Annotated in this window: 39 protein-coding genes (2 of these 39 running past the window's edge); 12 read left to right on the top strand and 27 right to left on the bottom strand. The window is 40.7% G+C overall.

Going from position 1 to position 57,671, the window contains the following annotated elements:
• The 10 genes from IEE83_RS10255 to IEE83_RS10210 form a co-directional block, all read right to left on the bottom strand.
• Nucleotides 1–163, bottom strand: partial view of an ABC transporter permease gene (locus IEE83_RS10255; protein WP_194120496.1) — the start only. 2,222 nt of this gene lie to the left of the window's left edge; only the first 163 of its 2,385 coding nucleotides appear in the window; the start codon lies at nt 161–163; its stop codon lies beyond the left edge, outside the window.
• Between the two features lie 89 nt (nt 164–252).
• Nucleotides 253–2,670, bottom strand: coding sequence for an ABC transporter permease (locus IEE83_RS10250; RefSeq protein WP_194120495.1), 2,418 nt, complete (start codon nt 2,668–2,670; stop codon nt 253–255).
• A 200-nt stretch (nt 2,671–2,870) separates the two neighbouring features.
• Nucleotides 2,871–5,231 (bottom strand): ABC transporter permease, encoded by a 2,361-nt coding sequence (locus tag IEE83_RS32910; RefSeq protein ID WP_228101758.1) that lies wholly within the window; start codon nt 5,229–5,231, stop codon nt 2,871–2,873.
• A 97-nt stretch (nt 5,232–5,328) separates the two neighbouring features.
• Nucleotides 5,329–7,725 carry an ABC transporter permease gene (locus tag IEE83_RS10240; RefSeq protein ID WP_194120494.1) on the bottom strand — a complete coding sequence of 799 codons (2,397 nt, stop codon included), beginning with the start codon at nt 7,723–7,725 and terminating at the stop codon, nt 5,329–5,331.
• Nucleotides 7,726–7,818: 93 nt separating this feature from the next.
• Entirely contained in the window at nt 7,819–10,185 is a 2,367-nt protein-coding gene (locus IEE83_RS10235; RefSeq protein ID WP_194120493.1) for an ABC transporter permease, read from the bottom strand.
• Nucleotides 10,186–10,254: 69 nt separating this feature from the next.
• Nucleotides 10,255–12,672, bottom strand: a complete 2,418-nt coding sequence (locus IEE83_RS10230) for an ABC transporter permease (RefSeq protein ID WP_194120492.1) — start codon at nt 12,670–12,672, stop codon at nt 10,255–10,257.
• Nucleotides 12,673–12,780: 108 nt separating this feature from the next.
• A complete protein-coding gene (locus IEE83_RS10225; protein ID WP_194120491.1) occupies nt 12,781–15,213 on the bottom strand; it encodes an ABC transporter permease in 2,433 nt (810 codons plus the stop codon).
• Between the two features lie 257 nt (nt 15,214–15,470).
• Nucleotides 15,471–17,822: an ABC transporter permease gene (locus IEE83_RS10220; RefSeq protein ID WP_194120490.1), complete on the bottom strand. Its 2,352-nt coding sequence runs from the start codon at nt 17,820–17,822 to the stop codon at nt 15,471–15,473.
• 124 nt (nt 17,823–17,946) lie between these two features.
• Nucleotides 17,947–20,400 carry an ABC transporter permease gene (locus tag IEE83_RS10215; RefSeq protein ID WP_194120489.1) on the bottom strand — a complete coding sequence of 818 codons (2,454 nt, stop codon included), beginning with the start codon at nt 20,398–20,400 and terminating at the stop codon, nt 17,947–17,949.
• Nucleotides 20,401–20,465: 65 nt separating this feature from the next.
• Nucleotides 20,466–22,862, bottom strand: coding sequence for an ABC transporter permease (locus IEE83_RS10210; RefSeq protein WP_194120488.1), 2,397 nt, complete (start codon nt 22,860–22,862; stop codon nt 20,466–20,468).
• A gap of 406 nt (nt 22,863–23,268) precedes the next feature.
• Here IEE83_RS10210 and IEE83_RS32905 point away from each other — a divergent pair, with 406 nt between their 5' ends.
• The gene (locus IEE83_RS32905) at nt 23,269–23,622 is read left to right on the top strand and encodes a transposase (RefSeq protein WP_228101757.1); all 354 of its coding nucleotides are present in this window, start codon (nt 23,269–23,271) and stop codon (nt 23,620–23,622) included.
• A 340-nt stretch (nt 23,623–23,962) separates the two neighbouring features.
• Here the strand turns inward: IEE83_RS32905 and IEE83_RS10200 are convergent, their stop codons facing one another.
• The 4 genes from IEE83_RS10200 to IEE83_RS10185 all read right to left on the bottom strand — a co-directional run bounded on the left by IEE83_RS10200 (nt 23,963) and on the right by IEE83_RS10185 (nt 28,552).
• The gene (locus tag IEE83_RS10200) at nt 23,963–25,690 is read right to left on the bottom strand and encodes a HAMP domain-containing sensor histidine kinase (RefSeq protein WP_194120487.1); all 1,728 of its coding nucleotides are present in this window, start codon (nt 25,688–25,690) and stop codon (nt 23,963–23,965) included.
• On the bottom strand, nt 25,690–26,820 hold the full coding sequence (locus IEE83_RS10195) for a sensor protein KdpD (RefSeq protein WP_194120486.1): 1,131 nt from the start codon (nt 26,818–26,820) through the stop codon (nt 25,690–25,692). The genes IEE83_RS10200 and IEE83_RS10195 overlap by 1 nt, the downstream gene beginning before the upstream one ends.
• Nucleotides 26,820–27,911 carry a porin gene (locus IEE83_RS10190; protein WP_194120485.1) on the bottom strand — a complete coding sequence of 364 codons (1,092 nt, stop codon included), beginning with the start codon at nt 27,909–27,911 and terminating at the stop codon, nt 26,820–26,822. The genes IEE83_RS10195 and IEE83_RS10190 overlap by 1 nt, the downstream gene beginning before the upstream one ends.
• An 80-nt stretch (nt 27,912–27,991) precedes the next feature.
• Nucleotides 27,992–28,552, bottom strand: a complete 561-nt coding sequence (locus IEE83_RS10185; RefSeq protein WP_194120484.1) for a K(+)-transporting ATPase subunit C — start codon at nt 28,550–28,552, stop codon at nt 27,992–27,994.
• Nucleotides 28,553–28,595: 43 nt separating this feature from the next.
• On the opposite strand from IEE83_RS10185, the gene IEE83_RS10180 reads away from it, so the two are divergent.
• Both IEE83_RS10180 and IEE83_RS10175 read left to right on the top strand, forming a co-directional pair.
• Nucleotides 28,596–28,826, top strand: coding sequence for a hypothetical protein (locus IEE83_RS10180; RefSeq protein ID WP_194120483.1), 231 nt, complete (start codon nt 28,596–28,598; stop codon nt 28,824–28,826).
• A complete protein-coding gene (locus IEE83_RS10175) occupies nt 28,816–29,223 on the top strand; it encodes a PIN domain-containing protein (RefSeq protein WP_194120482.1) in 408 nt (135 codons plus the stop codon). Before IEE83_RS10180 ends, IEE83_RS10175 begins: the two co-directional genes overlap by 11 nt.
• Here the strand turns inward: IEE83_RS10175 and kdpB are convergent, their stop codons facing one another.
• The 6 genes from kdpB to IEE83_RS10145 all read right to left on the bottom strand — a co-directional run bounded on the left by kdpB (nt 29,224) and on the right by IEE83_RS10145 (nt 36,532).
• Entirely contained in the window at nt 29,224–31,266 is a 2,043-nt protein-coding gene (kdpB, locus tag IEE83_RS10170; RefSeq protein ID WP_194120481.1) for a potassium-transporting ATPase subunit KdpB, read from the bottom strand. It lies immediately after the preceding gene.
• A 116-nt stretch (nt 31,267–31,382) separates the two neighbouring features.
• Complete coding sequence (gene kdpA / locus IEE83_RS10165) at nt 31,383–33,071, bottom strand: potassium-transporting ATPase subunit KdpA (protein ID WP_194120480.1); 1,689 nt, start codon at nt 33,069–33,071, stop codon at nt 31,383–31,385.
• Between the two features lie 46 nt (nt 33,072–33,117).
• Nucleotides 33,118–33,195: a potassium-transporting ATPase subunit F gene (locus tag IEE83_RS33575; protein ID WP_143072155.1), complete on the bottom strand. Its 78-nt coding sequence runs from the start codon at nt 33,193–33,195 to the stop codon at nt 33,118–33,120.
• A 295-nt stretch (nt 33,196–33,490) separates the two neighbouring features.
• Nucleotides 33,491–33,769: a DUF7674 family protein gene (locus IEE83_RS10155; protein WP_194120479.1), complete on the bottom strand. Its 279-nt coding sequence runs from the start codon at nt 33,767–33,769 to the stop codon at nt 33,491–33,493.
• A 476-nt stretch (nt 33,770–34,245) separates the two neighbouring features.
• Nucleotides 34,246–35,961, bottom strand: coding sequence for a GMC oxidoreductase (locus tag IEE83_RS10150; protein ID WP_194120478.1), 1,716 nt, complete (start codon nt 35,959–35,961; stop codon nt 34,246–34,248).
• 40 nt (nt 35,962–36,001) lie between these two features.
• Nucleotides 36,002–36,532, bottom strand: coding sequence for a gluconate 2-dehydrogenase subunit 3 family protein (locus IEE83_RS10145; RefSeq protein ID WP_194120477.1), 531 nt, complete (start codon nt 36,530–36,532; stop codon nt 36,002–36,004).
• A gap of 268 nt (nt 36,533–36,800) precedes the next feature.
• On the opposite strand from IEE83_RS10145, the gene IEE83_RS10140 reads away from it, so the two are divergent.
• From IEE83_RS10140 to IEE83_RS10125, 4 genes are read left to right on the top strand one after another with little or no spacing between them, the layout of a single operon-like run.
• On the top strand, nt 36,801–37,274 hold the full coding sequence (locus IEE83_RS10140; RefSeq protein ID WP_194120476.1) for a MarR family winged helix-turn-helix transcriptional regulator: 474 nt from the start codon (nt 36,801–36,803) through the stop codon (nt 37,272–37,274).
• 54 nt (nt 37,275–37,328) lie between these two features.
• A complete protein-coding gene (locus IEE83_RS10135) occupies nt 37,329–38,657 on the top strand; it encodes a TolC family protein (protein ID WP_194120475.1) in 1,329 nt (442 codons plus the stop codon).
• A gap of 21 nt (nt 38,658–38,678) precedes the next feature.
• On the top strand, nt 38,679–39,734 hold the full coding sequence (locus tag IEE83_RS10130; RefSeq protein WP_194120474.1) for an efflux RND transporter periplasmic adaptor subunit: 1,056 nt from the start codon (nt 38,679–38,681) through the stop codon (nt 39,732–39,734).
• 39 nt (nt 39,735–39,773) lie between these two features.
• Nucleotides 39,774–42,893, top strand: coding sequence for an efflux RND transporter permease subunit (locus IEE83_RS10125; protein WP_194120473.1), 3,120 nt, complete (start codon nt 39,774–39,776; stop codon nt 42,891–42,893).
• 102 nt (nt 42,894–42,995) lie between these two features.
• Here the strand turns inward: IEE83_RS10125 and IEE83_RS10120 are convergent, their stop codons facing one another.
• The 3 genes from IEE83_RS10120 to IEE83_RS10110 all read right to left on the bottom strand — a co-directional run bounded on the left by IEE83_RS10120 (nt 42,996) and on the right by IEE83_RS10110 (nt 45,323).
• Nucleotides 42,996–43,667, bottom strand: a complete 672-nt coding sequence (locus IEE83_RS10120; protein WP_498070386.1) for a YiaD family glycine zipper/OmpA-like lipoprotein — start codon at nt 43,665–43,667, stop codon at nt 42,996–42,998.
• A gap of 18 nt (nt 43,668–43,685) precedes the next feature.
• The gene (locus tag IEE83_RS10115) at nt 43,686–44,513 is read right to left on the bottom strand and encodes a tetratricopeptide repeat protein (protein WP_194120471.1); all 828 of its coding nucleotides are present in this window, start codon (nt 44,511–44,513) and stop codon (nt 43,686–43,688) included.
• Nucleotides 44,514–44,636: 123 nt separating this feature from the next.
• Nucleotides 44,637–45,323 carry an HAD family hydrolase gene (locus IEE83_RS10110; RefSeq protein ID WP_194120470.1) on the bottom strand — a complete coding sequence of 229 codons (687 nt, stop codon included), beginning with the start codon at nt 45,321–45,323 and terminating at the stop codon, nt 44,637–44,639.
• A gap of 352 nt (nt 45,324–45,675) precedes the next feature.
• Here IEE83_RS10110 and IEE83_RS10105 point away from each other — a divergent pair, with 352 nt between their 5' ends.
• The 3 genes from IEE83_RS10105 to IEE83_RS10095 all read left to right on the top strand — a co-directional run bounded on the left by IEE83_RS10105 (nt 45,676) and on the right by IEE83_RS10095 (nt 48,276).
• Nucleotides 45,676–46,269, top strand: coding sequence for a DUF4142 domain-containing protein (locus tag IEE83_RS10105; RefSeq protein ID WP_194120469.1), 594 nt, complete (start codon nt 45,676–45,678; stop codon nt 46,267–46,269).
• Between the two features lie 179 nt (nt 46,270–46,448).
• On the top strand, nt 46,449–47,300 hold the full coding sequence (locus IEE83_RS10100) for a polysaccharide deacetylase family protein (RefSeq protein ID WP_194120468.1): 852 nt from the start codon (nt 46,449–46,451) through the stop codon (nt 47,298–47,300).
• A gap of 133 nt (nt 47,301–47,433) precedes the next feature.
• Nucleotides 47,434–48,276, top strand: a complete 843-nt coding sequence (locus tag IEE83_RS10095) for a CHRD domain-containing protein (protein WP_194120467.1) — start codon at nt 47,434–47,436, stop codon at nt 48,274–48,276.
• Between the two features lie 301 nt (nt 48,277–48,577).
• Here the strand turns inward: IEE83_RS10095 and IEE83_RS10090 are convergent, their stop codons facing one another.
• From IEE83_RS10090 to IEE83_RS10075, 4 genes are read right to left on the bottom strand one after another with little or no spacing between them, the layout of a single operon-like run.
• Entirely contained in the window at nt 48,578–50,674 is a 2,097-nt protein-coding gene (locus IEE83_RS10090; protein WP_228101756.1) for a S9 family peptidase, read from the bottom strand.
• 31 nt (nt 50,675–50,705) lie between these two features.
• Nucleotides 50,706–52,202, bottom strand: coding sequence for a serine hydrolase (locus IEE83_RS10085; RefSeq protein ID WP_194120465.1), 1,497 nt, complete (start codon nt 52,200–52,202; stop codon nt 50,706–50,708).
• 1 nt (nt 52,203) lies between these two features.
• Entirely contained in the window at nt 52,204–53,265 is a 1,062-nt protein-coding gene (gene bla / locus IEE83_RS10080; RefSeq protein ID WP_194120464.1) for a class A beta-lactamase, read from the bottom strand.
• On the bottom strand, nt 53,262–54,467 hold the full coding sequence (locus IEE83_RS10075; RefSeq protein WP_194120463.1) for a cystathionine gamma-synthase family protein: 1,206 nt from the start codon (nt 54,465–54,467) through the stop codon (nt 53,262–53,264). Before IEE83_RS10075 ends, bla begins: the two co-directional genes overlap by 4 nt.
• Before the next feature lie 317 nt (nt 54,468–54,784).
• On the opposite strand from IEE83_RS10075, the gene IEE83_RS10070 reads away from it, so the two are divergent.
• Both IEE83_RS10070 and IEE83_RS10065 read left to right on the top strand, forming a co-directional pair.
• Complete coding sequence (locus IEE83_RS10070) at nt 54,785–57,349, top strand: TonB-dependent receptor (protein ID WP_194120462.1); 2,565 nt, start codon at nt 54,785–54,787, stop codon at nt 57,347–57,349.
• Between the two features lie 56 nt (nt 57,350–57,405).
• Nucleotides 57,406–57,671: the 5' end (the start) of a LolA-like protein gene (locus IEE83_RS10065; protein ID WP_194120461.1), read on the top strand. 448 nt of this gene lie beyond the right edge of the window; only the first 266 of its 714 coding nucleotides appear in the window; it begins with the start codon at nt 57,406–57,408; its stop codon lies beyond the right edge, outside the window.

The raw sequence follows: 57,671 nt of genomic DNA, 5'->3' as shown, positions 1-57,671 counted from the left end.
CATAATTTTTATGATAACGGTCGTAAGAAATCTCGTCATAAATCCACAGACCTATCAGTATGGCAACGGCCATTCCCATGGCCAAACCAACAATATTGATAAATCCGTAGCCCTTGTTTTTAGCCAGATTTCTAAATGCGATTTTTAAATAATTACGTAGCATAAGCTTTTAGGTGTTAGTGTTTAGGCGTTCGCCTGGCATGTTAAATTTTATTTGCTTATTCACAATCTGTAAAAGCTAAATGCTAACAGCTACTCGCTTTTCAGACTTTTCACGGGATTCATCAATGCTGCTTTGATACTTTGAAAACTGATCGTGAGCAAAGCAGTTAAAACCGTCAGCACACCGGCCAGTGCGAAAACCCACCATTGGATATCAATTTTGTAAGCAAAATCTGCCAGCCAGCGGCTCATTCCATACCAGGCAAGTGGTGTTGCGATAAAAATGGCTACGATGATAAGATTCATAAAGTCTTTGGAAAGTAGAGCGACAATGCTCATCACAGATGCTCCCAAAACTTTTCTTACACCAATTTCTTTGGTACGCTGCAAAGTTGTGAAAGCGGCTAAACCAAATAATCCCAGACAGGCGATGACCACAGCCAGACCGGCAAAAATGCCAAACAAAGCGCCGATCCGCTGTTCAGATTGGTACATTTTATTGAACCGTTCATTAAGAAATGTATAAGAAAACGGACTGTCCGTCTGTGACTTCCATGTTTTTTCCAGCGTTTTGATCAAACCGGGCATATCATCCGTCCTGATTCTTAATGCCATCTGGAATCTGTCGCCGCCATACATCATCACCAAAGGTGCAATGCTTTGGTGCATGGATTCAAAATGGAAGTTTTTTGTAACGCCGACAACCGTATAAGTTTTCCGGCTGTCGGCTTTTCCGTTGCCAACTGTTTTTATCCGCTGGCCGATTGGATTTTTCCATCCAAATTGTTTTACCGCGGCTTCATTAACCAAAATCGCCACGCTATCGGTAGCAAAAGATTTTGAGAAATTTCTTCCTGCCGCAAGGCCGATACCAAGTGTAGCCAGGTAATCTTCATCAATCTGGTAAGTTCTTAAACGGTACGGAGATACACTTCCTGCCGCGCTTTCAGGCAAAAAACCGTCTGTACCATTGTTGGAATCACCAGCCGGCACATATCCTGCCAAGGTAACATCTTGTATCTGGGATAATTTTCTGAGCTCTTCTTTGAAAACTTTTACTTTGTCGCCAAGGACATAAGTGTCCTGCAAAATGAGAACCTGATCTTTATCAAATCCTACTTTTTTATTTTGTATAAAACGAAGCTGCTGATAAACGACAATGGTCCCGATAATCATCCCGATAGAAACCACGAACTGAACAGTGACCAGCGTATTTCTTAGCCAGCCACTTCTGACGCCCATTTGAATTTTTCCTTTTAAAACACTGATCGGCCGAAAGGCGGAAAGGAAAAATGCCGGGTAACTTCCTGCCAATAACCCTACAAAAAGGCAGCCCGCCAAAGCATAACCGACGATTCTGAAATTGAGGATCGTTTGAATGTCAAATTGCTTGGCAGCCAGCTGGTTAAAACTTGGTAAAACAGCAATCACAACCACGAATGCAACCAAAAGTGCCAGAAAAGTAAGCAGGATCGATTCCGTCAGAAATTGAAAAATTAATTGCTGCTGAATAGAGCCCAGCACTTTTCTGATACCAACTTCCTTGGCACGGTTTGCTGAACCAGCTGTGGATAGATTCATGAAATTGATACAGGCCAGCAAAAGGATAAATGCTGCAATGGCTGAGAAAATGTAAACGTATTTTATATCGCCATTTGGTTCAAGTTCAGCCTCCAGGTCAGAGTTTAGGTGAATATCGGTGAGCGGCTGAAAAGTAAACCCGAAGCGATCTCCTTTTCTTACATATTCTTCATAACTCATTCCTAAAAATTCCTGGATTTCAGGAGCAATATATTTCTTCACAATCTGCGGTCCCTGGGCAGAAAGTTTTTCAATCGAATAATTTTTTCGTAGCAAAAGATAAGTATGTGCCCCGCTTGAAAGCCATTTTTCACCCAAATGAACTGATGCAAGGGATCCGAAAAAGTCGAAATGGAAGTGCGAATTATCAGGTACATTCTCGCAAACACCAGTTATCCTGAACAAACCACGGGTACCCAATGTCAGACTTTTTCCAACAGGATCAGTTTTTCCAAAATACTTTTCGGCCGTGGCTTCTGTAATCACCATTGTATTCGGCTCTTTCAAAGCATTTTTTAGATCACCTTTTATGAATGGAATCGAGAAAACTGAAAAGAAATTGCTATCTGCGAAAACGACTCTTTCTTCTTTGAATTTTTCATTACCGTATTTAACTACAAATGATCCCTCTCTTGTCAGCCGGGTGTAAGATTCAATACCAGGGTAATCGCCGGATATCGCAGGGCCAACTGGTGCGGGCGCAGCGGCTATATTTATTTCTCTTCCTCCGATTTTGCCATTCAGCGTCACACGGAAAATCCGGTCTGCATTCACGTTAAATTTATCATAACTCAATTCACTTTGCACAAAAAGCAAAATCAGTAAACAGGTCGCAAGCCCGATCGCTAATCCGAAAATGTTGATGGCAGAAAATGCCTTTTTCTTCCAAAGACTGCGCCATGCGATTTTAAAAAAGTTGCTGATCATGATGTGGGATATTTATAGGTTGGAGTACGATTTTCTGGGTTGGTTTGGTTTCGTTTGGCTGTTCGGGTTTTCTATCAATTGGGCCGGTTTGGTCTGCTATCGATTAGGTGGTTTGACTTGTTATTAATCAGCTGGGTTTGGTTTTACTGTCGATTGGGCGGCCTGATTTGCTATTGATCGGGCGGCCACGAGGGCCGCCCCTACTCGCTTTTCAAACTTTTTACAGGGTTCATGAGCGCAGCTTTTATGCTTTGGAAACTTATGGTCGCAACTGCGGTTAACACGGTTAGCAAGCCGCTGAATAGAAATAATTTCCAATCGATCTCCACTTTGAAAGCGAAATTATCCAGCCAGTTTTCCATAAAATACCAGGCAACAGGTACCGCGATGATGATAGCAATACATACCAGTTTTAAAAAATCTTTTGACAGTAACGTCGTAATACTGGCAACAGAAGCGCCCAGAACTTTCCTGACGCCGATCTCTTTTGTCCGTTGTTCAGCTGTAAATGAGACAAGACCTAAAAGTCCAAGGCACGAAATGACAATGGCAATTCCTGCAAAAAAATTGAATAAACGCTCAGTCTGCTGTTCTGACTTATATTGTTCATTGTACTGTGCATCAAGGAATTTGTAATCGAAAGGATATTCCGGTATATGTTTTTCCCACAACTTCCTCGCGGCGGCCAAAGCTGCCGCAGCGGATTCGCCAGAGGTTTTGATGAGTAGAATATTATTAATTTTTGGCCGGCTGGATAAAATTAGCGGCCGTATTGTTTCATGAATTGAAGCGATGTTAAAATCTTTGACCACACTAATGATCTCGCCTTCCCTACCTTCCACTTTTATACGTTTGCCAACAGGATTTTTCAGTTCCATCTGTTTAACTGCCGCTTCGTTCAGCATAAAATGAACCGAATCCGAAGGACTCCCATCAAAATTTCGTCCGTCCAGAATTTTTATTTCAAAACTGGGAATGAACGCCGGATCGATGCTGACATAAGCAAAAATGGGCATTGCGTTAGGATCTTTCCCCTCCCATTCAACCGTGCCTGTTCCTCTTAAAACATTTACCGGAGAATCACTGGAAGTACTTACGCTTTTAATCGAAGGCTCATTCAATAGTGCCTGCTGCAAAGGCAAAGCAAACTTTTTTGCATCAAAAGAAAACACATGCTCCCTGTTAAATCCCGGATTACGTTCACGGATGAAGCGTAATTGGCTGCCAATAATTAAGGTACTGGTAATCAAAATTGTTGCCAATGCAAATTGCGTCACCACAAGTCCTTTCCGTAAACCCGAAGTATTACGCTGGCTGGAGCGACCCCGCAACACCTGAATTGGATTGAAACCAGCGATCATCAATGCCGGATAAATTCCTGCCAGTAAGAAAGCCAATACTAGCGCGCCAACCAGGATGAGCATTGAATCTAAATCAAGTAGAGAAATCTGTCCGGTTTTTCCGGTTATCTCCTGATAAAATGGCAGAAGAATTTCTATCAGTAAAACGGCAAAAATCAGTGAAAAACTCAAAGTCAATACTGATTCTACCATCAACTGTCCGGCCAGTTGACCCGACCTGGCACCAACTACCTTACGAATTCCAACTTCCCGGTTGCGTCGGGAGGCACGTGCTGTTGTCAAATTTACATAGTTGATACAACCAATGCTCAAAAGCAAAAATGCGATAAGGCCCAACAAATTAACCTGCTGCATTCCTGAACTTTTTCCATCCGGTGCATAAAGATGCAGCTTGCTGAATGGCTGTAAAAAGTACAGTGCTGCATCGTCGTCTTTATTTCTGGCTGTCTTTTTTATTGAAGTTATCTTCTGACCAACTATTTCAGGATTTGTACTTTTATCCAGTTTTACAAATGTTTCGAAGTCGTAGGCAATCCAGCTTTCATCCAAATTATCGCCATTGTTTTCTTCTCTAAAAGGTAAAACCTTAGCCTGCATGGGCAAAAACATTTTTTGCTTAAAGTTTGTGTTATCAGGACTTTCCTCAATCACAGCACCAACCGTAAGAATCTGGTTGTTCTCTACGTTTTTGAAAATTTTGCCAATTGCATTGGCCGTACCAAAATACTTTATGGCAAGATCTCTGGTTAAAATTGCAGAAGCAGGCGTCCGAAACAAATTGTTTTTGTCGCCATGTAGCAAGGTAAATCCGTCGAAAAAATTTAGAAAATCTCCGTCTACATAAGCCAGATCTCCTTTTTCAGTGATGGTATTATTGCCAACACGAAAAATCCTCGCCCAGTAGGGAGAAAGCCTGACAGCTGAACGAACGCCTGGAATTGATTTTAAAGCAGCAGTTGAAACGGCACCGGGCGTGTCGGGAAATGTATTTTCTGCGGTTTCTGCTCCAAAGCGTGTATTAACACGATAAATTTGTTCGATGTCTGAATGAAAATTGTCATAACTCAATTCATCCCTTACCCACCAAAAAAGCAGGATACTCACAGCCAGCACAATACCCATGCCGCCGATATTCAATAACGAATACCACTTTTCATTAATTAAATTTCTGAAAGCGATTTTGAAATAATTGCGTATCATGGGTTTTAGCGTTTAGGCGTTGGCTTTTAGCTTTCGTATCTGAATTTTTATTACACCTATGATCTGGAATTGCAAATGCCCAATCGCCAGAATTCCGTTATTCGTTTTTCAAACTTTTTACAGGATCCAGAAGCGCTGCTCTTATGGCTTGGTAACTTACTGTGAGCAACGTTATCAGCATGGCACCCAAACCTGATGCGGCAAAAACCCACCAGGAAATTTCAGTTCTGTATTCATATTTCTGCAACCATCCATTTAGAAAATAGTAAGCAATGGGAACCGATACAACGCAGGAAATTATAACCAGAACCACAAAATCTGTTGATAATAAAGCCCAGAGATTAGCTACCGATGCGCCCAATACTTTTCTAATTCCTATTTCCTTAGTGCGCTGTTCGGCGGTGAAAGAAGCAAGGGCAAAAAGTCCCAGGCAACTGATTAAAATGGCGAGCCCGGCAAATGCAGAGGCCAGTTTTGCAATACGTTCTTCGGCAGAGAATTTAGCAGCATACTGATCATCAGTAAACTTATAATCAAAAGGACTGCCGGGGTTAAATTTCCGGAAAACGTCTTCAACCTTCGCAAGGGAATTTGCGGCCGGCAATTGCGGGTTCAGTTTAATATTGATAACATTAGCCCAGCCGTAGTTCAACATAAAAACAGTAGGACGCACCGGCTCAAAAGGTGAATCCATCACCATATCGCTAATAACGCCGACCACTGTAAATGCTTTTTCATTCCATCTGACCTGCTTGCCAATTACATCCTCCGGTTTCTTGAATCCCATATATTTTACAGTTGTTTCGGTCATTATCATACCGGAAGAATCTGTGGCAAACTGCCTTGAAAAATCACGTCCGCTTTTGAACTGCCAACCTACCGTTTTCCCAAAATCATGCGTCACTGCAACTGTACCAAAATTTTCTTTAAAGTTTGGATCCTTACCTTCCCAATTAAACCCGCCATTATTAGAAGATAATTTCGTAACCCGGGAGGAGGAAGTGGACATTTCTACCACAGCACCCGTTTCAAGCAAATTATTTCTCAAAGTATTATAATGACTGTATAATTCAGGTGTATTCATGTCAATAGTAATCAGCCCGCTTCGGTCGTAACCTATCGGCCGGTTTTTGGCATACTGGATTTGTCTGAAAACAATAACAGTACCTATGATCAGTGTTACCGAAACAGTAAATTGCAAAACAACCAGTACTTTTCTGGGGATGGCTGCAAAACGTCCGATATTAAAAGTGCCTTTTAGTACTTTAATTGGCTGGAAAGACGACAAATAAAGAGCCGGATAACTACCTGAAACAATTCCGGTAATCAGGCAAAAACCAATTCCCAGAAGCCAAAAGACCGGACTCGTCCACAATACGTGCATTTTTTTATCAGCAACCTCATTGAAAAATGGCAAGGCGGCAACAAGCAGAATAATGGAAATTACAAAAGCCAGCGAAACGATCATTAACGATTCGCTCAAAAACTGATATATGAGTTGTCCGCGTTTCGACCCAATTGCCTTGCGGATTCCTACTTCTTTTGCTCGTTTTTCCGATCTGGCGGTGCTTAAATTCATGAAATTAATGGAAGCCAGCAGCAGCACAAAAAGCCCGATAATACCAAAAAGCCAAATATATTGTATGCGGCTATCCAGCTTCCCTTTTTTGTCCCATCCCGTATACAAGTGCCATCTGGCCATGGGATGGATATAAAGCCTTGGTTTTAAAAATGCCGTATGCGGCGCATGTTTTAATTTTAAATCAGCGATTTTCCTTGATACAGCTTCATAATCTGAGTGAGGATTAATCTGAACCAAAACCTGCCAGGAATTATTGTCCCACTCCTTATTATCCAAAGCCCTTTTTACCCAGTCCTGCGTCGCTACATACAAATTCCAGGGAGCAATAAAAGTTATCTCATTAAATTCTGAATTATAAGGCAGATCTTCATAAACACCAGTCACTTTTACATTCAGCCTGTTATCTATTTTTATAATCTTATCGAGTGGATTTTCATTTCCAAACAGTGCATTTGCAACAGATTGGGATAACATGACAGAAGACTGGTCCTTTAAACCGGAACGTGTTCCTCTCAGCATTTTTAACGAAAACATATCCGGGGCCTGTTCACTGAGATAATTTCCGGTTTTTGTAAATTTTTTATCGCCATAAGCCACGATATGCTCTTCCGTCCAGGAAGAATTTACAACATATTTAAAGTCATCAGGAAAATTGTTTCGAAGTTCATCGCCCATCGGCGCAGGCATATGCTCCTGATGAAAAATATTCCCTCCAAAAGTTCCCGATTCCATAATCTTGCCGATCCTGTCATAATTCCCAAAATACTTATTAAATGACAGCTCATCGTAAATCCACAAACCGATCAGCATAGTCACGGCCATTCCCACAGCCAACCCACCAATATTGATAGCAGAGTACCCTTTGTTTTTCAAAAGATTTCTGAAAGCGATTTTGAAATAGTTACGGATCATGACTTGTCTTTTATGTTATTAGACTGGACTACGGATTTTTTGGATTAGGCGGCTTTAATTTTGCTTTGGATTGGGCGGACACAAGGCCCGCCCCTACTCGCTTTTCAAACTTTTCACCGGATTCATTAAGGCCGCTTTAATACTTTGGAAACTGACTGTGACCAGCGCAACAATCAGGGCTAAAAAACCTGAGACTACAAAAATCCACCATTGAATTTCAACACGGTAGGCAAAATCCTGTAACCATTTGCTCATGGCATACCAGGCAATTGGAACGGCAATGAAGACTCCGATTAAAACAAGTTTGATAAAATCTTTGGCGAGAAGTTCAACAATTCCGGCAACGCTGGAACCCAGAACTTTTCTTACACCAATTTCGCGTGTTCGAGTCTGTGCAGTATAGGCAGCAAGTCCAAACAAGCCCAGACATGAAATGAATATGGCAATGCCAGCGAAGATGTTGAAGAGCAGTCCGGTTTGCTGCTCCGTTTTGTATAAATCGTTGAATGAATCATCCAGGAAAGCATACTGAAAAATATAATCGGCGTTGTATTGTTTCCATAAACGTCCGGCAGAGGCAATAACTTTATCAGCATCTCTACCGGTTGTTTTTATAAAAATTCGGTTCATTTGGTTTGGCTCATAGAAGAAGATTGCAGGCTCAATGATCTGTTTCATCGACCCGTAATGAAAATCCTTTACCACGCCAATAATTGTCCCGGTCTTATTCCATAGCCTGAATTTTTTGCCAATCGGATCTTTGATCCTTGCTGCTTTTACAGCAGTTTCATTCAAAATAAAATGACTCGAATCCGACACGGAACCCGTAAATCCGGCTCCATCCATTAATTGCATTTTAAAAAATGAAACAAAATCTTTGTCAATTGCTAATGTTCGTAACATCATCGTTTCACCGGTTTCCTTACCATCCCAGGAATTATCTCCCGTCATCCCGGCCAGGTTGATGATATTGGAATTTGCACGTGTAATGCCTGTAACACCCGATTCCTTCAATAATTCTGCTTTGACAGCCTCGTAATGTTTGCCCATATCCTGCATGTAAAAAGACAGCACGTGGGTTTTGTCGTATCCAAGTTCCTTTGAACGAATGTAATCAAGCTGACTGCCGATGATAAATGTTCCGGCAACCAGAATTACGGAAACCGCAAACTGAACTACGACCAACGTTTTACGAAATATTGCCTCATTGATTTTACCGGAAACTTTTCCTTTCAGCGCTCTTAAAGGCTCAAAAGACGATAACAATAACGCGGGATAAATGCTTGAAGCAACCAGCGTCCCGAAAATGGTAAATCCAACAACTTTCCAGATCGAATAATTGGTAAAATCAAGAACTAATAACTTACCCGAGATCTGGTTAAAAACAGGTAAGATGGCATACATTAAGCAAAGAGCAAATGCAGTAACGAGCGAAAATACAAGCACAGTTTCTATCAAAAATTGCACAAATAACTGCGACTTTGCAGCTCCGACAATCTTCCGCATACTTACCTCCTTCGAGCGCAAAATCGCTCTTGCAGTCGATAAATTAACGTAATTGATACACGCAATCGTCAGGATTAAAAGTGCGATAATCACAAACATTCTCACGGTTTCAATCCCGCCGTCCGATCCGTCGGAGTGGTACAAATGAGTATCAGCGAGGGGCTGTAAAAGATAGGTCAGATCGGTATCATCCGGTTTATTGCGCAGGTGGATATTTCTCAATTTTACAGCAAGATCCGCAGTCGATTTTCCTGGCTGCAATTGTAGATAAGTCAGATAATTAAATTGAACAAAATCATTATCCGAATTTCTGCCGTCTTTTCTGTCCACATACATCTTGTCAAAGAAAAGCGCTATTGGGAAGAACATATCTCCCTTAAACTCTGAATTTTGGGGGATGTCTCGTATTACTCCACTTACCGTAAAGTTCTCGTTATTGTTTGCAAGTATCACTTTTCCAATCGGATCCTCATTGCCAAAATAACGTTTGGCAGTTGTCTCTGTTAAAACAACAGAATGATTATCAGGAAACGGTTTTGATTTATTTCCCTGGATCAAATTGAAATCAAAAACAGAAAACAACGATGGATCCGTATAAGCAGAAAAACTTTCATTAAATACCTTTCCATTATACTTGAATAAAGTAAATACGCCGTCGCGGGTAATCCGAACTGCATCTTTCACACCGGGAACTTCCCTTTTGGCAAATTCAGCAATCGGTGCGACAGTTGTAGTCCAGATTTGCTGGCTGGATCCTGTTCCTACTCTGTTTTCAAGTTTATAGATGACATCAGATTTTTCATGAAAACGATCGTAGCTAAGCTCGTCCTGAACCCATAACAAAATCAAAATCCCGACACTTAAACCGACCATTAAACCAGTACAGTTAATCAGTGAGTAGAATCTGTTTTTCAGTAAATTACGCCAGGCAATTTTAAAATAATTTATGATCATAGCTAAGTTGATATTAGAGTAAATTTTGATCCGCAGATGTCTATACGGCTCGTGTCTTCCAGTTAATTTTTATTCACTTTTTAAACTTTTTACCGGATTCATCAAAGCGGCTTTTATACTTTGGAATCCGACCGTTAGCAGTGCGATGACTATCGTCAAAATACCAGTCACTGCAAAAATCCACCACTCAATTTTTATTTTGTAGGCAAAATCCTGCAACCAACGGCTCATTCCATACCAGGCAAGCGGTGTGGCGATCAGGATTGCGAATAGGATCAGCACCAAAAATTCTCTGGACAGTAAACCGATTATACTCATTACAGAAGCACCCAAAACTTTTCTGATTCCAATTTCCTTTGTACGCTGTTCAGCAGAAAAAATCGCCAGACCAAATAATCCCAGACAGGCGATTATTACGGCTATGAAGGTAAAGTAGGTGACAAGGTGTGAGGTACGCTGTTCTTTTTCATAATTCTTTTGAAAATCCTGATCAAGAAAGGAATAAGTAAACGGAGATTCCGGATTGAGCTTTTTCCAGGATTCCTGCAAAGTTGAAAGTAATTGGCCATAATTTTCTGACCTGACATTTGCAATAAAATACTGATGTTTATTGGCTATGGCTGTCGTGAATCCATAAGGTTTAATTTCGTTGTGAAGACTTTCGAAATTGAAATTTTGGACGACACCAACAACAACCATATTCCTCCTGACATTTTGGAGTTCATAATATATTTTCTTGCCAATTGCATTTTGGGCATCAAAGCCGAGCTCTTTCACCGCTGCTTCATTCAAAATAATGCTGTTGGAATCCGCAGTGAACTGTTTTGAAAACGTTCGGCCCGTCAGCATTTTGAGATCAAGGGTTTTTGTGTAATCATTTTCAATGGCAGCGAAGCGAATATCCACGGCTTCATTAACCGATTTCGATTCGGGATAAAAAAGCAAATCCTCAACGCTTGATAAACCCGGATAGGCCGACCCGCCGGAAGCCGAAACAATACCCGAATTTCCTTCCGCTTCTTCCTTTAATGCTGCATAATTATTCTGTGCCTGAGGTGTTTTGAGAGGAATAATAAGTTTCTGGTTTTTATTGAATCCCAGATTCTGGTTTTGAAGAAATGATAATTGCTGCCAGATCACTATCGCACCTAAAATCAGAACGATCGAAATTGTAAATTGAAAAACAACCAAACCTTTCCTTAACAAAGAAGCAGAAATATTATTGACCAGCTTTCCTTTAAGAACACTGACCGGCCTGAAAGATGACAGGTAAAATGCAGGATAAATACCCGAAAGCAATCCAGTCAGCAAAGTGATCCCGACAATCCATCCGACAAATTGAAGATTGCCGGAAACCGTCAGATTTTTACCGGTAAGTTCATTGAATAGCGGAACTGAAAACTGGATGAAAAGCAAAGCAAGAAAAAGCGCAAGTATCGACATGGCCAGGGATTCACCTAAAAACTGATAAATCAGCGATATTTTGAATGCGCCCATTGCCTTGCGGACACCAACTTCTTTGGCCCGTTTTTCTGACCTTGCGGTTGACAAATTCATGAAATTAATACAGGCGATCAGCAGTAAAAGGGCTGCAATCATACCAAAAATATAAAGGTAAGTCATGCTGCCTGTGGGAGAAATTTCTCCACCCATATCAGAATTCAGATAAATATCCGGCACTGGCTGAATAAACAATTGCTTGGAAACACCCATCGCTTTAAGGTCTGCTCCGCCGTTCCGATTTAAAAATTCCGTCAGCATGCTTTCAAACTTTCTGGCATCAGAACCATCATGCAACTTGACATAAGTATGGAAAATATTATTGCTCGACCAGTTCTTCTGATTGTCAACCCACGGCCCTAAATCCGTGTTTTGCATGGACAGGAAAAAATGGGCATCAATATGGGACTTATGATTATTTTTAAAAACCCCGGAAACTGTATAATTGAAGTCGCCAAAAAACAAACCTACCTTGATTGTTTTTCCCAGTGGATTTTCATTCCCAAATATCTTAGTCGCAAGCGTTTCAGAGAGAACCAGTGTATTGGGTTGATTCAGTGCATTTTGGGGTTTTCCATATTTAAAATCGTAAGAAAAAATATCAAAAACCGTGGAGTCCGCATAATACCCGTTTGGCTCATAAAACTGTTTGATTGACTGATTTTCCCCGGTTCTTAAAAGCATATCTTCAAAGCCTGGAAATTTTAGAATACGGGCGGCAGTTTCTACTTCCGGAAAATCATTTTTTAAACCCTGGGCATATGGTCCCGCGGTACCTGCCCAATATTCACCACTGGATTCGGTGGCAATTCTGAAAATGCGATTTCCAAATTGATGATGTTTGTCAACGCTGTATTCGTCAGAAATGTAAAGTATAATCAAAAGACAAGTCGCCAGCCCAAGTGCTAATCCGAAAATATTAATTCCGGTATAAATCTTGTTTTTCACAAGATTTCTCAGAGCAATTTTGAAATAGTTACGTATCATAAAAGTTCTTAGCGTTTAGGTGTTGGCATTTAGCTTTCCCTTAATTGAGTTCAGTTAAATTATTTTGGTATCATTATCGAATGCTAACAGCTAATTGCCCTTAGCTCCTTACTCGCTTTTCAGACTTTTCACCGGATTCATCAAGGCGGCTTTTATACTTTGAAAACTAACCGTGAGTAATGCAATGAACAGCGATGACAAACCTGCAATGGCAAAAGTCCACCAGTGAATTTCGATTTTATAGGCAAAATCTTGCAGCCAGATTTGCATGCCGTACCAACCGATCGGTGCGGCAATCAAAATTGCTGTTAAGACAGGTTTCAAAAAATCTTTTGACAGCAGAGAAACGATACTGCTAACAGAGGCACCCAGGACTTTCCGTACACCAATTTCTTTGGTTCTTTGTTCAGCAGAAAATGAGCTCAGTCCGAATAAACCAAGGCATGCTATAAGTATAGCAATTCCAGAAAAAGCGGTGAACAATTGCCCTATACGCTGCTCCGAACGATACATGGCATCGAAATCTTCATTTAAAAACGAATATTCAAACGGCTGGCCTGGTGCAATTTCTTTCCACTTTTTTTCAATTTCTGCTAGTGATGACTTAACATCAGCCGGGTTAAGACGAAAAGAAACGGCTTCTAAAAACGATTTTTCGAGTGGTCGGTCAATCGCATTGCCGTTAATCACCAACCCGACAGGAGCAATTTTTGACCGTAACGATTCATAATGAAAATCTTTTACTACACCTATAACTGTAAGTTGCTCACCACCGGTTTTATGAATTATCTTTCCAATCGGATTTTTTAAACCAAATTGTTTTGCGGCACTTTCGTTGATAATCACAGCCGAACTATCTGTTGTTCTTCCTGCAATAAAATCTCTGCCGGCGATGATTTCCATCCTAAGCGTTGAAACATAATCCGGATCAACCATCCATTCCTGCATGTTTACCGAATATTTGGCATCAGTTTCCTGTTGCGGATACCACATATCATTCCAACGCCGGGAAGTCACTGGCAAGAATCCACTCACCGTTCCACTTTTTACGGAAGGCGTTTGTAAAACCGCACTTTTGAATGTCAAAACCTGTGATTTCGTCGATTGTGCTGTGTTTATAACAACAACCTGGTCTTTGTCAAAACCAATTCTTTTTGTTTGTATGTATTGAAGCTGCTGATTGACCAGCAACGTTCCGATAATTAATAAAACAGATAAGGCGAACTGGAAAGTAACAAGGGAATTCCGGAAACCTTGTGATTTTGATTGTATTAAAATGCCTTTAAGTGCTTTAACCGGCTGGAATGACGACAGATAAAATGCAGGATAAATTCCGGCGATTATACTTACCAACGTTGTCCCGGCAAGCAGATAAAGAATCGAAAAAAGATTGATTTCTGATGTTATGGAGAGATGTTTTGCTGCAAGATTATTAAATCCGGGAATCAATAAATACAACAAAAGCAACCCTGCTGCCAGTGCCAAAAAGGTAGTAAGCAACGATTCCGACAAAAACTGAAAAACAAGAACTGACCTGTCGGAACCCATTACTTTTCTTACCCCAACTTCCCTGGCCCTTTTCGCCGAACGGGCCGTTGTAAGATTGATAAAATTAAAAACTGCAATGACAAGAATAAACAAACCCGTCAAAAGGAAGATGTAGATATACTGTATGCTGCTATTAGGTGAAAGTTCCCCCTCCCGATCTGAATACAAATGAATATCTGTAAGCGGCATTAAGGAATAACTGAAATTGTTTCCTGCTTTTCTTGTCTCTGCAAGGGAGGTTTGGAAATATTGTTTTAATGCCGGATCAAGATAGGTTTGAAGTATTTTTTCAAATTTCGCTTCTACTGATTTCGGGGTTGTTCCTGATTTCAGCAAGACATAAGTATTGAAAATGTGATTCCCCCACTTATTCACTTTTGCATCCCGCGTTTCATACAGAGGCAAAAGAATATCTGCATGAAAATGTGATTGCTCTGGCATATCTTCCATCACACCAGTTACGCGGCGGACTTCACCGGTATTAAATGTCAGGATTTTGTTTAATGCATTGGTTGTTCCAAAATATTTATTGGCGATTCTTCTGGAAATAACTACTGAATTTGGGCCAGCAAGTGCTTTTTGTGGATTTCCTGAAAGCAATGGAAGAGTAAAAACATCAAAAACGGTGGAGTCAGCATATAAAATTCCTTCTTCGCGGATTGCTGATTGTTCACTTTTTACAATCTGGCTGTCGTATTTTCCAAGTCTGGTAAACTCTTCAATTTCTGGAAAATCCTGTTTCAGGGTTTGCCCCATCGGGGTTGGTGCCAATGCGCCTTTTGCGCTTTTTCCTGAATACGTAATGTCGCTGTTGATGCGGTAAATACGGTCGGATTTTTTATTGAAATGATCGTAGGCTAATTCGTCTTTTACATATAAGATGCTCAGTAAACTAACTGTCAAGCCCAGCGCCAGGCCAAAAATCGTCAGGGCAGAATATCCTTTATTCTGGGACAAATTTCTGTATGCGATTTTTAGGTAGTTGCGGAGCATGGGTTGGGTTGGTTATATTGATTTGTTTGGTGAATTTGCTTTTTGGTGGTTTGGTCGGTTTGACTTTTGCGTTGGTTTTGGTGGTTAACCTTTTGCGGCGGATTGGGCAGTTTACCTTTTGCGCCGGTTTGGGCGGTTTACCTTTTGCGTTGGTTTGGGCGGTTTACCTTTTGTGCCGGTTTTGGGCGATTAACCTTTTGTGCCGGTTTGGGGCGGTTTACCTTTTGCGTTGGTTTGGGCGGACACAAGGCCCGCCCCTACTCGCTTCGTAAACTTTTTATTGGGTTCATTAATGCTGCTTTTATGCTTTGATGGCTTATGGTGATACCTGCGATGATTAATGTTGTTATGATGGAAATCAGAAAAATTGCTGGACCAATACTGATATGGTAAGCAAATTCCTGTAACCATTTATCCATTGCAAACCAGGCAACTGGTGCCGCTACGACAAATGCAATCAGAATGAGCCAAATGAATTGATTGAAAAACAGCACGACCAGCCCTGGAATTGATGCACCCAGCACTTTGCGAATGCCAATTTCTTTGGTCCGCTGTACTGCCATCAATGACACCAAACCATATAAACCAAGACAACCAATTAGTATTGCAATACCTGAAAATAACCTGAATGCGTTGTACATTTTGTACTCTTGCTTATACATGGTCGCAATGTGATCATCAATGAATTCGTAAGAAAAAAGTGATTTTGGATTGAGCTCCGACCAGTCTTTTTCAATTGCAGCCAATGTTTCATGCATCTTTTCAGGACGAAGTTTGACACTCGCCTGCCAGAAGGAATTGGGATTGTACATGATCACGCAGGCTCTGATTTTTTTGTGCTTGGATTCACTTTGAAAATCCTGAACCACACCTCTGATACGGATCGGGCTATTACCGATCAGAAACCGCTGACCAATTGCTTTTTCAGGATCATCTATACCAAGGCGTCTGATCAGTGTTTGGTTGACTACAAGATTGGCCACAGTATCTTTCGAAAAAACTTTCGTAACAGGCTCACCTGCAAGTAGTTTGATATGATACATGGAAAGATAGTTTTCATCAACCTGCTTAATTTCGGTCACGTCATTATCCGGCATTCCTAGTTCGGGAGAGCTGAATGGTGCAAAATTAGTGTTATAAGCTGGTGCGCCAGAGGCTAAACTTACCTGCTCAACGCCCGGATTATCTATGAGCTTTTGACGAAGCACATCTGCTTTTTCTCCTGTTGAAAATGTAACAATGGCATCTTTGTCAAAACCGATATCTTTATTTAGAAAGAAATCCATCTGGCTGCCCACAATGAGTGTCCCTACAAGAAGAATCTGGGTTATTGAAAATTGTACGATCACAAGTCCCTTCCGTAAATATGATCTTCCCCCGGAGTTGTCAGTAACTCCCGACTTTAAGGCTTTCAAAGGTTGAAATCCGGATTGTATTAAAGCCGGATAAAGTCCTGCCAAAAGAATTGTTGCTGCAATAATTGTCAGAATCACACCAATCATTTCAGGCTTGAAAAGATTTAAAGGATCGATCCTGATGTCGAGTAAGGATTCAGTATAAGGTAAAAACAAAATGACTGCTATAAACGATAAGACAACCGAAACAATCACCAGCAACGTCGTTTCACCCATAACCTGCATGATGAGCTGTTTTCTGAAAGCGCCTAGGGTTTTCCTTATTCCAACTTCTTTTCCACGTTTCAGAGATTGCGCAGTAGCGAGATTTACAAAATTGATGCAGGCTGTCAGGATGATAAAAATGGCTACACCCGCAAGACCATAAATCGTTTCTTTCGATCTTGGCATGGATATCTGGTTGAGGTAACGTCTGTCAAAATGAATTTCCGTAAGTGGTTGTAACATCAATATGCCTTTGTCTTTTGCCACATCCTCCTTCCAGTTTTTAGTAAGAAAAGCCGGGAACTGAGATTCGTATGTTTTGGCAGATACGTTTTTCGGTAAAGTCACATAGAGCATCCCGCCTTGAATAGACCAGAAATTAGAGGCGTTAACTTTCTTTTTTATAGTTTCCCAGGATACCAAAAAAGAAAAGACGAAATGTGTATTTGATGGTAAATCTTTGATTATCCCGGTTACCCTCAAATCTTCCTCATTATCCAACCGGATTGTTTTACCTATTACGTCACGATCTTGAAAAAATCTTTTTGCAGCACTTTCGGTCAGTACAACGGTGTTAGGCTCGTTAAGTGCTGTCGCAGCATTTCCGGAAAGCCAGGAAAAATCAAATATTTTTGTAAAATTTTCGTCAGCAAAAGCGTAAACTTTTTGATTATATTTTTCTTGTCCCACACTCACAAGTCCACCCTGCCGGGGATAATATTGGGAAACTTCTGCTTCGGGGAAGTCATTTTTAAAAGCAGGTGCAACCGCAAAAGCGACACTTGGATTATAATCGAGCCCATGAAGTGTCACACGGTATGTGCGATCCGCATTTTTATGATACCGATCATAGCCCAGTTCATTTTGAACAACCAGAAAAATGACGATACAGGCTGCAAGTCCCAATGCTAAACCCGCAATGTTTATCAGTGCATAACTTTTATTATGCATCAAAGTCCTGAAAGCGATTTTAAAATAATTTCGTATCATGGGTATTAGGATTTGGGCGTTAGCATTAAGCTGTTAGCTAATCAAATTAGATTTAATATCATAAAGTACTTTTACTGAAATTCCAAAAACCCGGCGCCAAAAGCTAATGGCCAAAGCTAATAATCTATTCGCTTTTCAGACTTTTTACCGGATCCATTAATGCCGCTTTTATACTTTGAAAACTCACCGTTACCAATGCGATCACTACCGCAAATATTCCCGACAAAGCAAAAACCCACCAGTTAATTTCCGTTTTATAGGCAAATCCTTGCAGCCATTGATGCATAGCCCACCAGGAAATGGGCAGTGCCAATACAATCGCACAAACAACCAATTTGACGAAATCGGCCGTCAGCATGCCAACGACACTGGTTATGGATGCACCCAGCACTTTTCTTACACCAATTTCTTTCGTTCTCTGTGCAGCAGTTAAGATTATCAAACCAAAAAGTCCCAGACAGGAAATAAAAATGGATATGGCTGCAAATGCTTTAAAAGCGTCAAATACGAGCTGTTCAACAAAATAATTTTTCGCCAGCGATTCATTCAAAAAGGTAAATTGATATACATCATCCGGAAAATTCTCTTTCCATATCTGAGACAAATGTGCCAGCGTCTGAGGTAAGTTTGAGATGCGGCCGTTCGTAGCAAGCAACTGCACATGTATTTGTTCGGGGGCATTAGAATACATAAAAACGCATGGCTGAATGGCCTGCTGCAAGGATGCATTGTGAAAATCTTTAACCACACCAATAATCGGTGCTTCTCCTTCATTAATGACAAGTTTTTCTCCGATTGCTTTTTCAGGTGAAAGATTCAGCATTTTCGCCATCGTTTCGTTGATCACAAATCCATTGAAACGGACGCTATCCGGTACAATATTGGAAGCAGAAATCCACTGTCCGGCCACCAATTGCAAACCAAAAAGCCTTTGATAATTTGTATCCGTACTTTTCATTTCAGCCTGTCGCGCCATAGTTACTGGCTCAGATTTCAAGCGAAAATCAGTTCCATACCAGTTTTGCGTTAAAGGTGCTCCGGATGCAAAACTCACATCCTTTATATAAGGATATTGAAGCAATTCCTGCCGAAATGCATCCAGTTGCCCGGATTTTTTATCACGCGGGGCATTGATTGTAAGCACCGCGTCCTTCGAAAATCCTAATCCCTTCCTTTGAAAAAAGGACATTTGATCGGAAGAAATCCAGGTTGCAACCAACAGACAATAGGTTATGCCAAATTGAAAAACAATCAATCCCTGGCGTAGAGAAATACCGCTTGTTTTACGTTGAACATTATTTTTAATCGCCATGGCGGGCTTAAAACCAGACAAAACCAAAGCAGGATAACTACCTGCCAGCAAAGTAATTATTCCAATAAGTCCAGCAGCAAAAAGCCAGGTCTGACTATCGGGTTTTAGAGCAAGATCAATAAAAGATAATTTCTGATTGACAATCCAAAGTAATCCGTACAAGCCATTAATCGATAAAAAACCAGCCAGAAGAGCCAATACAAATGTTTCGCTCATAAATTGAAAAAACAACTGGGCTTTTGTGCTGCCAATGGCTTTACGAACACCAATTTCCTTTTGGCGCTGCATGGCCTGAGCAGTACTCAGATTTATAAAATTGACGGAAGCAATCAATATCAAAAACACAGCCAGACTGCCCAATCCCCATAAAATTTCTTTTCCGAGCACATAAGAACCCGGCTCGCTCGAATACAAAGAATTAGTGTGAATATCTGAAAGCGGTTGAAGAAAATAACTTATCCGGCGATTATCCTCAGCCTTCAAATATTTACTTTTAAACCTGTCAATGGCCTTTTCAAATTTTTCCGGATCCGCGCCGGCAGGAAGTTCAACGTAAGTTGTTCCCAGATAATTTCCCGACCAGTTATTAGCCTGATAAGTATTTTTCGATTTGAAGAACTGATAATTAATAAGGATATCAAACGGTAAATTCGTGTTCGCAGGCGGATTGCGAATGATCCCCGATACCGTAAGAATATCGGTATTATTAAGCGTTAATGTTTTGGCAATTAAATCATCATAATTATTAGAAACTTCTCCGAAATAACGCTCGGCCATTTTTTCAGTTAAAACAACCGCATTGGGCTGTTGGAAAGCAGTAGCAGCATTCCCAGCAATCCACAAACCTTTTTCAAAAGCATTTTTAAAATCAAAAAGTCGCAAATAATCCGCATCTGCAAACATGACCCGGCTTTCTTCAAATCTTTTTACATCACCTTTTTGGTCTTTTGCACTTATAATTTTTTTATCAGGGCCGGCAGTTTGGGTAACGCCAATGTCTGGGAATTCACGTTTGAGAGCCTCCGCCAAAGGATAAGCAGTGGTCGGCCAGTGCTGAATTCCGTCTGCTTTTTTACTATGTTCTACAATCCGGTAAATCCGCTTTGCATTGGTGTGAAATTTATCAAAACTCAACTCATAATTTACAAATACGAAAATCCCTAAACTGCAAGTAATGCCAAGCGCCAGTCCCAACACATTAATAATGGTGTTTGTCTTGTTTTTCCAAAGATTCCTTCGTGCGCTTTTAAAATAGTTAAGTATCATATTAACAGTTTATAAAATCAGTAGTCAAGAAATACTCTTTATTGTTTTGATTTCAATTCAGACAATTATTCATTTTTTAAACTTTTCACCGGGTTCATCAGAGCCGCTTTTATGGCTTGAAAACTTACGGTCAGTAGGGTAATGACCAACGCACCCGCGCCTGAAAGAGCAAATATCCACCAGGAAAATTCCGTCCTGTATTCATATTTAGTTAACCACTTGTCCATAAAATACCAGGCGATTGGAGCCGCGAGAATACAGGATAAAATAACCAATAGTACAAATTCACGCGAAAGCATGCTCCACAAACTTGCCAGTGAGGCACCTAAAACCTTGCGAATTCCAATTTCCTTTGTGCGCTGTTCTGCAATGAATGTGGCCATTCCGAATAATCCCAGACAACTGATGAATATGGCCAATACAGCAAAAAATGAAGTTAGCTTTCCGATTCTTATCTCGTCACCAAATTTTTTGGCGTATTGCTCATCGGTAAATTTGTAGTCAAAAGGAGCCGCCGGATTAAACTTTTTGAAGACTTGTTCAATTTTGCTTAAAGCTTCTGTTGACCCTGATTCAGGATTTATTTTAATATTGAAAACGCTTGCCCAGCTGTAATCCAGAAAAAAACAAGTGCGAAATGAAGCTTTGTAAGGTGATTCCATGATCATATCCTTGATCACACCGATAACCCGAAACGGTTTTCCATCGGCTTTGATAATGGAACCGACCGGATTTTTCAACCCCATAAATTTGGCAGCACTTTCATTGATCACAACACCGGAAGAATCCGTTGAATAGGATCTTGAAAAGTCGCGTCCTTCCGTAAATTGCCATCCTACTGTTTTTCCAAAATCATGAGAAACCGCCATCGTTGCGAAATTTCCTTGTGTGCCAGCCTCTTTTCCATCCCATTCATAACCATTATTGATGGCCGCAACGTAAGTGGTTGGATTAGATGATTGAGACATTTCCTGCACGACACCCGTTTTCAGTAATTCGCTTCTTATGGCTTCATAATGCCCACGGACTTCCTGTGTGTTCATGGCAACGATAAGCAAATTATTTCTATCGTATCCGACTGGACGATTTTTAGCAAATTCTATTTGCCGAAAAACAGTAATTGTACCAATAATCAAAATAATGGAAATCGTAAACTGGACAACGACCAGAACCTTCCTTGGAACCGCGGCAAAACTCCCAAGCTTAATTCTTGCAAAACCGCTTCCCTTTAAAACTTTTATGGGCTGAAAAGAAGACAAATAAAGTGCCGGATAACTGCCTGCTATGAGGCCTGTGAGAATACTGAAACCAAGACTTGAAATCCAGAATAACGGTTCTTTCCAGGGAAATACCATTTTTTTATCCGCCACCTCATTGAACAATGGCAGGACAGAAAGAACCAGAAAGATGGAGAAAATAAATGCAAGTCCTACTACCAGTAAAGACTCACTAAAAAACTGTGTAATAAGCTGACTTCTCAAAGAACCTATCGCCTTGCGAATACCAACTTCCTTGGCGCGTTTTTCACTTCTGGCGGTGCTCAAATTCATGAAATTGATACAGGCCAACAGCAAAACAAAAACGCCTATGATTCCAAAAAGCCAAACAAATTCTATTCCGCCGCCCGCTATTTTTCCGTTTTTAAATTCAGAATATAAGTGCCATTTGCTCATCGGATGAAGGAAAATTTCCGGTTTGAAAGCAGCCTCTTCTGCCCGGACGGCATTAAGTTTTACATTTTTAATCTTGGCAGAAACCTTGTCCATATCCGCACGATCACTTATCTGCGCGAAAGTGACAAACATATTGGCACGCCAGGGATTCGTCTTCTTCTCCGACCAGTATTCGTTGTTAATGTAAAGCTCCCAAGGCGCTACAAAAGCGAGATCCTTGAAATCTGAATTGTATGGAATATCTTGATAAACACCAGTAACCTTCAGATCTTGTTTGTTATTTACTTTTATGACCTTATCAATTGGATCAATATCTCCGAAAAGTGCTTTTGAAGTTGTTTCAGAAAGTATAATGGTATTGATTTCTTTCAGTCCGGATCTTGAACCTTTAATCATATTCAGAGACAACATTTCTGTAATGCCCGGCTCTGTATAACTTCCTTTTTTGGTAATATTCTTATCCCCAAAAGCAAGAATTTGGGTAGAAGATCCGGATGACATTACAACATGTTTGAAGTCACTACCATATTTGCTTCGAATTTCTTCGGCCATTAAATAGGGAACCGCACTTTGCGTCGAGATTTCATTATTGAATGTCTGATTTTGCTTGATTATAGCAAGCCGGTCATAATTCTGAAAAGATTTATTGAAGGAAAGTTCATCAAAAATCCAAAGTCCGATTAGCATTGCAACCGCAAGCCCTGTTGCCAGACCAGCAATATTTATAAACGAATAAACCTTATTCTTCACAAGATTTCTTCGGGCGATTTTGAAATAGTTGTTGATCATATCCTGCAAATGATGGTTTTTCTGCTTTGCAGTTCAAATAGTTTGCCAAGGATTTTTTTGTCAGTTAAAATCATTATAATCAAACACTTAACAAAAACATAGCGAACGAACATTGTCCGATAATGAACAGTGTTCGTTCGCTATGGAACGTGGAAGTGCTAACACCGATTTGCAATCGGTGTTGCATGGTTTCGCGTTTGCAACGCGAGACAATGCATCGTTTGCAACGCGAGACCATGATAGCAAACCTGATAGAAGCATCACAGACAAGAAACCAACTCAAAAATTACAGTACCCCCGAGCCAGTTCATAAAACCATCTTTATAAATAACATCAAAGTTGAATCATACCCCCGTTACAATTGAAAAAATTGATCGTCAAATCAAAACAATCTATTTGAAAAAAAATGGCTTCCGATCAATACTTTATCCGAAATCAAAATTCAATTTACTATTTGACACTGACTGTCGTAGACTGGGTGGACGTGTTTACCAGGAAAGAGCATAAATTCAGCATTCTCGAATCCTTACGGTTTTGTCAAAATGAAAAAGGGCTATTGGTTCATGGCTGGTGTCTGATGTCAAATCATCTTCATCTTTTAGCTTCTGCTAGGGACGGTTTTAATCTGTCTGATATTCTTCGTGACTTAAAATATTCACTTCCAAACAAATCGTCACCGCAATTCACAATGAAATTGAAAGTCGAAGAGATTGGATGTTGTACCGTTTTGAGTTTGCCGGAAAATTTAAAGTTAATGTAAAGAATTATAAATTTTGGCAGGATGGTAATCATGCTGTTGAGTGTTTCACCAATGAGTTCACAAAACAGAAGCTAGATTATATACATCAGAATCCTGTGAGAGCCCAAATTGTGGAAGAGGCTGAATATTATTTGTTCAGTTCTGCCAGAGATTATGCTGGAATTAAAGGATTGTTGGAGATTGAATTTGTTTGATTTGTCATTGAGCTTTAAATTTCTGATTTGATAGATTTCGTTAGCTATTAATTCGCGTTGCAAACGCTAGACCATGCAACACCGATTGCAAATCGGTGTTAGCACTCTGTCAGTATTAGCCTCAATTAACGTTGTAAGTCCCTGTTCTAAGACCTGTTCAGATAAAAATAAAATGTACTTCCCATGCCAATTTCAGAATCCAGACCAATAATTCCGCCCTGAGCTTCGATGAACTCCTTACTTATAGCAAGGCCAAGTCCGGTCCCCGTTTTCGCGCTTCCCGGAACCTGGAAATAGCGGTCAAATATTTTCTCGCGATAACGGCTTTCTATTCCTTTTCCCTCGTCCTTTACAGAAAAAAGAACATTATCCGATTGCTTTTTAACGTCAATTACAATTTTACTTTCCTGAGAAGAATAACGAATGGCGTTGGTCAGGAAATTAATGAGCACCCAGGCCGTTTTTTCGGTATCTGCTTTTACTTCCGGTAAATCTTCCTCAGCTTTTGCAATAAGCTTAATCTGCTTTTGATCCGCCTGAATTTTCACAGCTTCCATAGCGTATTGAAGAATTTTATACGGACTGCTTTGCTGAATATTTAATTGTATATTTCCGGTTTCTACTTGCGAGAGATTCAGCAGTTCACCGGTAATTTTCAGCAGTCTGTTGCTATCATCTTTGATACTTTCAATCAGTTGTTTTTGCTCTTCATTAACTTCACCGGTTTGTTTATTTTCCAGCAATTGAACACTCATTTTAATCGATGAAATCGGCGTTTTCAGTTCGTGTGAAACGGTGGCTATAAAATTGGTTTTGGCAAAATCCAGCTCTTTGAAAGGTGTAATGTTTTTCAACACAATCACCTGACCAATAAAGATCTTCTCCTTCTCTCCTGTCGGCGTAATCGTAATATTTACAATCTCTTTTTCAAAATAACTTTCTTTGTTGTCAGCATATATTTTGAGCGGTTTTTCCTTTTCAGTATCTGATTTTGGTGTTACCAGACCTTGTACCAACGAACGAATCAAGTCATTATGCAATGCTACGTCAACGGCAGACTTTCCCATAATATCCTCCGAGCGAAGTCCTGAAATTTTAAGCACCTCATCATTTGCGAAAAGTACTTTTTTATTTTCATCCAGCCCTAAAACAGGCTCATGCATGTTGTTGATCAGTGTCTCGATTCTTTTCTTCTCAAATAGTATTTTAGAAAGATTGCTGCTGTCGTATTCTTCCAGTTTTTCAGCCATGGTATTAAAGGAACCGGCCAGTTCACCGAACTCGTTTTTACTACCAAAATGCACACGTTGGGAGTAATTTTTAGCGGCAATTTCTTTGATACTTTCTGTCAATTCTTTGATCGGATTGGCAATATTACTTGGCAAATTAACCAGCAAGGTGAAGGCAAACAGAAAACATAATGTTCCGGTAATTACAATCCACAAATTGGCAGAACGAGCTGTTTGCTGTGCAATTTCACTTTTTCGCTGAATTGCTTCCATGTTCAGACGCATCAATTCTGTAATATCCTTTCTGATAATCTGATGTAAGGTTAAGTTGGAAGGTGACTGTTTAAGTTGAATCAAATGATCAGATATAGCATCCGTCACTTCCCTTTCTCCTATTTCAGTAACATTTTTTCGTTGTTTATTGAGATTTTCTTCAAAAGTCAAAAATGCCTTGCTGCTCTGTTGCGTCTGATCCAAAGCGCGCAGCATGTTACGGGAATATTCCAGTGTGTTGTAATTATCTACCAGAATATTTTCGGTGTCATTTTTTAATACATTGATATACCGTGCCGCCACCAATGAAAGTATAATGATCATCAGAAAAAGCAGTCCGACACCGAGGGTTAATTTGGTTTTTATTTTCATCAGGACAGAATGACCAGGTCAATTTCGGAAACAGATAGCTTTTTCAATAACTGGTTAAAGATATTGGTAGCCAAAATTACTTTAAACAAACTCATATGCGGCTTACCAATACAAATTGTTGTGATTTGTCTTTGCTCGGCAACTTCCATAATAGTTCGTGATACATGCGGACTTTCAACTCGAATTATTTCGCCTCCAAGCTCGGTTGCAAGCTTAAAATTATTTATCAAATGGCGCTGCTTGTCCAGTGCAATTTTATCCGTACTCTCTTTCGGCGTTTGTACATAAAGTAACACCCATGGACTGTTATAATAACTGGCAAGCCGGGCGGTTTTCCTGATAACAATCTTGGAAGTCTGCGCATTGCTGCTGATGCACGCCATAAATTTATTTGCTTTTAATGCGGTAACACTTCTTGAAGTTACTTCGGTTTCAACTTTTCTCACAACCTGGCTGGCAACTTCTTTTAGTGCTAATTCCCGCAATTGAAGAATGTTTCCAGACGTAAAAAAGTTGTTAAGTGCAGTTGGGACTTTTTCTGCGGCGTAAATTTTACCTTCTCTCAAACGCGTTATCAATTCGTCTGCGGTAAGGTCAATATTAACAACTTCATCGGCTTGTTGAAGAACACTATCCGGAATTCTTTCCTTCACTTCAACACCGGTGATTTGCTTGATTTCTTCATTCAGACTTTCAATATGCTGAATATTAACGGCACTGATCACATTGATTCCGGCATCCAGAATTTCCATCACGTCCTGCCAGCGTTTGTCGTTTTTGCTGCCCTCAATGTTAGTATGTGCCAGTTCATCAACAATTACGATTTCAGGTCTCAGACTGATAACAGCCTGCAAATCAAATTCTTCCAGTTCTTTCCCTTTATAAAAAAGTTTTCGTCTGGGAATTATTGGCAGACCTTCCAGTAAATCGTGCGTTTCTTTGCGATTATGTGTTTCTATATAACCGATTTTCACATCAATGCCGTTGCGCAACAATGTGTGGGCTTCTTGCAGCATCCGGAAGGTTTTACCTACACCGGCGCTCATGCCGATGTAGATTTTAAACTTCCCTTTTCTGGATTTTTTGATCAGATCCAGAAAATGTTTTACGTTGTTTTCTTTTTCAGTCATCAAAATGATAGTGCAACGGATGTTGTAACAAAGAAATTCTGGTTGTCGGCCTTTCCATCCTTTGTAAATATATCGTCTTTGCTGTTAAAAGCCCGTGCTTCCAGTCTGAACATTACATTTTGTACAGGCAGATAATCGAAGTTGGCAGAGTAACCAAAAGTCTTAAAACCATTTGGTGTACCCGTGCTGATAATCACTCCTTTTTCATCTGAATAATATTCACCTCTGGCTGCAATCCTGACTTTTTCGCTTGGCATATACCGGGCAATCAAAACCGGTGTATACCAAGTATTGTAACTGCTGCTTCCTTTACTTTTTTGCTGTACTCCAATGTCAAATCCGGCAGTCAAACCAAACCTTTCCGTAAGTTGAAACTGGCCATAAAAATTATTAAAATAACGCCATTGTTTCGTACTGTCTGGCTGTTCGTTTCCTATATAGGTACTCCAATTTAAAGTCGCATTTGAAGATGGTTTATAAGTCAACTGTGTTCCAAAAGCAGGCGTCTGGTTTCCGGGAATTTTCTGGATACGTTGCCAACCGTTCAAATACATTGCTGCGGCATACAGTTTTTCGTCTTTACTTGTAAAACCAATTTTCACACCCGCTTCGTAATAAGGCGAATTTTCAGCAAGAATACTTCGTGTCAAATTCCAGTTATCTTTTCCAATCGCGCTTTCAAATCCAATGTGCGAAGGCATGATTCCTGCGTCGATCCAGAGATTATTCTTTTTTGAAATCTTGATTCCAACATTGGCTTCATAGATATTTTTTAATAATCCTTGCTCTGCTGCCAGATTATATTGCGGATAAGTACCGGCCATCACGGCCAGGTTTGCTCTCACATTCTCAGTATTGTAATTAACCTTAAAAAGTCCCAGGTTTAAATTGACTTCATTGTGTTTGTTGAAATTATATAAAAATCCTGGCCGTTCGTGATTGGCTGGTTGATTAAAATCATAACTATAAAATGCTTCAACGTAACCTGAAAAAGTTAATGGGTTTGGCTTTGATTTTTCAATTGAAATGGTATCCTGAGCAATAACCGGAATAGAAAAAATTCCAGCGGCAATTAAAACTAATTTGTTCATTTTTATTCTTGGTAAGTGTACTAAACTCTTAATGTTTTGTTGAGATTTTTAAAGCTAATAAAGTTGAGTAAGTCAAGCATCTATTTAACCTGATCAAGCGCCATGTTAAGTTTTAAAACATTCACTTTTGCAGGTCCCAAAAGTCCAAGCAATGGAGCTTCTGTGTTTTCTTCAATTAATTTCTGGACGCTTTCGCTAGAAATATTTCTGGTTTTAGCAATTCTTTTAAGCTGAATCAATGCCGCATTTGGAGAAATATTCGGATCAAGCCCACTCCCACTTGCTGTTACCAGTTCAACGGGAATTTCCTGTTTTTTGACTTCCGGATTATGTACCAGGAAAGTATCAATCCGGGCCTGAACCGTTTGAAGATATTCAGGATTGGAAGGTGCTTTGTTACTACCGCCACTACCGGCTGCATTATAATCCACAGCAGATGGACGGGAGTTAAAATATTTGTCTTCGGTGAAAGTCTGGCCAACATTGGTGTAGTACTTTTTACCATTTTGCGTTACCACCTCGCCATTGCCATGGTTTGGAGCAAGTTGAGCAATTCCCCAGATGATGATTGTATAAACTCCGGCAAAGAAAACCAGCGTAATGATGGTTAATTTGATTGCGGGAAATAGGTTCGTTTTCATGATAATTAAATTTTCGTTATTTTTGATAATAAACACATGACTTATGTATCGCAAAGTATTTGTTGCCGAAACCGCTTCTCAATTGATTATCAACTTACCTATTGAATTCCTCAATAAAGGGGTGGAAGTGATTGCTTTTGAGATAGATGACAATCTTGATTCCGCTTATTTGAACAAAAGGAAGGCGGCTCAAAATGCAGTTCAATTCTTCAATACTTTACAAATTGACATGAGTGATTTTAAATTTGATCGGGACGAGGCTAATGAGAGATAGTTTTTTTATCGATAGCAACATCGCACTGTATCTTCTTGATTTAAATGCCAGCCGTAAGAAGGAGATTGCTTCATCACTTCTGCAAAATGTGCCTTTCATTAGTCCCCAGGTAGTTTTCGAATGCTTAAATGTTTGTTTAAGAAAGTATAAATTGGAACGAAGCGTTGCGGTGCAATTTGTTACTGAATTAACTAACACTTCCTTTATCCAAGCAGAGAATGAATCAGTTATAACCAACGTACTTTTCATTTTCAATAAATATTTGTTACAACCATTCGACTCCAAGATAATTTCCTCCGCTTTGGAAGCCGGTTGCACTACCTTGTATTCCGAAGATATGCAACACGGCTTGGTTATTGAAAAGCGGCTTACCATTATCAATCCTTTTTTACAATAATTACAACCAAATACTCACCACCATATCGATCACCTTAATCCCGATAAAAGGCACGACAACTCCGCCTAAACCGTAGATAAAAAGGTTTCTTCTCAATAATGCACTGGCACCGATTGGTTTATAAGCAACTCCTTTCAAAGCCAATGGAATCAGTATAGGAATGATGATGGCGTTAAAGATTACTGCTGATAAAATTGCACTTTCCGGACTGTTCAGATCCATGATATTCAAACCTTGAAGCGCTGGAATTGAGGCAATAAACAAGGCAGGAATGATGGCGAAATATTTGGCAACGTCATTGGCGATTGAGAAGGTTGTTAACGTTCCCCGCGTCATCAAAAGCTGCTTTCCGATTTCAACAATTTCAATCAGTTTTGTTGGATCATTATCCAAATCAACCATGTTTCCTGCTTCTTTCGCTGCCTGCGTACCACTGTTCATCGCGACCCCAACATCAGCCTGCGCAAGTGCCGGCGCATCGTTGGTACCATCACCCATCATCGCAACCAGTTTCCCGCTTTCCTGCTCTCTTTTGATATAGTTCATTTTATCTTCCGGCTTAGCCTCCGCGATAAAATCATCTACGCCGGCTTTTTCAGCAATAAATCTGGCTGTCAAAGGGTTATCACCTGTTACCATTACAGTTTTTACACCCATTTTACGCAGACGTTCAAACCTTTCACTGATACCAGGCTTGATAATATCCTGCAATTCAATCACACCCAGTACTTTTTCATTTTCAGAAACTACGAGTGGCGTTCCCCCATTATTTGAAATTGCTTTTGTTTTTTCTTCAATATCAGTTGGGAAATGGTTACCCGCTTTTGTTGTCAGGTTTCTGATCGAATCAAATGCACCTTTACGAATTCTGGTTTCATCAAAATCCACACCTGAACTTCTGGTTTCGGCGGTGAATTTGATAAAAGTCGGATTGTTTAAATTAGCGTAAGTTGACGGGTTCAAATTCGCCAGTTCCAGAATTGATTTCCCTTCCGGTGTTTCATCTGCGATTGAACTTAGCACCGCACATTTGATAAAATGATTATCTGTCACGCCTTTGGCCGCATAAAAATTCGTCGCCTTTCTGTTACCAATCGTTATCGTACCTGTTTTATCCAAAAGAAGTACATCAATATCTCCGGCAGTTTCTACGGCTTTTCCTGATTTGGTAATCACATTCGCACGAAGCGCTCTGTCCATACCTGCAATACCAATTGCTGAAAGTAACCCGCCAATTGTCGTTGGAATCAGACAAACGAAAAGCGAAATAAAAGCAGCGATGGTAATTGGTGTATTGGCATGATCAGCAAATGGTTTCAACGTCACGCAGACAATAATAAAGACAAGCGTAAAACCAGCCAAAAGAATCGTCAGTGCAATCTCATTTGGTGTTTTCTGACGACTTGCACCTTCTACCAAAGCGATCATTTTATCAAGAAAACTTTCGCCCGGTTCTGTTGTTACCATGACCTTAATCTTGTCAGACAACACTTTGGTACCGCCTGTCACACTACTTTTATCACCACCTGCTTCACGAATTACCGGCGCACTTTCACCTGTTATAGCACTTTCGTCAATCGTTGCCAAACCTTCGATAATTTCACCGTCTGTCGCAATATTATCGCCAGCTTCGCATATAAAAACATCTCCTTTTTTCATGGAAGCAGACATAACTTGTCGTGTCGAAACTGAGAAGCCCGGTTTGTTTTCGATAACCAGTCTGGCTGGTGTTTCCTCTCTTGTTTTACGTAAGCTGTCGGCCTGCGCTTTTCCTCTTGCCTCCGCGATTCCTTCTGCGAAATTAGCAAAAAGTAAAGTCAGAAGAAGTACCAGAAAAACAGTAAAGTTATAGGCAAAACTGCCCTGGGATTTTTCTCCCTTTAAAGTCCATATACTAACCACCAGCATAATTACCGTTCCGATTTCCACTGTGAACATCACAGGATTGCGGAACATTATTTTGGGGTTCAATTTTACAAATGCCTGTTTGAGGGCTTCATTAACCAAGTCCTTTTGAAATAAGGACGTATCTTGATTTTTCATTTCATTAAGGCTTTAAGCCGTTAGCGATTAGGTATTGGCTAATTTCTGATCATTGATCGTCTATTTTCCGATCAGATTTTTCTGTTAGCTTTTTAATTTTATTTTTAAATCGATTCTTAACGCAGCGTGAAATACTCAGCGATCGGACCCAGCGTAAGAGCCGGAAAAAAGGATAAGGCTGTGATAATCACGATAACGGCCAGAATCATAATTCCGAATGTTGAAGAATCCGTTTTCAACGTTCCAGCACTTTCAGGGATGTATTTTTTATTAGCCAGAAGTCCTGCGATAGCGATTGGACCAATGATTGGAATGTAACGGGAAAGGATCAAAACAAAACCAGTTGTGATGTTCCACCATGGATTATTGTCACCCAAACCTTCAAATCCACTACCATTATTAGCTGACGACGAAGTATATTCATAAAGCATTTCGGTAAATCCGTGGAAGCCTGGATTGGCGAGAGTCGCAGATGTAATCGTAGGAAATGCCGCTGCCAAAGCAGTACCAACCAGAATTAAAAATGGGTGAAGTAAAGCTACGATCATGGCTATTTTCATTTCCCTGGCTTCAATTTTTTTGCCCATAAATTCGGGCGTTCTACCTACCATCAATCCGCTGATAAACACCGCCAGAATAATGAAGATGAAAAAGTTGAGCATACCGGCTCCTACACCACCATAAAAAGCATTGGTCATCATGGCCAGCAATTGCGTCATTCCGGAAAGCGGTGTGAAGCTGTCGTGCATCGCATTGATAGATCCTGTTGAGATAACGGTTGTAGCTATACTCCAAAAGGCTGAGGCCGTACTACCAAACCTGACTTCCTTACCTTCCATAGCTCCGGCGCTGTTATCGATACCCATTTTCGTGATCGCGTGATTTCCGCCATTTTCCCACATAATCGTAGGTACTGTAAGAAGCAAAAATCCGATTGTCATGACTCCGAAAATCATCCAGCTCATTTTTCTTCTTTTCAAAAAGAAACCAAAAGCAAAAACCATAGCAATAGGAATGATCATCTGCGCCATCATTTCAACGATGTTAGTCAGATAGTTAGGGTTTTCAAGTGGATGGGCTGAGTTGGCACCATAGTATCCACCACCGTTAGTTCCCAAATGTTTAATAGCGACAAACGCAGCAACCGGACCCGTTGAAACCTGAACGGTATCTCCCTGCATATTGATGATGGTGTCCTTTCCTTCAAATGTCATAGGCGTTCCGTTGAAAGCCAATATTACAGCAACAAGAATAGAAAGTGGAAGTAAAATTCTTGTACAGGATTTTACCATCAAATTGTAAAAGTTGCCAAGTTTATCCGTTGTCCGTTCGCGCAAAGCCATAAACAAAACGGCAGCCGCGGCCATACCTGTCCCTGCTGTTACAAAGTGAAGGAACATAAGAAAGAGCTGCGACAAATAACTAACTCCGGATTCACCAGAATAATGCTGCAAATTACAATTGACAACGAAGGAAATACTTGTATTAAATGCCAGATCAGCTGTTTGTCCGGGGTTTCCATCAGGATTCAGCGGCAGCCAACCTTGGTTCATTAGCACAAACATTCCCAAAACAAACCAGACCATATTGATGGTGATCATTGAAAACATATGCTGTTTCCAGTTCATTTCGGCATTTTCATTAATGCCGCTTATCTTGAAAAACAGTTTTTCAATAGGGTTAAAAACAGGATCGAAGGAGGTTTTTTCGCCTGCGTAAACTTTTGCGATGTATTTGCCGATCGGTATTGCGAAGACAACCGTCAGGACAAACATGGCAATGATTCCAAATAATTCAGTGTTCATTTTTTCTATTTTTTAATTCGATTTCGTTTTCCGGTTTTGGATCCGGTTAGAACTTTTCAGGTTTGATCAGCACATAACAGATATAACCAAACACACATATTGAGATAATGAAGAGCGCTGCCATGATTTATATATTTTCAAAGAAGTTGACAGTTTTGTAGAAAAGCGCGAAACATAAAATTCCGGCAGAAACTAAGAGGATTGTGATCATACTATTTAAATTTATTTGAGTGATTGAGTTTTGCTTTTATTAATACCAAACTTATTCCGCATTCCATGTTGTTAGCTTAACTAATTAAATATCAGATAAATAACAACATAAACACCAACCTGACCCCTGATAAAACCAACTCAAAATGATAGGATTTTATCAGAATGAAAGGTTTTAAATGAAGGAAGATTTCAAGCTTTTCCATGACTTAGAATGCGTTGATTTGTTTGATATATTCCTTCTTCAAGTTGTTGGGAAGAAGATTTTCCGTATTGAAATGTTTGAGTTCAAGCATTCCTGAAACGGAATAGAGATAGACATTGGAAATCGCAGTTTTTGTTTCTTTGTTTCCATGGATAAAAAGATTTTCTGCAATTGCGAAGCATTTTTTCGCGCGGGAGATATTACCTCTTGAAATCATGGTTTGGGTGAGGTCTGCAAATTTTTGCATCTGCTTGTAAATGCCTCTGGTTATTTTCCTTTTCATTGTTTTTTTGAATTAATATGAAAAGGTAGATACCAACAATGGTCCAGCATTTTACTTAAAAATTATTTTATTGATTATCAATTATTTGCAATAATATTTTTGTTAAAGAGTCTGATAATGGCGTATCATTTTGATATGATTTTATCAATTTGGAAAATGATTGACGGTAAAGACGGACCGTACCTACGGCAATCATGGAGATATGACAGATCCTTAAACCCCGGAATAAATTCCGGGGCTACGATGTAGGTCCGGGCCGCGCAGGCATGCCTGACGGCATTTTGTTAATGGATTATTTTGTTAAAAAAATGCCGTAGGCACGGCCGAAATTGTAGCGCAGGGTTTCAACCCTGGGCACGCGCGGTGGCGGCGAATGAACGGGGATGCCATTCGCCACGCATGATCGGGCAAAAAAAACCGCCAACAAAAATCCTAAGAATTTCGATTGGCGGAAATGAATTTTGAATCTAAAACTATCAGATATTCTTCTTCTTCAACTCTTTAACCGCAAAATCCGCAGCTCTTGCAGTAAGTGCCATATAAGTCAATGATGGATTCACGCAAGATGCAGAAGCCATTGCAGCACCATCTGTAACGAAAACATTTTTCACGGCGTGCATCTGGTTATTTCCATTCAAAACCGAGGTTTTAGGATCACGACCCATCCGAGCAGTTCCCATTTCATGGATAGCCATACCAAGATAAGATCCGTTGTCATATGTCTTCACATTTTTAACACCCGATTTTTCCAGCATTTCAGCTGCATCATGCATCATATCTTTACGCATTTTCAATTCATTTTCGCGCAAATCAGCATCAAAAACAACAGTAGGCATACCCCACTTGTCCTTTTTCTCCTTATTCAGGTACATGTAATTTTCGTGATAGGGCAACGTTTCACCAAAACCACCAAAACCCATTGTCCACTGACCAGGCGTAGTCAATTCTTCCTTGAAATCAGCACCGAAGGCAAGTTCAGCAACATTACGCTGCCATCCCTGACGGCCGCCTCCACCTTGATATCCGAATCCACGGATGTAATCACGCTTGTCATTACCAATATTCTGATAACGAGGAACATAAATCCCGTTAGCCCGACGGCCAAAATAATATTTATCCAAATCACCTTCCCAGACACCACTCGCCCCTGTACGAAAATGGTGATCCATCAGGTTGTGACCAAGCTCTCCGGAATCATTTCCCAATCCATTTGGAAAACGGTCAGATGTGGAATTCAAAAGAACCAGTGTGCTACCAATCGCACTGGCGCAGACGAAAATAATCTTGGCAAAATATTCACGCTCCTGCAAAGTAACAGAATCGATCACTTTTACTCCGGTAGCTTTTTGTTTCGCTTTATCGTAAACAATTTCTCTCACGACAGAATCCGGACGAAGCGTCAGAAGTCCCGTTTTTACAGCAGGTGGCAATGTACTGGATTGTGTGCTGAAATAAGCGCCATATGGACAACCATAAGAACAACGGTTACGATACTGACACGGAGAACGCCCACCTTCCAACTGGATTTTATCCGGCTGCGAAAGGTTTGCCACACGACCAATCGTCATCGTACGGCCCGGAAATTGTTTTTCCAGTCTTTTACGAACTTCTTTTTCAACATGATACATTTCCATAGGTGGCAAAAAGTCACTGTCCGGAAGTTGTGGTAAGCCCAGTTTTTCACCAGAGATGCCGACGTGTTTTTCAACGTAAGAATACCAAGGTGCTATATCTTTATAACGGATTGGCCAGTCAACGGCAATTCCGTCTTTCAAATTTGCTTCAAAATCAAGATCGCTCCAACGGTACGACTGGCGCCCCCACATGATCGATTTCCCTCCTACTATATTGGGTCTGAACCAGTCAAATCTTTTCTTTTCTTCATAAGGAGAATCCGAATCGTTCATCCAGTACTTTTCGGTCATCTCATTGTAAGGGTAATCTCTTGAAAGAAACGGATGTGTCTCCTTCTGCTTTACAGTCAGGCGACCATTGTACTGCATTTCCCAGGGAGCTTTCAACGCATTTTCGTAACCTGTAACGTGTTCCAGCGGCTTTCCCTTTTCAAGCATCAAAACCTTTAATCCCTTTTCAGTCAACTCCTTTGCTGCCCATCCGCCCGAAACGCCCGAACCGATTACGATAGCATCGTAAGTCATATCTTTTACTGCATCAACATTTAAATTCGCCATGGTGATAATACTTTTTAATAAATTTGGAAAGGTTAAGATCTTAAAGTGCCCAGGTTTTTTGTCCTTCTTTCATCGGATATGAGCCATCGAAACGTCCAGGAATTGGTAAATAATCCAACGCCTGGGTCGCTCCTATTTCAGATGTAAAATATGCGGTAACGGTAAGTCCCTTCATTTGCAAAAAGAAAGGCTTGTCTGCCGTTGTACTGCGTTTTACAATTTCATTTTTCTGAGTTGTATCCAACGCAGCAAATCCTTTTCCATAAAGATCATGACTGTCTTTATTTATCCTTTCTACACCAGCGTAAAATTTCTGCTGTTCGTCCTGAACGTAGCAATCCCGCATCACACGCGTGATAAATTTTTCAACTCCGGCAGCTTTGGCACCCGGCGTTTTTGTTGTTGGAATGATAACATCTGCGATTTCCGCAAGCAAAGCTTCCTGCTCGGCAGAAACTTCAAGAGAAGGCCCGAAATTCAGCTTTTCTCCCATTACACCAGCCATTAAAGGTGCAGAAATAACGCCTCCCATCAGAAGGGTTAATTTTTGAACGGCTTCTCTACGATTCATCTCAAAAGAAAATGGTTAATAATTGATCCAGGGTTTGTCATTGAAAGTCAAACGGATATCAAGTCCGTCGTCCTATAAGACAAATAACTTCGTAAGTTAATCAAATACAGGATTTAATTAAACTTTTTTACTAATGCTTTTCGCAATTTCTAAATATTTACTTCAACTAATTCCCGGTATATCTATATTTTTTCAATCTTCAAAAATTATTTCAGAAAATTGAGTTAATTAATTTGGTTGATATGTCTACCTATTTTACATTTGTGTCATGGATATAGAAATTAAAGAACTGAATAAAGCCAATTATGAGCGTTTGAGCCGGATGATGTTGTTCAACATTATTACTGTTTCGCACCTCGTTGGCCGGAATACCAACAAAGAGCTGGCCAAAATGGGCTACACTTTGCAGGTTGAACAGCTTCAGATATTATTCGTCGTTTACCTTCGCGAAGGGAATTCACCATCGCAGCAGGAAATCGCAAATTTCACGCAAAAGGACAAAGGAGGCATCCAGAGGTCAATCCAGACGCTTGCAAGAGACGGTTACGTAAGAATTGTAGGTGATTCCAGCGACCGCCGTAAAAACCTTATCGAGCTTACGCCGGCCGGTAAAATGGTAGCGACCAAAATGATGGAATCTATTGAAGATATCGACAGACGTATGACTGCCTCTATTAGTCAAGAAGAAATTGACTCATTGATCTCAATCGTCAGCAAAATTTCAAAAGTAATGAAAGAGTAAAAAAATTTGGATATATAGTTGATATATCCACAGTAGACACATCAACCTATTAGTATGAAAAAAAGAATTTTTTGTAAACTGTTTGTATTGCTTGTACTACCCTCATTGACACAAGCACAAACCGCCTGGTCCTTAAAAGATTGTATCGATTATGGCCTTAAACATTTCGGAACTGTCAGAATTGCGCAGTACCAAAAAGAAAATGCACGGCAACAGTCGCGTCAGGCTTTGTCCGGTTATCTGCCTCAGGTTTCGGGTACTGGTACATTTGATGATAACCTGAAATTGCAGACAACTGTTTTGCCTGCCGGAATTTTCGGACCTGAGCCTACGCGAATTGCACTTGGTTCGAAATACCAAACCAATTTTACAGCTTCTGCCGAGCAGGTAATTTTTGACCAGTCGCTATTAACCGGGATTAAAGCCAATAAACCGAATCAGGAACGTGCTGAACTAAACGAAAGACAAACGCAGGAGGAAATCATTTACCAGGTTTCCAAGAATTATTATCAGGTATTTGTTTCCCAGCAGCAGATTTCACTGTTACAGGATAACCTTGAAAGAACCCAGCAGGTACTCAATATCCTTAAATTACAGCGCGATAACGGGGTAATCCAACCTGTTGATTATGACCGTACAGATGTTAATTACAACAGTAATAAATCTCAGCTTTCACTGGCAAAAACCAATCTGACACTTGCCATGAACCGGTTGAAATATCAAATGGGACTTGACCAGGAGCAGGAATTATTGTTGAAGGATTCACTTTTGCTGACCCAGATTCCGACCGTTGCTGAGTCGCAGTTTGATGCCAAAAATCTCGCCAGCTTTCAGTTAAACGAAAATCAGCTAACGCTGAACCGCCTTGATCAAGAAAGAATCAAGGCCGGATATTTGCCAAGATTAAGTTTTAATGCGCGCTATGGTCAAATGGCGTTGACTAATGAATTTGGCAATTCTTTCAAAAACTTTATCGGATTTGGAACGATCGGATTAAAATTAAATATTCCAATTTTCGATGGTTTCAGCAGAAGTGCGCAAATTCAGCAAGCCAGAATAAAGGTCGTTACCCAGGAAGAACAGCAGAAAATGAATGTGCAATCTTACCGCCTTGCCTTCAATAATTCCCAATCGCAGATTCAGCAATCTCAAATTAATGTAGAAAATGACGACCGGAATGTAAAACTGGCACGGAAAGTATACGACATGACCACGCTTCAATATAAACAGGGAACTGCTCCGCTTACCGATCTTATCAACGCCGAAAATTCTTACCGTCAGGCCCAGACTGATTATGTGAATTCGCTGATCAATTTTTATCAGGCCAAGCTTGATCTGGAACAAGCCCAGGGCACGCTACTACCTTTCTTTAATCAACTTTGACATTACAAATAGTACAAGGCAATGAAAAAAACAACATTAATCGTAACACTAGCTGTATTAGCCATTGTAGTTTTAATTGGCGCACGGCTGGTTTCCAATAAGAAAACCATCGACGAAAAAAATAAACCGGTAAGCATTTCCAACGCCCCGATTCCGGTAACTGTTATTTCAGTAAGCGAAGATACTGTCAGCCAGATGCTGCTAAAAACCGGAAATCTGATTCCTTTTCGTGAAACCTCCATCATGGCAACAAGTCAGGGACAAGTTTTAAATGTGAATTTTGATCTCGGATCTCAGGTTTCAAAAGGTTCGACGCTGATTCAGATTGATAATAAGTTGAATCAATTGGCTTTGCAGGCTACGCAGCTGAATATTGACAAACTGAAAAAAGATGTTACGCGTTACAACACGCTTTACGCAGGAAATGCCACGACAGAATTACAGCTAAACCAGACAAAATACGATTATGAAAGTGCTGTAAATAAAGCGGAACAAATCACCAAGCAAATTCAGGACGCGACTGTAAAAGCGCCGATAAGCGGAAGGATTGTTAAAAAGGATATCGAGGTTGGTGAATTTGTAAATGCCGGTACTGTTTTGGGAACGATCCTGGATGTTTCCAGGCTGAAAGTTCAGGTTATGGTAAATGAAAAAGATGTTTACCAACTTCATGAGGGACAAAAAGTGAAAGTTAGTGCGGACGTACTTTCTGGTAAAATCTATCCGGGCCAAATTTCTTACATCGCGCCAAGAGGAAATGAAGAACATAGTTACCAGGTAGAAATTACTGTGGCAAATGCAGGACCACTCAAAGCCGGAACATTTGTGAATGTAGATTTTTCGCAAAAATCGCATGAAACATCTTTGCAGATTCCTCGAATTGCTTTGGTTGAAAGTATCAAAAATCCATATGTGTACGTGGTGAATAACAATGTGGCTCATCAGCGAAAAATCACAATCGGACGTGAACTGGGAGATCTTATCGAAGTACGTTACGGATTACAGCCCGGCGACCAGGTTGTTACAACGGGCCAGTTAAATCTTACAGACGGAAAACCCGTGCAGATCTCAAAATAGACCGGAAGTACATTTCGGAAATCTTTAAAACATACCATTATGTCTATAACCGAATTATCAGTTAAAAGACCGCTGCTCATTACCACTGTTTTCACCGTACTGATTCTTTTCGGTGTGATCAGTTACCAGCAGCTTTCATATAATCTTTTGCCAAAATTTGAGGCAAATGTGATCAGTGTTTCAACAACTTATCGTGGCGCTTCGGCAGATGAAGTTGAAACCAATGTTACGAAAAGAATTGAAGATGCATTGGCTTCCATCGAAGGACTAGACCGGATTAATTCCACTTCTCAGGAAGGTGCTTCTATTGTTGTGATTCAGTTGAAAAATGGTGTTGATGTGACGCTTGCACAACAGGATGCACAACGGAAAGTTGAACAAATTATCAATTTGCTGCCCGACGAAGCAGATCGTCCTACCATTAACAAATCTTCAACAGATGAACTTCCGGTTCTCCGGATGGGTGTGACGGCAAATATTTCACCAGCCAAACTTTACGATTTAATTGATGATGAACTAAAACCGCAGCTTTCAAACGCTGCCGGTGTAGGACGTATTGATTTAATCGGTGGAAATGAAAGAGAAATTCAGGTTAACGTTGATGCCCAGAAATTGAGAGCCTACAATCTTTCAATTGGTCAGGTTGCCAATGCAATCAATAATGCCAATACAAGTTATCCGGCCGGCCAGCTTGAAACGAGAGAATCACAATTATCAATTCGTTTTGACGCCTCGGTTGCTAACACAAATGCTTTCAGAAATCTGGTGATTTCCAGAACACAAGATGGCGGGGAAGTACAGCTGAAAGATGTTGCCGAGGTTGTTGATGCTACCACAAAACCAACAGCCATTAACCACATTAATGCAAGACCTTCCATTGGTTTGCAGGTTTTGAAACAATCGGATGCGAATGCTGTGGAGGTAAGCAAGCAGGTAAAAGCGAAAATTATTTCTCTTGAAAAACAGTATGCTTCAACCGGATTGAAATTCAATATTGCTGCGGATCAATCTACTTATACGCTGGCTTCTGCAAATGCGGTTGTGGAAGATTTATTTCTTGCGGTTGCGATTGTTTCGGTTGTGATGCTTTTGTTTTTGCACAGTTTCCGCTCGTCGCTTTTCGTATTGGTTGCGCTTCCGTCATCCATTATTCCTACGTTTATTTTGATGTATCTGTTAGGGTTTTCCTTGAATCTGATGACGCTGATGGCACTTTCGCTGGTTGTAGGTATTTTGGTGGATGACTCGATTGTGGTTTTGGAAAATATCAACCGACATCTTGAAATGGGAAAAAGCCGCTGGCAGGCAGCTCTTGACGGTCGTAGCGAAATCGGTTTTACCGCCCTTGCCATTACACTGGTGGATGTTGTGGTTTTTGTTCCCCTGGCCATGACGGGTGGATTGATCGGTAATATTCTTCGTGAGTTTTCTCTGGTAGTCGTTTTCTCTACTTTGATGAGTTTGTTTGTTTCATTTACACTGACGCCGCTTCTGGTTTCACGTTTTGGAAAACTGGAAGTGTTGAGCAAAACTTCTCTTTGGGGTAGACTGAATATTGGTTTTGAAAATCTTCTGACGCGTTTACAAAATGCTTATGGACGGATTCTCTTAAAGGTTTTGAGCCATAAAAGATATGTATTTCTGGGCGTGCTTGCTCTGCTAATCGGTGCTGTTGCATTGGTTCCGACAGGGTTCATCGGAGCAGCTTTTATGCCGGCAACGGATCAGGGAGAATTTACAGTTCAAATTGAACTTGCCCCAACCGCTTCAATTTATGAAAGCAATAAAGTAACGCAAATTGCTGAGCAAATGCTGTTAAAACATCCGGAAGTAACGAACGTTTTCAGCAATATCGGGTATAGCAGCAATAACCTGACATCTTCGTCTAACAGCAATCTGTCAACTTTAAATGTCAAGCTGATTGATAAAAAAGATAGAATTGTTTCTACCGAAGGTTTCAGCGTTCTCGTAAAAGAAGAGATCGCAAAAATCCCGGGCACCAAAGTAACGGTAAGCCCTGTGGGTCTGGTAGGAACGTCAGAGGCGCCTATCCAGATTGCTGTAAAAGGAACAAATCTTGAATCTATCAGAAAAGCTTCTGCGATGGTAAAACAAGTAGCGGAATCCATTCCCGGAACACAGGATGTAAAATATTCTGTGCAGGATCCCAAGCCTGAGGTCAAAGTGATTCTGGATCGTGACCGGATGGCGCAGCTTGGTATCAATGCAGTGGAAGTGGGAGTTGCACTGCAAAACGGTTTCCGTGGTGATGACCGTTCAAAATTCAAACAAAATGGAAAAGAGTATGACATTCTGGTGAGTCTGGACCAGTTTGACCGGACGAACGCTTCGGATATTCGTCAATTACTTTTTGTCAATAATCAGGGACAATCCTTTCAATTATCCCAATTTGCCACAGTTGACGAGCAAATTGGTGAAAGCGTATTGCAGCGAATTGACAGACTTTCTTCTATTTCTGTCAACGCGCAGGTAGTTGGACGTCCAGTGGGAACTGTGGGTGCTGATATTCAGGCCAAAGTAGCAAATCTGAAACTACCCGAAGGAATCACAATCCAATATCTTGGTCAGCTTCAACAGCAGGGAGATGCATTCGGAAGTCTTGGGCTGGCGCTTGTTATCGCAATTTTGCTGGTTTACTTTATCATGGTTGGACTTTACGAAAGTGTCGTTTATCCCTTTGTAGTACTCTTTTCAATTCCGGTAGCCTTGATTGGAGCACTTTTGGCTCTGGCATTAACCATGGAAAGTTTGACCGTTTTCGCAATTGTCGGGATGATTATGCTTTTGGGTCTGGTTGCGAAGAATGCAATTTTGATTGTCGATTTTACGAATCATTTGAAAGAACAGGGACATGATGTTGTCGATGCTTTGGTTGAAGCCGGAAAAGAACGTCTTCGTCCGATTTTAATGACAACACTTGCAATGGTTTTCGGTATGCTTCCTATTGCCCTTGCAAGTGGAGCGGGCGCAGAAACCAAAAATGGTATGGCCTGGGTAATTATTGGCGGATTGTCAAGTTCCCTGATTTTGACTTTGCTTCTGGTGCCTTCGGCTTATCTTGTTGTGGATAGAATTAAGGCACGTTTTGAGAAGAAGAAACCGGAAGTTGTCCTGCCTCATCAAGTGAGTGTCGGATAAAATATTTCACGTAAAGGTGAAATGGTAAAAACGCAAAGACCGCAGAGTTAAACTTTGCGGTCTTTGCGTTTTTTTCTTACTGCTTGGCGTGAAACCTTTTTTTTACTTTAATTCTCCTTTTTCAGCTTCCTTCTTCATATCCTGATCCGCATAAATCGCAATTTCAACCCGGCGGTTTTTTATACGATTTGCTTCACTATCGTTTGGAAATTTAGGTTGAGATTCACCATACCATTTTGTTTTTAACCTGGATGATGGAATATTTTCTGATTCAAGATAAGAAGAAACAGCTTCGGCGCGGCGCTCAGATAATTTCATATTCAAATCGTCAGAGCCGGTATCATCTGTGTGACCTTCCAGTAGAATCTGTGTGTCGTCATATTTGGCCAGAATGCCGCCTACTTTTTTCAGTTCAACCTTGGCATCTTCACTTAAATCCGCAGAATTAATTTTAAAAAGCAAACCTGAATTAAATGTTAAATTAATTCCCTCTCCCACTCTTTCGACAGTTGCATCCGGAATGGCTTGTTTCAGTTCTTCTGCCTGTTTGTCCATATGTTTACCAATGAAATAACCAGCAGAACCGCCCACCGCGGCACCGATCAGTGCACCGATAACACTATTTTTTCCGGTAAGTCCACCAATGGCAGCTCCGGCGGCGGCACCTCCGGCGGCACCAATTCCTGTACCTTTCTGCGTGTTGTTCAGGCTTTTACAGCCAAGTGCAAATACTAACAATAAAATTACAATGCTATTTCTTTTCACAATTTTGATTTTTAGTTGATGATTTAATTATTCACAGATTGAAGCAGACAACAAGTCCAGTTGCAGGTTTCGCAAACCCATATCCAGCGCTTTTTTCATATCTGCACACAAAGTGCTTTTTTCCTGTTTTGTCATTCGTTTTGATAACTCATTGATATCAGTCGTTACATATTTTTGCTGCAATTGTTTCAATCGGGCCTCTGTTCTGATCTGGTAAATTTCAAGATCATTTTTGCCCAGATCCAGCACTTTGTCATAAGCAGCAAAGGCGTCATCGTAGTTATTGATTTTGATCATCATATCACCTTTTTGAACAAAAAAAGCAGGGTTTGTCGGATCCAGCTCAATTGCTTTGGTCAGGTTGGTATCCGCCTCAGCCAATTTATTCAGCTGAAAATCAAGATGCGAAAGCTGAGCAAACATGGTTGCTCTGGCTTTTATGTTTTTATTCTTTTTAGTAAGATCCGTGATTTTAACAATATCTGCCTTGGCATCTTCTGTCCTACCCACATTATTCAATGCATAACTTCTTGCATAGTACGCCATTACATTTGTTTGCTTGCTGACTTTAATCGCACTTTCTGCCGCTGTAATGGCTTCATTATATTGCTTCAATCCATTAAATGCAATTGCTTTCCCGACATTCCCTTCTTCTTTGGCATCCTTGGCCGAGCAATCTTTGAGCACTTTGCTGAAAGTATTTAAAGCCTCCTGATATTGTCCCTGGTCATTTTGCTGGTTGCCAGCCTGAACCTGTTTGTAACATTTGTTTGACATGGTAATCAACTGCTGCGCCTTCAATGAAAAAGGAGATAATAGCGCAACGAAAACAAACGATTTGATTTTTGTTGTCATAAAGATGAAGTGAGCTGATTATTAGATTTTCCGATTTTTAATGATCAGAGTTATTTCTTTTTAGTCATTGACTTAAAATACAGTGCCTGCACCGGTAATCACCGGAAAATCCTATGTGTAATCTTATAACAGATCTTGCAGAATTTCCCGGATATGTTCTACACTTTTGAATTTTTCGCTTTCAACTGTATTCTCTATCTGCTCATGCGCCCAGGTAATATGATACGGAACATGTACCGCATATCCACCAATATTTAATACCGGAAGAATATCTGATTTAAGTGAATTTCCAATCATCAACAGATTTTCCGGCATGATATCCAGATGTTTAATCAGTTTCAGATAATTCGCATCATCTTTCTCTGACATAATTTCTATGTGATGAAAATAATGGCTCAATCCGGACTTTTTCAATTTTCTTTCCTGATCCAGAAGATCGCCTTTGGTAGCAACAACCAGCTTATACTTTCCCTTCAAAGATTCCAAAACCTCCTCTACGCCTTCCAGAATATCAATCGGTTCATTGAGCAGGTTTTTACCCAAATCAAGGATTTTTTCTATATGTTCAAGACTGATCGTTTTGTCCGAAATCTTCAATGCGGTCTCAATCATGGACAGCATAAAGCCCTTTACTCCGTAGCCGTAAAGAGGCAGATTGTCGATTTCGGTTTTAAACAGTTCGCGTTCCAATGCGTGGCGCTCCAGATATTCGCTTAACAATTCGCAAAACTGCTCTTCTGTTTTTCTAAAATAAGGCTCATTTACCCACAACGTATCGTCGGCGTCGAAGGCTATAACTTTTATATCCATGGATTCATATTTTGATCGAAGGCAAAAGTAGGAATTTGAGCTTGATTGAAATAAAATAAAAACATCAAAATGTTATTATAACGAACGCAGCAAAGTTATTTAATTGAAAAGAGCCACCATGAGCTAATATCATACCATCCAATTTCTCCCTTTTTAAATTACTTAATTTCGACTTTACTAATTTCGTTGCCCATACTGAGATGCCATTTATCCCCAGTTCCGCTTTAAGTATTCTTCAAAGTTGTAATTAATTCTCAAAGCGTTAGCATATCTACTGGTTGACGAATTGGCATGAATTTAAGATATCAAGGTTTGGATTTGAAAAAGTCACTTCATCAACAAACTCTAAATCATGAACTTAAATCAAAAAACACCTCGTCGCGTTTTCTTTAAAAAATCACTTCGGGATACATTGGCCATCAGTGCAGGTATGTCGCTCGTTGCAACCATGTTACCATCTTTTACTGCGGAAGCGATGGAAGTTGCTTTTATGGATGCGCCAACGGCTGCAACAGACAAAGAATTTAGAATGAAAGTTTTTGGACCGGCAACCCTTTCCCTGCAAACAAGCCAAATGGCAGTTTCAAAATGCACTCAGAAAAATGCCAAAGAATTTGCTGGTTTTGAATTGGAAGAAGCCAAATCGGTAACTGCGGTACTAAAAGATCTGGCAACGCCAATGCCTGCTATGGACGACAAAGCAAAAGGAACGCTTGAAAAACTTAAAATGGCAAAAAAAGGTGCAGAATTTGATAAGGCATATATCGAGGCGCAATATGAGAATCACGTATTTTTGAGAGATCTGGCTGCTAATTATTTAACACATGCAGCAGGAAAAACGGATCCGGCAGAAAGTCAGGGCAGACACTTGGCCACTTTGGCTCACGCTACATTTTCTGAGCATGTTATGATTACAAAAAGAATCTTAGGTGAATTAGGCGCCTGATCTTATAGGAATTAATGTTGAAGCAGGTAATTTCTCTTAATTGGGGAAGGTACCTGCTTTTTCATTTTAAAGTCGCAGCTGATAATATTTCGGTAAACAAGCATAGATTATGTAAACTTCTTACTTTATAGAACAGGCGCAAAATGCGTAGTTATCATGTATCCATGACCACAATTTCTATGAAAAAAGTATTTCACATTCTTATAATTTTTCTCACATTAACAGCTTCTTACGCACAAAAAGGCGCTAAACTTATTGTTAGAGGGGACGATATGGGATATTCTCACTCTGGAAATCTTGCTCTGATCAAATGTTACAAAGAAGGAATTCAAACTTCAATTGAAATTATTGTTCCGTCACCCTGGTTTCCGGAAGCTGTGAAAATGCTGAAAGAAAATCCTGGTGCCGATGTGGGTATTCATCTGGCGATTACCAGCGAATGGGATAATATAAAATGGCGACCATTAACGGATTGTGCGAGTTTAAAAGACGAAGACGGGTATTTTTTTCCTATGATTTATCCAAACAAAAATTATCAGGGGCGTGCCATCATGGAAAATAAATGGCAATTGGCTGATATTGAAAAGGAATTCAGAGCGCAGATTGAAATGGCTTTGAAGAAACTGCCGCGAATCAGCCATTTGTCATCGCATATGGGCTGCACCGGTATCAGCGAAGAAGTAAAAACGCTGACAAAAAGACTGGCCAAAGAATATAAAATTCCTGTTGATCCCGAGCCGAAGATTGATAAATATGTGGGCTACGAAGGAGCCCATAAAACTTCGGAAGAAAAAATAAACAGCTTCATTGCCATGCTTGGCAAACTGGAATCAGGAAAAACCTATCTTTTCCTGGATCATCCCGGATTGAACGATGCAGAACTTAAAGCCGTATCACATATTGGTTATGAAAATGTGGCGGAAGACAGGCAAGGCGTAACAGATCTTTTTACGAGTGAAAAAGTGAAAGCTGCTATTAAGGAAAAAGGCATCCAGCTGATTGGCTATAAAGATCTTGTTATAAAAAATTAGAATTGTTAGAACAACCTGCTATTACCACTTAATAAATAACTGACAATTAGAGGTTTAAAATTATTTTAGCGAGGATATTTTAGCTTGATTAACTGCTAACTTTATGCAGTTAATCAACTAACCTAGCAAAAATATGAGAATACTATGCAAATTGTTTCCGGTATTTGGATTGCTCGCACTACTCTCATCCTGCGTCGATCACAACATTGAAAATCAGATTTCCCAAACCAGCCTGACCATTAGCCCGGCACAGGAAATTACTTTTAACAGCAGCCCGGCTTACGGAGCTGCGGATGTATCCTACAACAAAAACACTCATATACTTTCCTTTAACATCTCCTGGAACAATTTGACTGATGTTCCAACAGGCGCGCATATTCATGGAACAGGCCCAAGAGGGCTTAACGCACCGATTATTTTTGACTTCGCTAATGCCATCACTAAAACAACCTCTGGAAATTACAGCCAGTCTGTTTTGGTAGACGGTACAACTTTAAAAGAAGAAGATCTGCTGAACGGGCTGTATTATTTCAATTTTCATACGTCTAATAATCCTAGTGGAGAAATGCGTGGACAGATTGAATTTTACGATCAAAGTAATGTTGTCAGTAAGAAGGGAATTGTTTTAAGCGGTGCGAATGAGGTTCCTGTCAACGCCAGCACTGCTACTGGAACGGTTGATTATTCCTATAATAAAACGACAAAATTGTTTAGTTTTTTCCTTACCTGGAATAACCTGTCCGAAATCATTACCGGCTCGCATATTCACGGTATTGCACCCAAAGGAACCAATGCGACGGTGATTTTTGATTTTTTTCCAAAAATTCAAAAAGCTAAATCAGGATCGTTTTCCAACTCGTTCCTGGTTGATGGAACTGCAATTAATGAAACTGATCTTTTGGCAGGGAAATATTATTTTAATATTCATAGTGCAGCTCTTCCTGCGGGGGAAATCAGGGCTCAAATTGAATTTTGAGATTAGCGAATGTTTCTGCTGGAATTGATGAGCTGTTTAATTTTAATACTTTGTTCTTGATTTCAGCATCTTTAAGTAAACGACTTTTAATACCCGTCGGACGGAGGGAAAAGCCGTCCGACGGGTGAATCGATCCAACGCTTTTCATAATTGAGACCGGTGATTCTTTTTGATGGCTTTTCGGCATTTGATAAAGAAAAGGAAGTTAATACCATCATCATACTTGCAACGGGCGACCCGTCCGACGGCTTTTTCGCCGTCGGACGGGTACTAAAAACTAATTCCGAGCAATAAATCTTACTTACTTCATCAACTTCCTAACCAGAAATTCAGCAATCGCCTGATCAACTTTAACCTGATTAGAAAACTTCATCCAGTGATGTGTATCATCCGGTATGATCAGTTGTTCAAACGGAATATTTCTTTGTTCCAGTCTTCTTGCCAGATCAACGCTTTGAGAGAAATAAACATTGCGGTCATCATCGCCATGAATAAATAAAACCGGCGACATCCAGGTATTGACATAGGCTATCGGTGATGATTTATAAACCACTTTGGCCGCCAGCGCAGCATCCGGCGCCGATTTACTACCTTCATTGACAAATGCCCAGTCATGCACGCCATGCACATCCACACCTGCGGCAAACAATTTTGAATCTTTTCCCAAAGCCATTGCAGTAAGATATCCGCCATAAGAACCGCCATAGATACCAATCTTTTTCTTGTCGACATCCGGGCGGGCTGCCAGCCACTCTCCGGCTGCCTTTACGTCAAGATATTCAGAGCCGCCATTGCTTCCCGCATTAGCCGGTTTATGGAATTCAAAACCATAACCAATTCCTAATCTGTAATTTACGGCTAAGACCAAAAATCCCTGACTTGCCAGATATTGGTTAATTGCATAGGTATTGGCATAATAATCACCATAATGCCAGCCCAATAGCATCTGTCTTGGCGGTCCTCCATGTACGAAAACAACAGCAGGTTTTTTAGATTTTACTGCGTCCGCGGCTGGTTCGAATAACTGTGCGTACACCAAAGTTCCGTCAGATGCCTTGAATGTTACTTGCTTGGGAGTTACCAATTTGCCTGTTGGAAAACTGGCAGGCAATAAAGAATTATCAAGAATTCTGATTTTTTGATTTGCATTGAATGACATTACGGCCAGCTGGGGAGGAAGAATTGCCGACGAACTGATCATGGCAACATTTGCACCATCGCCCGTCACAACCGGAAAAGCTTCTACGCCTGTTCCGGGCGTTAAAACTTCCATTTTTGACATATCAACCGGCACTCTCACGATGTGTCTCCGGTCAAGGTCTAAAACATCAGGACCCGTGTTTGCTGCAAAAATCAGCCATTTTCCATCATGGCTCATTTCAATATATTCACACATAAAATTACCCGGCGTCAATAGCAAAGGTTCTCCCCCTTCGGGTTTTATTGAATATAAATGAGGCCATCCGTCGTGATAGGACGAAAATGTAATTCTGCCGGCAGACGACCACATCAAATTAGCACCACCATCGGTTGTAGGGTAAGAGCCGCTCAAAGTTTTAGGAGCCGACCAGATTTTCTGCACCGTAGAAGTTGCAATATCGCCTACCAAAATATTCCATGCGTTATGCTTTCTTGGCAAAATGGAATCTGGTAATCCGCCGCTTGCCGGTCTTCTGATAAAAGTAATTTTCTTTCCATCAGGAGACCACTTCGGCATATCATCTTTCGCGAAAGAAGGAGATATCCACTTGATCGTTTTTTCTTTATCAGCAAAAATTCCAATAAAGGAATGATCGCCACGGGAAGAAACAAAGGCCAATCCTGAGCCATCCGGTGCCCATTGAACCGAACTATTTGTTCCTTTACTTTCAAACAATATTTTCGCAGCAGGAGAACCATCTGGACTTACCTGCCAAATCTGACCACCTTTTATAAATGCGATCCGGTCACTTTTTGGTGAAATAACCGGATAGTCACCTTCTGTTAATGTTTTCGCTTCGCCACCGGCAAAAGGAACGCTGAAAATTTCCACTATGGGCATCGCAATCAATGACGACGGATTGACCGTTAGACTATTATCATGATTACCGCTATGCTCGCCGCCTTTGACAAATACAACCCATTTCCCATCGGCAGAAATGGAAATGCTTGAAAGCTGCTGCCCGTTATCTTCGTCAAAGGAAGTCAGTTTCCTGGGTTTGAAATCAGGCCCCTGAGCCACGTAAATATTTCGTTTTCCCTGGTCATTATACGTCCAGGCGATTTTGGAGCCGGAAGCACAGGAAGTTAATTCTGAAGCCAGCGGATAACTGATAATGTCTTCCATTTTAAAACTTTGCGCACTGGAAAACGACCCGCTTGAAAATATCAGAAGTAAGAAAAGGAGTGATTTTAACATTTTAAAAGATTTCATTTGTTGAGATTGAAAATTACATACTGCTTTTTTTGAATTCCATTCCGTCAAAAATCAGCGTATCTGCCTTTCCAATGTTATTTAAAGTAAACCGCGCTATAACCTTTCCAAACCATGCTTTATCAAAGGTTGCGGAAAAAGTGTCGTAATGAAAATGGGATAAATTTGCTTTCAAAACATTATTTACGTTGAGCGACAACTTATCTCCACTTACCAGAACTTCGGCTTCTCCATATAAGGGACTGGTGTATTTTCCTTTATACTGGTCCAAAGGCAAAGATGGAGAAGTATTTAAAACACGTTTTGCGTCAAAATCCAGTTTACGTTTTTTCCCTTTTTCAGCAAGATTGGTATACAAAGCCTTAAATTCCGTATTCCAGTCACGCGTTTCTCCCAGTGCAAACCAGTCGAGTGTTTTATACATCAAAACATGACGAACTTCTGCGTGATCATAATTTCCAAAAATATAAACACCCAGTTTTTCATCCGGTAATTGCGCTGTGATCGCTGTTAATCCGGACAAACTTCCGGTATGAAAATTGACTTTTTTCCCTTTGTAATCATGCTGATACCAGCCTAACCCATACGTGCGCCAGTTTGGTTTAATCAAACTCATCGTTGGATATTCTTCTTCCGGAAAGAAAGCCTGAGGCTTGAAAATTTCTGTCCAGGTTTCAGGTTTAAGTAATCGTCCGCCAGCAAATTTGCTGCTATCGAGCATACAAATTACCCATTTGCTCATATCATCCGCGGAAGACCAGACAGCTCCCGCAGAACCGATCTCACTATCCGGTCCGTATTCAATCACCTGAATGGTATCATTTACTTTAAAATGTGGTTTTGTCACATTTTCCGATTTGATCAATTTACGTTTAGGAGCGGTTTGTGTCATGCCAAGTTTGTCAAAAATTCTTTCCTGCATCACCTCCGACCAAAGTTTCCCGGTTACTCTTTCTATAATCCGACCTGCGGCTGAATACATAATATTCTGATATTCAAAGCCGCCCCGGAAAGGATATTGCGGTTTTACCAGCGCCATCCTTTTGAGCATTTCATTGACAGGAATATTCATCACTCCGGTAAAAAAATCGGTTCCGGGAATTCCGGTATTGTGCGTCAGCAGATCACGGACGGTTAGCGCGCGTGTTACATAAGGATCGTACATTTGAAGTTCCGGCAGATATTGCGACGCGGGATCATCCCATTTTACTTTTCCCTCATCCACAAGCATACCCATCAGCGCGACTGTCATCGCTTTGGTCGTGGAAGCGCATGCAAAAAGTGTTTGTGTATCAACAAGTTGCGGCTTACCAAGTTCTCTTACACCATATCCTTTTTTGAAAATAACCTGATTATCTTTTACTACTGTAATGGAAAGTCCGGGCACATCCCACTCTTTTCTGACCTTGTCCACATAATTGTCAAACTCCTTGATCTGAGCCGGTGTAATCTTCTTCTGAGCATAACTGGTACCCGCGACAAGTGTAAAAATGCAAAATAGCAAACGTTTCATACTAGCGGGAAGATGTGGTTAGAGCAGGAGAATTGAATAAAAAATAATCATAAATACTGCGGGAAATATGTGCGATGGTCTGCTCTCTTTCAGGAAGTTCAGCACCGGATTCGGCGACAAAAATGGCAATGGCAACATGACCGGCTCCATCAGGAAGTGTAATTATCCCAACGTCATCCGTAGCACTTGCATTAAGCGAACCAGTTTTATGCGCAATCACAGTTCCTGCCGGAAGGTAACCTTTCAGACGGGCTACTCCTCCCCTGCATCTTTCCATTACAGCCAGCAAAAGGTCGCGGCTTTCGGGTTTCAGTGCCTTTGCTGTATAAATCTGGGTCAGTAAATTAACCATGGCTTCCGGAGAAGAAGTATCGCGGGGATCTTTTTGTAGTCTTAATTCCGCGGCATCCCTTGATTCGCGGGTAGTATTACTCCACAATTTGTCGTAAAAACCAAGTTTCCATTGATCTTCCGGTGGCAGTGTAATTCCTTCTTCATCAGCGATTAACTGAATAATCGTTCTATCAATCGACATTCCCTTAATACCCAGTGCATTTACTCTTTCCTGCACCGCCTTTGTTCCTCCAACCAAACGAAGCAGAATATCAGTTGCCGAGTTATCGCTGATTACCATCATCAGTTCCAGCAGATTCTGAACAGAAAGCTGAACACCGGGTTTGTTAAAAAGCACATCAAGCGTACCGCTTCCGGGATGCAGATCAGATGGCTGAAGATCAACCATCGTCATCAGTGAAAGTTCTCCTTTTTCAATTTTGGTAAAAAGCTGAACGGCAATGGCAACCTTGATGGTACTGGCCATTGGAAACAATTCTTTCAGATTTAGGCTGATGTGCTTACCGGTTTCCAGATGAACTGCGGAAACTCCCACTTTCCCTTTTGCCAGTTTTGCAATGCGTTCAAGCTCATGATCCAGCCTTAAATTCGTTACATTGGATAAGGCTGGTACCGGTTGTATTGTTTGCGCGATTACCTCGGATTGATATGCCAGCAATGTACAAACGAAAGAAATTTTTAGGGTTTTTAATAAGGTTCTCCCGATCATAACACAGCCATTTGTTCAGTTTTAATTGCGGCCAGCGCCTGTTCCAAATCATTGATCAAATCTTCAACATTTTCAATACCGACAGAATAGCGTATTAAACTTTCAGGAATTCCCAGTAAGGCGCGTTGTTCTTCTGTTAATTCCACATGACTCGTAGTTCTCGGCGGTCCTGCCAAGGTGCTAACAGAGCCCAGACTTGCCGCCAAATGAACCAGTTTCAATTTTGGTAAAAATGCTTTTACAGTATCATAATTTCCTTTCAAGGCAAAACTCATCACACCACCAAAACCCGACATCTGAGATTTTGCAATTTCATGGCCGGGGTGCGTTTCCAGTCCTGGATAAAATACTTCCTCAACCGCGTCATGGGCTTTCAAATATCTTGCAATCTTCAACGCAGATGCGTTCTGTCGTTCAATTCTTAGTTCCAGGGTTTTCATTCCCCGGGCAATCATATAGGCCGGATCAGCCTGCAAACTGGCACCATTTATTTCTCTGAAAGAAAACACCTTTTTTACCAGTTCAGCCTTTCCACACAAAACGCCGCCCATGGCATCCGAATGTCCGCAAAGAAATTTGGTAGCACTATGAAGAACCAGATCAGCACCCAGCAAAAGCGGATTTTGATTGATCGGTGTAGCAAAGGTATTATCAACTACGACGATAGCACCAACTTTATGAGCAGCTGCGGACAATCTTTTCAGATCAACAACTTTAAGTGTCGGATTAGTTGGCGTTTCCAGATAAACCAGATCGCAGCCTTTTGCTATTTCAGCCTCAATTTCTTCATGATTAATTGTTTCACAAAGCGTTACGTTAATACCATATGCCGGCAAAAAATCTAAAAAAAGACGGCTTGCACCGCCATAAGTATCTTTTAGAGAGACGACTCTTTTTCCCGGACCAAGCAGTGAAAATAAAGTATTGCTGATCGCTCCCATACCTGTTGCAAAGGAGGTTGCCGCTTCGGCGCTTTCCAAAACCCGGATTTTTTCTTCCAGTACATGCACCGTAGGATTGGTATTTCGGCTGTAAATATGACCTTCCGTTTTTCCGGTAGCCACGGCGTGCCACTCGTCAAGATCATGGTAAGCAAACGCTACACTATTAAAAATCGGGGAGGTTACGGCACCGTTTGGAAAATGCTCCGTTTCTCCGCCCCACACAGAATTTGTCCCTTTTCGGGCATCAGATTGGCTCATTAAAAAAATTAGTTAAGCGTTGTCAGGCAATAATTATAATATTAATTTTATACTTGAATTTTTCGAAATATCCGATTTTAATTTTGTTATTATCTCAAAATCCAATCAATTGTAATTTAGCAAGTTCCTTTTCCAAAAACAATTCAGTGTCTCAAATAGTAGGTTATCTCTACGATTTCCCTTTAAAAATCATAAAAAGCCAAAAAACGCCCATCGGTCAAAATGTGATATCCATCCAGTGAATTGCTGCATTGGTCACATTTTATTTCCGTTAAACCCGTTTCTGTCGCACCTTTGATTTGTTAAAAACTTATCACATGAACATGTCTAAATTTCTCCTGACTATTATTATTCTTCTGGCCGCTCTTGCTTCGCCTTCCTTTGCCCAGTTTCCTACGGGTGGCGCAGCAGCACCCAAACCACTTCCAGGTACTGCGGGCGACCAGACTCCAAAAGGATCTGCCAAATTAAGCGGTACAATTCTGGATTCTGCTTCTGCCAAAGGAGTTGAATTTGCCAGTATCGCCCTTTACAACAAAGCTACCGGGCAAGCCATCGACGGAACTGTTGCTGACGAAAAAGGTAAATTTTCCTTAACCAAAATCGTTAACGGCGATTTCAAAATCCTGATTTCTTTCATCGGTTATGGAAACAAAACCATTGACAATATTAAACTTGCCAAAGGACAGGAACTGGATCTTGGTACAATAAAACTTGCCTCCAACACCAAAACGCTGGAAGAAGTTACCGTTACCGGACAAGCCGCTTTAATCGAAGAAAAAGTGGACAGACTGGTTTATAACGCAGAAAAAGATATTGCTGCCAAAGGTGGTGATGCGACAGATATATTGCGTAAAGTACCTCTTCTGACAGTTGACCTTGATGGAAACGTTTCTCTCCGCGGAAGCCAGAACATCAGGGTTCTTATTAACAACAAACCAAGTACGATCATTGCCAGCAGCGTTGCGGATGCATTAAAGCAAATTCCGGCGGATCAGATCAAAACGGTGGAAGTTATTACAAGCCCATCGTCGAAATATGATGCCGAAGGTTCGGGTGGTATCATCAACATCATTACCAAAAAGAACAGTTTGCAGGGATTAAACCTGAATGTTGATTCAGGCGTTGGTAACCGTGGATCGATGCTTTCTTTGAACGGAAGTTACCGTAAAGGAAAAGCAGGTTTCAGCCTCGGAGGTTTTGGTCGTGGAAATTATAATACGAAAACGACAACATCGCTTTATCAGACAAGCATTGTTGACGATGTTACAACGATAACAGATCAAAAAGGTTCAGGATCAAGCAAAGGACTATTTGGCCAATATAATTTAGGATTTGATTATGACCTTGCTAAAAACCAAAGTATTACAGCCGGTGTGCGTTATGGCGTAAGAAATATGTTAAGCCAGCAGGATCTGATTACAAATCTTATCAAAACCGGAAGCCCGACTTCAACATCAGGCAGAAACGTTGATACCAAAAACCTTTCCGGAACAGTTGATGCAAATATTGATTATCTGCACACTTTCAAACCACAGCAGGAATGGAGCGTTTCGACACTTTACAGTCGCAATAATCTGACTAACAATTTTGATGCGGATATTTTGAACGGCAACAGCGAAGTCGCAAGTCGCCAGCGCAACCTGAACAAGAGCATCAACGAAGAATTTACTTTGCAAACGGATTATCAGACGCCAATCAAGAAAAACCAGTTGCTTGAATTTGGTGGAAAAGGGATTTTCAGAAAAGTAACGAGTGGTTATAGTTATCTGCTTGCATCGCCAACCGGTGAATATGAAACTGACAAGGATCAGCCAGCCGGAGATCTTTTATATCACCAAAACATTGCCGCAGGATATTCTTCCTATACTTATACTACCAAAAAGCGCTACACTTTCAAAGGAGGTCTTCGTTATGAGCATACTTTTATTGATGCCAGTACGAAAGATGGCGGATCGCTTGGTGTAGGAAATTATGGTGTGTTGGTTCCAAGTGTTAATGCTTCGAAAACAATTAAAGGGGCAACATTGAAACTGGGTTATAACCGTCGTATCCAGCGTCCGGGATTACAACAATTAAATCCTAACTACAATGCTTCCAACCCGCAGAACATTACGATAGGAAACCCGAAACTGCGTCCGGAACTTACCAATAACTTTGAGGTTGGAGTAAGTAAAAACATCAAAAAGACCTTCGTAAATGCGACATTTTTTGGCCGGATTACCAACAATGCAATTTCTCAGGTTCGCCAGCCGTCGGATTCTATTTCGGGTGCTGTGGTTACAACTTATGAAAATGTTGGAAAGCAGCATGCTTACGGGGTCAACCTTTTTGCAAATTTGGCGGCGACAACAAAAATAAACGTCGGACTTTTCACGAACGCATTTTACTCCACACTGACCGGTCAAACGGCCGGAAGAGATGGCCTTTCGCGGGAAATTTCTAACTCAGGTATGAATATCAGCGGCGGTATTTTCTCTCAGGCAACTTTCAAAAATGGCTGGGGAGCCCAGGCTTTTGGTTTTATGCAGGGAAATACGATCCAGTTGCAAGGAAAACAAGGTGGTTTTGGATTTTACACGGTGGGTGTGAAAAAGGATTTCAAAAACAAAAAAGGAAGTTTGGGACTTGCTGCTGAAAATTTCCTGGCCAAAAGATACACGATCCATACCGAACTTAACTCTGATCTGTTCAACCAGGTCAATGACGTGCATCTTTACAACCGTGGTATCCGCCTGACTTTCAGTTACAAAATTGGTAAAATGACCATGGACGCACCGAAGAGAAAAGCGAAATCTGTAAATAATGATGACGTAAAAAGTGAAGGCGGCGGACAAACGCAATCTGGCGGAGGTGCACCAGGCGGTGGCACACCGAAATAATCTTATAACTTTGGAACCCAATTAACAAACTAATCTATACTTAAATCAACTTCACAATGAAAACAAACAGACTTTTTGTAGCGGTTGTTGCTGCTTTGATCTCTGCAAATTCCTTTGGCCAGACGGTAGATGAAATCGTCGACAAACATGTTTCTGCCCTCGGCGGACTGGACAAAATCAAAGCGGTTAATAACGTAATCACCGAGCGTTCGCTTTCGGTGCAGGGAATGGAAATTCCTAGTAAAACAACGATTGTAGTTGGAAAATCCATGCGCAGTGAATCTACCGTAATGGGAAATTCCATGGTGCAGGTTGTGGATGG

The organism is Dyadobacter subterraneus (assembly GCF_015221875.1).
Lineage (GTDB): Bacteria > Bacteroidota > Bacteroidia > Cytophagales > Spirosomataceae > Dyadobacter > Dyadobacter subterraneus.
This window is presented reverse-complemented; position numbering and strand designations above follow the sequence as displayed.

What these genes read in the sequence shown, in the direction of transcription:
- IEE83_RS10110 (WP_194120470.1), bottom strand. Translation starts at nt 45,323, where the DNA reads ATGGATATAAAAGTTATAGCCTTCGACGCCGACGATACGTTGTGGGTA.
- IEE83_RS10235 (WP_194120493.1), bottom strand. Translation starts at nt 10,185, where the DNA reads ATGATCATAAATTATTTTAAAATTGCCTGGCGTAATTTACTGAAAAAC.
- IEE83_RS10085 (WP_194120465.1), bottom strand. Translation starts at nt 52,202, where the DNA reads ATGAAACGTTTGCTATTTTGCATTTTTACACTTGTCGCGGGTACCAGT.
- IEE83_RS10195 (WP_194120486.1), bottom strand. Translation starts at nt 26,820, where the DNA reads ATGACTGAAAAAGAAAACAACGTAAAACATTTTCTGGATCTGATCAAA.
- IEE83_RS10175 (WP_194120482.1), top strand. Translation starts at nt 28,816, where the DNA reads ATGAGAGATAGTTTTTTTATCGATAGCAACATCGCACTGTATCTTCTT.
- IEE83_RS32905 (WP_228101757.1), top strand. Translation starts at nt 23,269, where the DNA reads ATGGCTTCCGATCAATACTTTATCCGAAATCAAAATTCAATTTACTAT.
- IEE83_RS10250 (WP_194120495.1), bottom strand. Translation starts at nt 2,670, where the DNA reads ATGATCAGCAACTTTTTTAAAATCGCATGGCGCAGTCTTTGGAAGAAA.
- IEE83_RS10220 (WP_194120490.1), bottom strand. Translation starts at nt 17,822, where the DNA reads ATGATACGAAATTATTTTAAAATCGCTTTCAGGACTTTGATGCATAAT.
- IEE83_RS10240 (WP_194120494.1), bottom strand. Translation starts at nt 7,725, where the DNA reads ATGATCCGTAACTATTTCAAAATCGCTTTCAGAAATCTTTTGAAAAAC.
- IEE83_RS10185 (WP_194120484.1), bottom strand. Translation starts at nt 28,552, where the DNA reads ATGAAAACGAACCTATTTCCCGCAATCAAATTAACCATCATTACGCTG.
- bla (WP_194120464.1), bottom strand. Translation starts at nt 53,265, where the DNA reads ATGATCGGGAGAACCTTATTAAAAACCCTAAAAATTTCTTTCGTTTGT.
- IEE83_RS10150 (WP_194120478.1), bottom strand. Translation starts at nt 35,961, where the DNA reads ATGGCGAATTTAAATGTTGATGCAGTAAAAGATATGACTTACGATGCT.
- IEE83_RS10215 (WP_194120489.1), bottom strand. Translation starts at nt 20,400, where the DNA reads ATGATACTTAACTATTTTAAAAGCGCACGAAGGAATCTTTGGAAAAAC.
- IEE83_RS10210 (WP_194120488.1), bottom strand. Translation starts at nt 22,862, where the DNA reads ATGATCAACAACTATTTCAAAATCGCCCGAAGAAATCTTGTGAAGAAT.
- IEE83_RS10090 (WP_228101756.1), bottom strand. Translation starts at nt 50,674, where the DNA reads ATGTTAAAATCACTCCTTTTCTTACTTCTGATATTTTCAAGCGGGTCG.
- IEE83_RS10190 (WP_194120485.1), bottom strand. Translation starts at nt 27,911, where the DNA reads ATGAACAAATTAGTTTTAATTGCCGCTGGAATTTTTTCTATTCCGGTT.
- IEE83_RS10140 (WP_194120476.1), top strand. Translation starts at nt 36,801, where the DNA reads ATGGATATAGAAATTAAAGAACTGAATAAAGCCAATTATGAGCGTTTG.
- kdpA (WP_194120480.1), bottom strand. Translation starts at nt 33,071, where the DNA reads ATGAACACTGAATTATTTGGAATCATTGCCATGTTTGTCCTGACGGTT.
- IEE83_RS10145 (WP_194120477.1), bottom strand. Translation starts at nt 36,532, where the DNA reads ATGAATCGTAGAGAAGCCGTTCAAAAATTAACCCTTCTGATGGGAGGC.
- IEE83_RS10135 (WP_194120475.1), top strand. Translation starts at nt 37,329, where the DNA reads ATGAAAAAAAGAATTTTTTGTAAACTGTTTGTATTGCTTGTACTACCC.
- IEE83_RS10095 (WP_194120467.1), top strand. Translation starts at nt 47,434, where the DNA reads ATGAGAATACTATGCAAATTGTTTCCGGTATTTGGATTGCTCGCACTA.
- IEE83_RS10075 (WP_194120463.1), bottom strand. Translation starts at nt 54,467, where the DNA reads ATGAGCCAATCTGATGCCCGAAAAGGGACAAATTCTGTGTGGGGCGGA.
- IEE83_RS10130 (WP_194120474.1), top strand. Translation starts at nt 38,679, where the DNA reads ATGAAAAAAACAACATTAATCGTAACACTAGCTGTATTAGCCATTGTA.
- kdpB (WP_194120481.1), bottom strand. Translation starts at nt 31,266, where the DNA reads ATGAAAAATCAAGATACGTCCTTATTTCAAAAGGACTTGGTTAATGAA.
- IEE83_RS10125 (WP_194120473.1), top strand. Translation starts at nt 39,774, where the DNA reads ATGTCTATAACCGAATTATCAGTTAAAAGACCGCTGCTCATTACCACT.
- IEE83_RS10100 (WP_194120468.1), top strand. Translation starts at nt 46,449, where the DNA reads ATGAAAAAAGTATTTCACATTCTTATAATTTTTCTCACATTAACAGCT.
- IEE83_RS10155 (WP_194120479.1), bottom strand. Translation starts at nt 33,769, where the DNA reads ATGAAAAGGAAAATAACCAGAGGCATTTACAAGCAGATGCAAAAATTT.
- IEE83_RS10105 (WP_194120469.1), top strand. Translation starts at nt 45,676, where the DNA reads ATGAACTTAAATCAAAAAACACCTCGTCGCGTTTTCTTTAAAAAATCA.
- IEE83_RS10200 (WP_194120487.1), bottom strand. Translation starts at nt 25,690, where the DNA reads ATGAAAATAAAAACCAAATTAACCCTCGGTGTCGGACTGCTTTTTCTG.
- IEE83_RS10225 (WP_194120491.1), bottom strand. Translation starts at nt 15,213, where the DNA reads ATGCTCCGCAACTACCTAAAAATCGCATACAGAAATTTGTCCCAGAAT.
- IEE83_RS10230 (WP_194120492.1), bottom strand. Translation starts at nt 12,672, where the DNA reads ATGATACGTAACTATTTCAAAATTGCTCTGAGAAATCTTGTGAAAAAC.
- IEE83_RS10180 (WP_194120483.1), top strand. Translation starts at nt 28,596, where the DNA reads ATGTATCGCAAAGTATTTGTTGCCGAAACCGCTTCTCAATTGATTATC.
- IEE83_RS10115 (WP_194120471.1), bottom strand. Translation starts at nt 44,513, where the DNA reads ATGACAACAAAAATCAAATCGTTTGTTTTCGTTGCGCTATTATCTCCT.
- IEE83_RS10070 (WP_194120462.1), top strand. Translation starts at nt 54,785, where the DNA reads ATGAACATGTCTAAATTTCTCCTGACTATTATTATTCTTCTGGCCGCT.
- IEE83_RS32910 (WP_228101758.1), bottom strand. Translation starts at nt 5,231, where the DNA reads ATGATACGCAATTATTTCAAAATCGCTTTCAGAAATTTAATTAATGAA.
- IEE83_RS33575 (WP_143072155.1), bottom strand. Translation starts at nt 33,195, where the DNA reads ATGGCAGCGCTCTTCATTATCTCAATATGTGTGTTTGGTTATATCTGT.